The sequence below is a fragment of the Rhizobium sp. PP-CC-3G-465 genome (genome assembly GCF_004343445.1).
GTDB classification, from domain to species: Bacteria; Pseudomonadota; Alphaproteobacteria; order Rhizobiales; family Rhizobiaceae; genus Ferranicluibacter; species Ferranicluibacter rubi.
On record NZ_SLYH01000001.1, the window covers coordinates 1,133,336 to 1,188,798 of the forward strand.

Below are 55,463 nucleotides of genomic sequence, written 5' to 3' on the forward strand. Positions count from 1 at the left end.
GGCAGATCGTCGCGGTCGACCGAGGTGATGACCACGTGCGACAGGCCCATCTGCCGAACAGCCTTGGCGACGTTTTCCGGCTCTGCCATGTCTAGCGCATTCGGCTTGCCTGTCGCGACGTTGCAGAAGGCGCAGGCGCGGGTACAGATCTCGCCCATGATCATGAAGGTCGCGTGCTTTTTTTCCCAGCACTCGCCGATGTTCGGGCAGCCCGCTTCCTCACAGACCGTCACGAGCTTATGCGAGCGCACGAGATCGCGCGTCTCGTGATAGCCCTTGGAGGTCGGGGCTTTCACCCGAATCCATTCCGGCTTGCGCAGCATCTCCGTGTCGGGCTTGTGGGCCTTTTCGGGATGACGCACGCGCGGCGCTTCATTCGCGTTCTGGGTCCTGTCGAGAATGGTGACCATAGGTCCGATCTTTCTTCCCGCTTCCGCCCGTCCGTGGGGCCGGACAAGCCATCAGCTTCTCGTGCTCGTCTTCCCGTCCACAAGCTTTCCGCCTGCCCGCAAAGACGTTCGAGCCGGCGACACCGCCCGCTCCTGCTGTCTGCCGGTCCGCCAAAAGCGGACCGATCCACGCGTCTAACCTCAGATGCGACCGCGCGCATCCGACGTCAAGTCACGATCAGGCGTTGAGGGCCCGACCATAGGCGTCGAGCACGCTTTCCTTCATCGTTTCCGAAATCGTCGGATGCGGGAAGATGGTGTGCATCAGGTCTTCCTCGGTCGTCTCGAGGTTCATGGCGACGACGAAGCCCTGGATGAGCTCCGTCACTTCCGCGCCGACCAAGTGGGCACCGATCAGCTCGCCGGTCTTCTTGTCGAAGATGGTCTTGACCATGCCCTGGTCTTCGCCGAGCGCGATCGCCTTGCCGTTGGCAACGAAGGGGAAGCGGCCGACGCGGATCTCGCGGCCTTCCGCCTTGGCCTTGGCTTCCGTCAAACCGACGGAGGCGACCTGCGGGTTGCAATAGGTGCAGCCGGGGATCTTCAGCTTGTCCATCGGATGGACGTTCGGCAGGCCGGCGATCTTCTCGATGCAGATGACCGCTTCATGCTCGGCCTTATGCGCGAGCATCGGCGGACCGGCAACGTCGCCGATCGCATAGAGGCCGGGTACGTTGGTCTTGCCGTAGCCATCGATGACGATGCAGCCGCGGTCGGTCTTCACGCCCAGCGCTTCGAGGCCGAGGTTCTCGATGTTGCCGACGACGCCGACGGCCGAGATCATGCGGTCGGCCGTGATCTTCTCGATCGTGCCATCCTTTTTCTCGACATGCGCGGTGATGCTGTCGGCGCCCTTCTCGACCTTGGAAACCTTGGCTTCCAGAAGGATCTTCATGCCCTGCTTGTCGAACTGCTTCTTGGCGAAGGCCGAGATCTCGGCATCCTCGACCGGCATGACCTGACCGAGCACTTCGACGACCGTCACATCGACGCCCATCGTGCGGTAGAAGGAGGCGAACTCGATACCGATGGCGCCGGAGCCCATGACCAGCAGCGACTTCGGCATCTGCTCGGGCTTCATCGCCTCGAAATAGGTCCAGATCAACTTGCCGTCCGGCTCGATGCCGGGGAGTGCGCGAGGACGGGCGCCGGTGGCAATGATGATGTGCTTGGCGGTGTAGGTGCCCTCGCCCAGCGTGTTCTTCGGGATCGGGCCCTGCGGCTGAACGATCGGCTTGGTGATCGGGCCGACGACGATCTCGCCGGGCTTCGTCAGCTTTGCCTCACCCCAGATGATATCGACCTTGTTCTTCTTCATCAGGAAGCCGACACCGCCATTCATGCGCTCGGCGATGCCGCGCGAGCGGGCGACGATGGCCTTGAGGTCCGGCGAGATCGTGCCTTCGAGCTTCAAGCCATAATTCTTCGCATGCTGGGCACTGTGGAGCACGTCGGCCGAGCGCAGAAGCGCTTTTGTCGGGATGCAGCCCCAGTTGGAGCAGATGCCGGCCAGATGCTCGCGCTCGACGACGGCCACCTTCATGCCCAGCTGCGCCGCGCGGATCGCCGCGATATAGCCACCCGGGCCGGAGCCGATGATGATGACGTCGTAATTCTGAGCCATGCCTTGCGTTTCCTGTTTTCGCGGCGCGCTTGAGCGCTGCCGTTCTGTATCTTTGTTACGACCGCATTGTCCCGCGGCGAAGCAAAGAGGCTTCGCCTGGACATGCTTTAAAGGCCGAGCATCACACGGACGATCGGCTCGAGGCCGCGTCCGATCGCTCTTGTATTCTCCGCATCGAGATGGATGCCGTCGATGGGTGTGGTCTTCGCCACAGATCCCGCATCGAAAAATCCGCAGCCCGTTTCATCGGCAAGATCCGCATAAAGCGAGGCGAGCATGGCCGATTGCTCGCGCGCACCGGCAAACATCGCCGCGAACGCCGCATTTGCTGTTTCGCAAGCCGCTGGCGGCGCGACGATCAGGATCTCCGGCGCCTCGGCGTCGAACGACCATGCATGGTGCCGGACGAGTTCGATGAGCCGTTCCACGCCCTGTACCGCGCCGAAGGCCGTGCCGTGCACGACGGGCTTCATATCATTGGTGCCGAGCAGGATGATCACGAGATCGATCGGATCATGGCTGTGCAGCACGGTCGGCAGGATGCGCGCGCCATTCCGGTCCGCATCCGCCAGATGATCGTCATAGGCGGTCGTCCGACCATTCAAACCTTCAGCGATGACATGAACGCCCTCGCCCAGCGCATTGCCGAGCACCGTAGGCCAACGATCCTCGAGCGCATGCCGCCCGGGTGCCGCCGCATCGTAACCCCAGGTGAGGCTGTCGCCGTAGCAGAGGACTGTTCTGGTGTTACTCATCGTCCGTCATTCCTGCGCCGCCAGATGGCCTGTCGAGCCTGAGCGGCAGATATGCCCGCCGCGGCTCCCTATTGGCCGTTCGTCAGTTTCTCGACCTTGCGTTCCAGCTCGAAAATCCGTTCCTCGAAATCCCCGGTCACGAATTTCGACATCATCGTATCGGCGGTCAAAGCCTGCCGAATGGTTTTCTGGCCGCTCTCCAGCTTGTCCAGACGCTGCCGCACCTCTAAAAATTCTACCCGCATCTCTGCGAATTGTTTCTGAATTTCACCGCGCATCTCACGCAGCAGAGGTATGATCATGCCTTCCGGTTCATTCGCCATCGACGATCTCCTTCACACCCATCCATTGTACCAGCATGCTCTGATATGGCGAGGCCATAGCCAAATGTCACGGGGATGCACGATGAAACAGGTGAGAAGGTCCTCCCCGTGAAGGGAGGACCAGACGTGTGGGTTACACCAGCATGCCCATCGGGTTCTCGATGTAGCGCTTGAAGGCGCCCAGCAGTTCGGCACCCAGGGCTCCGTCCACCGCGCGGTGGTCGGTGGAGAGGGTGACCGTCATGACGGTGGCGATCTTCATTTCGCCCTTCTTCGCGACAACCCGCTCCTCGCCTGCACCGATCGCAAGGATCGTCGCATGCGGCGGGTTGACGACGGCGGCGAAGTTCTTGACGCCCATCATGCCCATGTTGGAAACGGCTGTGGTGCCGCCCTGATATTCCTCGGGCTTCAACTTGCGGCCCTTGGCGCGGGCACCCAGGTCCTTCATCTCGTTGGAGATGGCCGACAGGCTCTTCAGCTCGGCGGAGCGGACGATGGGGGTGATGAGACCGCCCGGGATCGACACGGCAACGCCGACATCGGCGTGCTTGTGCTTGACCATGTTGGTCTCGGTCCAGGAGACGTTCGCGTCCGGAACATCGCGCAGTGCCAACGCAAGCGCCTTGATGACCATGTCGTTGACCGACAGCTTGTAGGCTGGCTTGCCGTCCTTTTCAGGGGAAGCGGCGTTCAGCTGCGCGCGCAGCGACAGGAGGGCATCCAGCTCGCAATCCACGGAGACGTAGAAGTGCGGGATGGTCTGCTTGGATTCCTGCAGGCGCTTGGCAATCGTCTTGCGCATGCCGTCATGCGGCACGAGGTCGTAGGAACCCTCGGCGAAGTTCTTGAGAACCTGCTCGTCGGATAGGCCCTTCGGTGCCGCGGCCGGAGCAGCCGCCGTTGTCGGAGTTGCGGACGGCGCGGGAGCCGCCTTGCCGGTACCGCCGGCAACAGCCTTTTCGACGTCGCTCTTGATGACGCGGCCTTTCGGACCCGTGCCGGTGACGGCGGAGAGGTCCAAACCGGCTTCCTTGGCAAGGCGACGGGCGAGCGGCGAGGAGAAGACGCGCTTGTCGCCGTCCGTCTTCGCAGCCGCCGGGGCCTGTGCCTGGGGTGCGGATGCCGTCTTCTCTGCAGCAGGCGCTTCCGCCTTTGCCGGCTCGGCATCGGCCTTGGCAGGCTGAGCCTCGGCCTTCGGCGCGGACGCGCCGCTACCCGAAGCAGCAGCGCCGACATCCTCGCCATCGACGGCGAGGATCGCGATCAGGGCATTGACCTTGACGCCTTCGGTGCCAGCGGGAACGACGAGCTTGGCGACGACGCCTTCATCGACGGCCTCGACTTCCATCGTCGCCTTGTCGGTTTCGATCTCGGCAATGACGTCGCCGGACTTGACGGTGTCGCCTTCTTTTACGAGCCATTTGGCAAGGTTGCCTTCCTCCATGGTCGGAGAAAGCGCGGGCATGGTGATGTTGATCGGCATGATCCCGCTTCCCTTACTTGTAGCAGACGGTCTTCACCGCCTCGATGACTTCACCGACATTCGGCAGAGCCAGCTTTTCGAGGTTTGCCGCGTAGGGCATCGGAACGTCCTTGCCGGCAATCGTCAGGATCGGCGCGTCGAGATAATCGAAGGCCTGCTGCATGACGCGGGTGGCAATCTCGGTGCCGACGGAGGACTGCGGATAGCCTTCCTCGACGGTGACGAGACGGCCGGTCTTCTTGACCGATTCGATGATCGTCGGCAGGTCCATCGGGCGGATCGTGCGCAGGTCGATCAGTTCGACGTCGATGCCGTCCTTCTCGAGTTCAGCGATCGCCTTCAGCGAGTAGGTCATGCCGATGCCGAACGACACGATGGTGACGTCCTTGCCGGTCTTGTGAATGCGGGCCTTGCCGATCGGCAGAACGAGATCGTCCATCTTCGGCACGTCGAAGGACTGACCGTAGAGGATTTCGTTTTCGAGGAAGATGATCGGGTTCGGATCGCGGATCGCGGCCTTCAGAAGACCCTTGGCATCGGCAGCGGAGTACGGCGCGATAACCTTGAGGCCCGGGATATGGCTGTACCAGGCTGCGTAATCCTGGCTATGCTGCGCGCCGACGCGGGCTGCCGCACCGTTCGGGCCGCGGAAGACGATCGGAGCGCCCATCTGGCCGCCGGACATGTAGAGCGTCTTTGCAGCCGAGTTGATGATCTGGTCGATCGCCTGCATGGCGAAGTTGAACGTCATGAACTCGACGATCGGCTTCAGGCCGGCCATGGCGGCACCGACGCCGACGCCGGCAAAGCCGTGCTCGGTGATCGGGGTATCGACCACGCGACGCGCGCCGAATTCCTGCAACAACCCTTGCGTGATCTTGTAGGCGCCCTGATATTCGGCAACCTCTTCACCCATTATGAAGACGTCGCCGTCGCGGCGCATTTCCTCGGCCATGGCGTCACGCAGCGCTTCGCGCACCGTCGTGGAGACCATTTCCGTGCCGGCCGGGATGTCCCGATCGGCAGCGACATCGACCTTGGGTGCTGCCGGCACCTTGCTGTCGGCCTTCGACGTCGGCTCGTCGCTCGATTCGCGGGCCTTACCGCCGGCATCGTTCGACGTTGCGGTCGGCGTGTCGGCATCGGCCTTCGGTGCCGCCGGCTTGGCGTCGGCAGCCGAATCGGCGCTTTCGCCTTCCTGCAGCAGGATAGCGATGGCCGTGTTGACCTTGACGTTTTCGGTACCGGCTTCGATCAGAATCTTGCCGATCGTACCTTCATCGACGGCTTCCACTTCCATGGTCGCCTTGTCGGTCTCGATTTCAGCGATCACGTCGCCGGAGGCGACGGTGTCGCCTTCCTTCTTCAACCATTTGGAGAGCGTGCCTTCTTCCATGGTCGGGGAAAGGGCGGGCATCAGAATTTCAATAGGCATGGATCAGTCCCTCGTCCCGGATCACAGAAGAATGTCGGTGTAGAGCTCGGATACATCCGGCTCCGGATCGTTCTGGGCGAAATCGGCGCTGTCGGCGACGATGTCGCGGACGTCCTTGTCGATCGCCTTCAGCTCGTCCTCGGTGGCCCAGCCCTTCTCCAGCAGGCGAACCTTCACCTGCTCGATCGGGTCGTGCTCGGACCGCATCTTCTGAACTTCGTCCTTGGAGCGATACTTCGCCGGGTCGGACATGGAGTGGCCGCGGTAGCGGTAGGTCTGCATTTCCAGGATCACCGGACCCTTGCCCTCGCGGCAATGGGCAACAGCTTCCTCACCGGCCGCCTTGACCGCACGAACGTCCATGCCGTCGACCTGATAGCCGGGGATGCCGATGGCGGCACCGCGCTGGGAGAAATCGACGCCGGCCGAAGCGCGGGCGACGGATGTACCCATGGCGTAGCGGTTGTTCTCGATGATGTAGATGCAGGGCAGCTTCCAGAGGGCCGCCATGTTGAAGCTCTCATAGACCTGGCCCTGGTTGGCCGCGCCGTCGCCAAAATAGGCGAGAGAGACATTGTCGTTGCCGCGATAGCTGTTGGCGAAGGCAAGGCCCGTGCCGAGCGAGACCTGTGCACCGACGATGCCGTGGCCGCCGTAGAAATTCTTCTCCTTGGAGAACATGTGCATGGAGCCGCCCTTGCCCCGGGAGTAGCCGCCCTGGCGCCCCGTGAGCTCGGCCATGACGCCGCGTGCGCTCATGCCCGTTGCGAGCATGTGGCCGTGGTCGCGGTAACCGGTGATGACCTGGTCACCCTGCTTCAGCGCCATCTGCATGCCGACGACGACAGCTTCCTGACCGATGTAGAGATGACAGAAGCCGCCGATAAAGCCCATGCCGTAAAGCTGGCCGGCCTTTTCCTCGAAACGGCGAATGAGGAGCATTTCGCGATAGGCCTTCAGGTCCTGTTCGCGGTCGAATTCTACGATCGTGCCGTTGGCGAAATCCTTGCCTGCAGATTTGCCGGCTGACTTGCCGCGGCTGGATACGGACGCGTTCTGACGCGGAGCCATGCGATCCTCCCTATGGTTTGCGTTTTGCGGCTACCATAGGGAAAGACTGTGACAACAGCAATGCTATATTTGCATGGCTTATATTCGGCACAAGCAACTGAAAAAACTGTATAAATTTTGATTAACGTCTTTTCGGTTAACTGATGGACTCAGTGGAAGATGACGATCTCGTCGGCGCGTGACATATTCAGTCCGAAACGCGCCTTTTCGTCCAGCATATCGCGCTCCATGGAGCCATCGCTGAGCAAAGCGACTTCCTTTTCAAGGATTTGACGCTTCTCTGTCAGCTCTTTCAACGTCGCCTGCCGCTCCACGCGCTGGCGGTCGAAGACCTCCGTTGCCCGCAGGCCGAAGTCACCGTGAATCGAGTGGTAGGAGAAATAGGAAAGGAAAGCGACGGTGATGAGCGGCATGGCAAACCGCCCGAGTTTCCGCTTCCGATGATGCTTGGTCCACATACGCTGACGCCCTGCTACGCTACTGGCCTTCAAGCTAGCAGGCATGTGTTAATCGAGCGTTGACCATAACGAACATTGGAAGGACGCCGCGCGGAAACGAAAAAAGCCCGGGCCTCCTTGCGGAAGCCCGGGCTTTGCGAATAGCCGCGCTTGAAAGATCAGCCGCGCAGGATGGAGCGCCCCATGTACTGCGCCTGGGGGCCGAGCTGCTCTTCAATGCGGATCAGCTGGTTGTACTTAGCGGTCCGGTCGGAGCGAGCCAGCGAGCCGGTCTTGATCTGGCCGCAGTTGGTGGCAACGGCGAGGTCCGAGATCGTGCTGTCTTCCGTCTCGCCCGAGCGGTGCGACATGACGGCGGCGTAGCCGGCCTTATGGGCGGTTTCCACAGCGTCGAGCGTTTCCGACAGCGAGCCGATCTGGTTGACCTTGACGAGGATCGAGTTGGCGACACCCATCTTGATACCGTCGCGCAGGCGCTTGGAGTTGGTGACGAAGAGATCGTCGCCGACGAGCTGGACCTTGGAGCCGATCTTGTCGGTCAGGTACTTCCAGCCGTTCCAGTCGTCTTCGCCCATGCCGTCCTCGATCGAGAAGATCGGGTACTTGGCAGCGAGTTCCGCGAGGTAGTCGGCCATGGCTTCCGGCTCAAGCACGCGGCCTTCGCCTTCGAGGTGGTACTTGCCGTCCTTGAAGAACTCGGTCGAGGCGCAATCGAGCGCGATGAACATGTCTTCGCCGGGCTTGTAGCCGGCCTTTTCGATCGAGCTCATGATGAAGTCGAGCGCTGCCGGGGCCGATGCAAGACCCGGCGCAAAGCCGCCTTCGTCGCCGACATTGGTGTTGTGGCCATCGGCCGACAGCTGCTTCTTCAGCGTGTGGAAGACTTCCGAGCCCATGCGCACGGCATCGCGGATCGAGTCGGCGCCAACGGGAACGATCATGAACTCCTGGAAGTCGATCGGGTTGTCGGCATGCGCGCCGCCGTTGATGATGTTCATCATCGGCACCGGCAGGTAATGGGCGTTCGGGCCGCCGATGTAGCGGTAGAGCGGCAGGCCGGCCGATTCGGCAGCAGCCTTGGCAACGGCGAGCGAGACGCCGAGGATGGCGTTGGCGCCGAGGCGAGACTTGTTCTCGGTGCCGTCGAGTTCGATCATGACCTGGTCGATCTGGATCTGGTTTTCGGCATCGAGACCGCCGATGGCCTCGTAGATTTCGCCGTTGACGAATTCGACGGCGCGCTCGACGCCCTTGCCGAGGTAGCGCGAGCCACCATCGCGCAATTCGACCGCCTCATGCGCACCCGTGGACGCGCCGGAGGGAACGGCCGCACGGCCGAAGCTTCCGTCTTCGAGATGCACGTCGACTTCGACCGTCGGATTGCCTCGGCTGTCCAGAATTTCGCGGCCGATGATGTCGATGATGGTTGTCATGGTCTCTTCCCTGTCCTTGGGTTTTGGGCGGATGGCCTGTCTTAATCGACGGCTATGAAATTACAATGGCAGTGGGCGCCGCCCGTCAGCGCTTCGCGATCGCGTCGAAGGCGAGCAGGGTTTCGAGCAGACGCGGCATGTCGTCGATAGCGACCATGTTCGGACCGTCCGACGGTGCATTGTCGGGATCCTCATGCGTCTCGATGAACACACCAGCGACACCGACCGCAACGGCGGCGCGTGCCAGCGTCTCGACGAATTCGCGCTGGCCGCCGGAAGACGTGCCCTGCCCGCCCGGCTGCTGGACCGAATGCGTCGCATCGAACACCACGGGCGCGCCGAGACCCGCCATGATCGGCAGCGAGCGCATGTCGGAGACCAGCGTGTTGTAGCCGAAGGAGGCACCGCGCTCGCAGAGCAGCACGTTCGGATTGCCACTCTCGGTAAACTTCGACAGCACGTTCTTCATGTCCCAGGGAGCAAGGAACTGGCCCTTCTTCACGTTGATCGTGCGGCCGGTTTTAGCGGCGGCGACGAGCAGGTCCGTCTGGCGGCAGAGAAAGGCCGGGATCTGCAGGATATCGACTGTGGGTGCAACGAGCGCGCAATGCTCTTCGGTATGAATGTCGGTGAGAACGGGAAAGCCGTATTCCGTCTTGAGATCGGCAAAGATCTCCATCGCCTTCTCAAGACCGATGCCGCGCTTACCGGACAGCGATGTGCGGTTGGCCTTGTCAAAGGACGACTTGTAGACGAGGCCGAGGCCGAGCTTGTCGCAGAGTTCCACCATGCGGCCGGCGATCATGAAGGCATGGTCGCGGCTCTCCATCTGGCAGGGACCGGCGATGAGCGACAGCTTGGCACCTTGCGAGAAGGTCACGGCGCGGGCGCCCTCGCCGACGACGACGGAATCATTGGTTTTCATGGTCATTCTCCAAATACGAAGATGGCGCCCTGTCCGGGTGCCGGAGTCACGATCAGGCGGCTGTCCCGTTTGACATGCTCGATGGCGTTGGCGGCCAGCATGGCTTCGGTGGCGGCGATGTCTCCGACCGTGAAGACGATCGCACGCGCCCGGAGGCCGCGCTCTGTCAGCGGCTCGTCGACACCGAGGAAACCCCGCATACCGGCCTCGTTCAGGACGGAGATGTGGGCATTGGCGGCGGGAATGTCCATGCCGAACGAATGCGCCTCCGTTTCACGCTCGTCCACGACCTCCTGAAGGAAATACTGGAAGTCGGTCGGATTGGGCTCGGACAGGATCACCTGCCGGATGCCGGTCACACCGTTTGCGTGTGTTTCGAAAGCGGTGCGGTCGGCGGGGAGCGGCTGCACGCGCTGACAGGTGAAGCAGAGCAGATCCGGCGCGCGCAGGTCGCTGGCGAAGGCCAGTCGGAACTGCCCGATCACTTCCTCTCCATCCGGACGTTTCATCGGCCTTGAAAATTCGAGAATGTCGCCGCCGGACAGGCCATGGTCCTGAAACCGGGCGTGGTCGGCGATGGCGTCGTCCGTGGAAAAGACGAGTGCGGAGAAGCCATCCTGGCCGCGGCGAAAGCGATAGGCGAGGTCTCGCGCAACGAAGGCATTGCCCTGCAAGGCGGCGGCTTCGCAGTCCTCGCGCTGGGCAACGGCGAGCGGTTCCAGATAGGTCTTGTCGGCGAGGAAGACGCAGGCATTCTCTGTGCCAAACGGATGCAGGGCATCGCCGGCGACGGTAAAACCGAGGCGAGACAAGCGCTGGCGTGCCGTGGCAAGCGCCGCGACGGGCAGGACGAGATGATCGAGATGGCGGCGGACATGGCCCGCGATTGCCGGTCGGTCGTCTCTCATCGTCCGCTTCTCCTCGTCACGCCGGCAGGAACCGAGCGTTCACCGGTGCTTGGCATCTTCGGGCCGACAATTCAAGGCTGGAATTGGTGAGGCAAGACTGACCTGATGTTTCCGGCCTAGTCGCAGTTTCGCAACTGGCTGGCATAGGACGACGCGAGGGCGGCCGAACGCCGGGCTGTCGCCTGCAGGCCGGCATTGCCGCGCCAGGAGCCACGCGCATAGCCCGCATCGCCCGAGTAATAGGCGAGATAGAGATTGTAGGCATCGTTGAGGCCGATGCCGTTCTTGCGGTGGTTGCGGGCGTGATACCAGCCGACGAAGTGGATGGCGTCGGAAAAGTTCGACCGCTTGGCCATCCAGCGTCCCGTCGAGGCGCGGTACTCGTCCCACGTGCCGTCGAGCGCCTGGGAATAGCCGTAGGCGCTGGAGACGCGCTTCCACGGGATGAAGCCCAGGAGTTTCGTGCGCGGCGGCTTGGCATGCGGACGAAAATTCGACTCAGTCTGGATCGTCGCCATCAGGATGGGCACGGGCACGCCATACTGCTTCTCGGCGTGCCGTGCGGCACGCTGCCAATTGTTGAACAACCCATCGCGCTGCTCGAAGATCGCGCAGGCATTCCGGGTGTTCTTGGGCGCCGTTGCACAACCGGCAAGCGCCATCAGGGCGACGAAAATCAATACACGCATCGCTCTCGATCCAAGGTTCGAAAGAGATGAATGACAGGTAAATGTTAAAAGAAGGTTTTGATCGATTATCAGCCGGCAACGAGCGGGAACTTGCCCCTTACGAGGCGTTTCATCTCATCATAGGGATGCTCTCGCTACTGGCAGAGATTACGGGGATAAAACATGTCGACATCATCATTGAAGCAGTTTGAACAAGACCTACGCAACGTTATCGGCGGAGCGACAAAAGTGCGCCCTTTTGTCTGTTCCGGCTCTCCCTTCGAAGCATCCATTTTTCTTGTGGGCTACAACCCAGCTACAGAAATGAGCAAGGATTTCTGGTCATTCTGGAGTGAAACACGAGGTTTCGACAAGGAAGCATGGATTGAGGAATACATACGGGAACGTCAGGCAAAACCCCTCAAGCCAGGCAAGTCATTTCGGCCGACAATTTCACCCACTCGCCGAAACATTGAGGGTTTCGTCAAAGCAGCGTTTCCCACCGCTGTTCTAGAGACGAATATATTTGCGGTCGCGTCTGAGACGAAGCCGGAACTGGCACTGACAAATCGCGATACGACACCCTTTCAGTATCTTGTCAGCACTATCCGTCCAAAGGTCATCGTGGCGCATGGGAAAGACGCTTGCGAGGTTGTCTCCCAGTTGGAGACCGGTGCGCAGGTGATCGCGGTCAAGCATTTGTCCCGCGGCTGGTCGAAAGAAGCGATTACCAGACTCGGGATTGAAGCTTCCGCCGCATGGATGGCCTGAGCAATCTTGTCTCAAAGAAAGATCGCCATCCTGTTCAACAGGAGGCGATCTATACATGTGCAAAGCGGTTAAGCCGGATCTGAGACGACCTATGGGTCGCTCTTATACAAGCCGCGTCTGCTCCACCGCAGCTTCGATGAAGCTGGCGAAGAGCGGATGGGGATCGAGCGGGCGGGACTTCAGTTCCGGGTGGTACTGGACGCCGATGAACCAAGGGTGATCCGCATACTCGATCGTTTCAGGCAGAACGCCATCCGGCGACATGCCGGAGAAGACGAGGCCGCAATTCTCAAGCCGGTCCTTGTAGTCGATGTTCACCTCGTAGCGGTGACGATGGCGCTCGGAGATATCGGCGGAGCCGTAGATATCCGCGATCTTCGTACCCTTCTTCAGCGAGGCCTTGTAGGCGCCGAGGCGCATGGTTCCACCGAGGTCGCCGGAGGCCGTCCGCTTCTGAAGCTCATTGCCCTTGATCCACTCGGTCATCAGGCCGACCACGGGTTCGGCCGTTGGGCCGAATTCCGTCGAGGACGCCGCCTCGATGCCGGCGAGGTTGCGCGCCGCTTCGACGACGGCCATCTGCATGCCGAAGCAGATGCCGAAATAGGGCACCTTGCGTTCGCGGGCGAAACGGGCGGCCAGGATCTTGCCTTCCGAACCGCGCTCGCCGAAGCCACCGGGCACGAGAATGCCGTTGACCTTTTCAAGGTAAGGCGCCGGATCTTCCTTTTCGAAGACTTCCGACTCGATCCACTCGAGCTTGACCTTCACCCGGTTGGCAATGCCACCGTGGTAGAGGGCTTCGATCAGCGATTTGTAGGCGTCCTTGAGGCCGGTATATTTGCCGACGATGGCAATCGTGACCTCGCCTTCCGGCGTGCGGATCCGGTCGTAGACGTTTTCCCAGCTGTCGAGGCGCGGCTTCGGCGCGGGCTCGATGCCGAAGGCGGCCAGGACTTCAGAGTCGAGGCCTTCCTTGTGGTAGGCTATCGGCACGTCGTAGATGCTCGCCACGTCCAGCGCCTGGATGACGGCGGACGGACGGACGTTGCAGAACAACGAGAGCTTGCGGCGCTCGGCTTCGGGGATCTCCCGGTCGGCGCGCACGAGCAGAATGTCGGGATGGATGCCGAGCGCCTGCAGTTCCTTGACGGAATGCTGCGTCGGCTTGGTCTTCAGCTCGCCGGCAGCCGAAATATAGGGCATCAGCGTCAAATGGACGTAGATAGCGGCACCGCGCGGCAGATCATTCTTCAGCTGGCGGATCGCTTCCATGAAAGGCATGGCCTCAATGTCGCCTACCGTGCCGCCGATTTCGCATATGACGAAGTCGTATTCCTCGTTGCCCTCGGTGACGAAATTCTTGATCTCGTTCGTCACGTGCGGGATCACCTGCACGGTCGCGCCGAGGTAGTCGCCGCGGCGTTCCTTGTCGATGATGTTCTTGTAGATGCGACCCGTGGTGATGTTGTCGGTCTTGGTGGCCGAGCGGCCGGTGAAGCGCTCGTAATGGCCAAGGTCGAGGTCGGTCTCAGCGCCGTCGTCGGTGACGAACACCTCGCCGTGCTGGGTCGGGCTCATAGTGCCCGGATCGACGTTCAGATAGGGGTCGAGTTTACGAAGCCGCACCCGATAACCACGGGCCTGCAGCAACGCGCCGAGAGCGGCTGCGGCAATCCCTTTTCCAAGGGACGAAACCACGCCGCCGGTGATGAATACATATCGCGCCATGGGCTTGACCGGATACCTTTTCGAGATCGATTCCGCCATCGAAAAATGCCGCACTCCCCAGATTTTGAGGCGCTGACATCGATGACGCACAAAAGAAAACCGGCGGAAAACAGGTTCCGCCGGTCGGATTTGGTTGCGCTCGGCTTACTGAGCGGTGGGTGCGCCCGTGCCAGTCGCTGCAGGCGGCGTGGCCGCAGGGGTTTCCGTCGCGGGTGCCGGTGCGGCAGGCGCCATCGTGTTGGCAGGCGCCATGGTGTTGTTGGCAGGCGCCATCGTGTTCGACGGAGCCGGTGCGGCCGGCGTCGTTGCCGCAGGAGCAGGCGTCGCGGGTGCTGCCGGGGCCGTGCTGGCCGGAGCATCGCCACCGGTGGGAACGCCGTTGCCGGGAGCGGCCGGTGCCGGGGTCGCGGGTGTCGCAGGCGCCGTGGTGGTGCCACCGAGCGAATCGAGGACGCCGTTGCCGTTGTTGGTCGTTCCGGGGATACGGTCGAGGACGTCGGTCGCGTTCGGCTGGTAGCGAGCATAGATGCTCATGGCCAGAGCGAGGACGAAGAAGAGTGTGGCAAGGATCGCCGTCGTACGCGTCAGCGCGTTCGCCGTACCGCGAGCGGACATGAAGCCCGAGCCGCCGCCGACGCCGAGACCGCCGCCTTCCGAGCGCTGGATCAGCACGACGCCAATCAGCGCCAGCACGACCATGAGATAGATGACAAGCAATACTTCCTGCATTTCGTCCAGTCCTGGCTTGAAGCGCGCCGGACCCCGGCCGTGTCGCCGTTCGTCACCCGCACTTGACGTCTCTGTTGCCGCAAATCTTCACGAAAAGCCGGGCACGGCACGGCCGCGTGTTCCCGGCCGCGTCCTCGCAGCGAATTTCGGTTTCGCGGGCTCAATATACCAAGCAGCCCGCTATTCCAAGCCCCGATGATCAGCCGAGCAGTTGCTCGTATGCGCCGTAGATGGCGAGGAAGTCCTGCGCCTTCAAGCTCGCGCCACCGATCAGTGCGCCGTCAACGTTCGCGATACCCATCAGCTCGACGGCATTGCCCGGCTTGACCGAGCCGCCATAGAGGATGCGCATGGCCGCGCCTTCGTCGCCGAACCGCGCCGTCAGTTCCTTGCGCATGAAAGCGTGAGCCTCCTCGATGTCGGTCACGGTCGGTGTCAGCCCTGTGCCGATCGCCCAGACGGGCTCATAAGCGATGACGGTGTTATCAGCCGTGATGCCATCCGGCAGCGAGCCATCGAGCTGGCGCTTGAGAACATCCAGCGTCTGGCCTGCCTTGCGCTCGTCACCGGTTTCGCCGATGCAGACGATGGCGGCGAGATCGGCAGCCAGAACAGCTTCCGTCTTCGCGCGCACGATCGCATCCGTCTCTGCGTGATCGTTGCGGCGCTCGGAATGGCCGACAATGACGTAGGTGCCGAAGCAGTCGGCGATCATTTCGGCGGAAATATCGCCCGTATGCGCACCGGACACGGCGACGTGGCAATCCTGCGCGCCGATGGCGAGCGGGCTGTCGGTACAAAGGGCCGTCGCGACGTAGAGAAGTGTTGCCGGCGGGCAGATGAGCGCCTCGACCTTTTCGGACAGCGGGCCCGTGACCCCCTCGGCCATCGCCTTGATCTGGTCGAGAGAGGCGCGCAGCCCGTTCATCTTCCAGTTCCCCGCAACAAGCGGACGCACATCAGGTGTCATTCGGCTTCTCTCCCGTTTTCCGACGATGGATCGGCCGTAGCAAATCCACCCGGTCGTGGAAAGCGTTGATCACGCGTGGAACATCGGAATCAGAAACGCGGGCCGTTCCCCCGCCCGCGTCCCATGTTCGTCGTCTCGACTCAGCCCATCTGGCTGCCGACGAAATCCTTGACGATCCGAATGATGCCGCGGCCGAGGAGATCGTCGAGCGCATCCACGAACTGATCGACATGGGCGCGTTCGCAAATCAGCGGCGGCTCCAGGCGGATGACGTTGCGGTTGTATTCGGTGAAGGCGACGAGTGTGTCGTAGTCCCGCAGCAGCAGCGCGCCGATGAAGCCGGAGAGCGAGCCCTTGAGCTTGTCGTCGAGCATGCCGATGACCGGGCGCAGCACCAGCGGCATCGTCTGGCTGAAGTCCTGGAACTCGAGCCCCACCATGAGCCCCTGCCCGCGAACCTCCTTGATGATCTTCGGGTACTTCTCTCGCAGCGCATCGAGGCGGGCGAGCAGGTAGGCGCCCTGCTCTGCCGCGTTATCGATCAAGCCGTCGTCATACATGATGTTCAGCGCCTCGATGGCGGTGACGCAGGCCTCGCCCATGCCGCCGAACGTCGCCATCGCGTGGATCATCGCCGTCTTCGGCGTGCCATAAGCCTTCATGTAGATCTCGCGCCGGGCGATCATGGCGCCCACGGCCGCCTTGCCGCCACCGAGCGACTTGGCGAGCGCCGTGATGTCCGGCACCACATTTTCATGCTCGAAGGCGAAGAAGCGGCCCGAGCGGCCGTAACCGCACTGGACCTCGTCCGCGACCCAGACGACGCCGTAGCGGTCGCAGAGGGCGCGGAGCTCCTTCCAGAAACCATCGGGTGCGCGGATGATACCGCCGCCGCCCTGGATGGTTTCCAGAACGATCGCCCCGATCTGCGGATCGGCCCGGAAGGCGTTCTCGATCGCCTGGATGTTGCCGAAGGGCACGCGGACGGTGTTTCCCGAGACCGAAAAATCAGCCCGGTAGAGAGCGCCGTCGGTGATGTTCAGCACGCCCTTCGTCTTGCCGTGGAAAGAATTCTCGGCATAGACGACCTTCGGCCGCTTCGGGCCGGCAGCGCGCTCGGCGAGCTTGACGGCGGCTTCCATGACCTCGGAGCCGGACGAGCCGAGGAACACCATGTCGAGATCGCCGGGCGAAATGGTTGCGAGATTCTTCGCGAAGGCTGCCGCATATTGCGACATGAAGGCGATGGCGATCTCGTGGCGGTTCTCGTCCTGAAAGCGCTTACGGGCTTCCAGCAGACGCGGGTGGTTGTGGCCAAAGGCGAGCGAGCCGAAACCGCCGAAGAAATCGAGGATCTTCCGCCCGTTCTGGTCGGTGTAGTACATCCCCTCGGCGCTCTCGATCTTCACCTTGTGGAAGCCGAGCAGCTTCATGAAGTGGAGCTGGCCGGGATTGACGTGATCCTTGAACAGGGTCGTCATTTCCGGAACGGTCAGCGCCTTGGCGTCCGCGACCGTGAGGAGGTCGGGCTTGGCAACCGCTTTGCGGACGGGCTGCGGGCCTTCGATGGCGGGGGCGTCAACAAGGAAACGGGCGGGCGTATCGAGCATCTTGTCGTTCCCTCTTATTCGGCCGGCAGGGCGGCGGGCGTGCCGACGGTGCCTTTGGATTTCTTCGCGCGATATTCGTCGTAGGCGGCGATCAGCATGGCGCCGTCGTTGAACTGCGCCTTCCAGCCAAGCTCCTGTTTCAGCTTTCCCGTCTCGCGAACGCACATCTCGTCGGCGATCAGGTACTGTTCCGGGTCCATGATCGGCAGGTTGATCGCATCGAAGGCGGCCAGCGTCGCCTTGACGGCAAAGCCCGGCGTGGGGATGAGGATGGATTTGGAACCGGCATGCTTGATCAGGCCGCCCAGAAGCTGGCGCACGGAAGGCGGATTGTCGGAGCCGAGATTGTAAGCCTCGTTCGGCACGCCACTCTTCCAGGCAAGACGCGCGGCTTCGGCGCAATCGAACACGGAGATGAATTGGTAGGGCGCCTTGCCCGAGCCGATCATCGGCACCGGCAGGTTGGCGTCGATCAGCTTGAACAGCTTTTCCAGGATGCCGAGGCGGCCCGGGCCGATGATGAGGCGCGGACGGAAGATCGAGATCCGCATGCCCTTTTCGCGATAGGCATGGCAGAGCTGCTCCGTCGCCCATTTCGACTTGCCGTATTCGCCGAGCGGCTTGACCGGATGATCCTCCGCCTGCGGCGACTGCACCGTGTGGCCGTAGATCATGTCCGTCGTGAACTGCACGAGACGGTTGGCACCCGAAGCCGCCGTCGCCTTCATGATGTTCTCGGCACCGTAATAGTTGACCGGCCAGAAAAATTTCCAGCGTTTGGCGCGCACCTGCAGCGGCGACAGCATCTTGGCGGCCATGTTGTAGACCATGTCCTCGGGGCCGATATCGACCTTCATCACCTGATCGAGATCCGTCACGTCGCAATGCACGAAGCCGACGCGGCCATGGGCGTAATGCGGCAGGTCGGTCTTGACGATATCGGCGATCAGAACCTGTTCGCCTTCGTTGACGAGGCGCTCGGCGAGGTGGCGACCGACGAAGCCGTCGCCTCCGAAAATGACGTGTTTCATGTCGGGCTCCCACTATGGATGGATTTTGCGGCTGAGGGTTCGATCGTCGCGGTTTCCGCGGGCGTCGAGCGGCCGGACTGGGCAATGAGAACGGTTCCCACGCAGATGAAGCCGATGCCGGCGATGCGCCAGGCGTTCAGGTCCTCGCGGAAGATGACGTAGGCGAAGATGGCCACGGCGACGTAGGCGAGGCTGAGGAAGGGATAGGCAAAGGACAGCTCGACCTTCGACAGCACGTAGAGATGCGACACCATCGAAATGGCGAAGGTGGCAAGCCCCGCAAAGACCCAGGGGTTGAACAGGATCTGAAAGAAGCGGGCGATCGCGGTATCGGGCGTGAATGTCAGAGGGCCGAGGCTCAGCATGCCCTGCTTCAGCATCAGCTGTGCCGCCGCATTGGTCAGCACGGTAAACAATATGAAAGCCAAATATTTCATGTCGTATTCCCTTTTCGGGCTCGTTCTCGCTTGGGATCCACCTTACGGAAGAGAGTCCACTATTCGGTGAAACTTGCTGATTTCTTTTATTATAATTGATTCTATCTTGTCGTTCACAGTGCCATGGCGGTTCGCCGCCAGAAGTCCGACATCATTGCGGGATCCCGCATCGCCTCGAGCTTTCGCCATTCCGGGAAGGACGCGTCGAAGGTCTGCGGGCTCATCCGTGCATCCTTGTAGGGATTGACCGCACCGCCAGCCGACACGACGATCCGGTCGAGCCTATTGAGAAGCTTCAACGTGCCCTCGCCCTGGTTGGCGAAATCGAGGGTGAGCGTGAAGCCGGGGCGCGGGAAAGAAAACAGGCCGCGCGAACGGTGTTCGCCAAAGCGTTTCAGAACCGTCAGGAAGGACCCATGTCCGGCGTCTCGGGCCGCTTCCATCAGTCGCGCGGTGACCGCAGGTGCGACATCGGCGGGATAAACGCTCTGGTGCTGGTAGAGGCCCTTGCGCCCGTAGAGGCGGTTCCAGTTCCTGATCGCATCGAGGGGATAGAAATAGCCGAACCACTTCACCGTCTCGACCGTCTCGCCGGCTTTCGCCTTGCGGATATAGGCGGAATTGAAGGCCTTGAGGGTCAGGCGGTTGAGAAGGCTGAAGGGCGGCGTAACCGGGACCGCGAGCATGCGTCCGCGCGGCAGATCGGGGAATTCGCAGGAGGCGTCGGCATGGTCGCCGGCCAGGAGTATGCCCCTACCCGCCTTGCGGCCCGTGGCCAGCTGATCGATCCAGGCGACGGAATATTCATGTTCGGCATCGACGCGGTCGATCATGCCGAAATAGTCGTCGAGGCTGTCGAAGCGGATGGCGTGCTGCTGGATGTGTGCGGAGGGCACCTTCATCATCTGGAGGTCAACATCGAGGATAAGGCCGGTCAGTCCCATGCCCCCGATCGTGGCGTTGAACATCTCCGGTTTCTCGGTCTCCGAGCATGTGAGAGTGCCGCCATCCGACCGCAGCAGCGTCAGCCGCCGGATATGGTTTCCGAAGGTCCCGCGGGCGTGGTGGTTCTTGCCATGCACATCGTTGGCGATCGCGCCGCCGAGCGTGACATGGGCCGTGCCGGGGGTGACCGGCAGGAAGAAGCGATGCGGCACGGCACGCGCGAGAATAGCCGAGAAGGTGACGCCGGCTTCGGCGGAGAGAATGCCGGTGCCGGGGTCGAAGGCGTGAATGCGACCGCGCTTGCGGTTGTCGATCAAGAGGCCCGGATCGTTATGGCAGCTGTCGCCGTAGGAGCGGCCGTTGCCGAAGGGGAGATATCCGCCCGGTGCGGCCGTAACGATGTCATCCTCGAAGGTATCCGGGCTGATGGCATGGCGCGTGCGCGTGTCGAGGCGGCCCCAGCTGTCGAAATTCACGGCCATCGGTGTTTTCGTCGCGCCCGTCATTGGATGCCGACCGCGCCGATCATCACCAGCACGCCGCCTGCGGCCATGGTAGCAATGCTGCGCCAGTCGCGCATGATGAAAACGACCGGATCCTCATGCAGCGCGCCACGTCGGGCGAGCATCCAGATGCGCAGCAGCATGTAGAGGACCATGGGGCAGAGCGGCCAGAGCGCGGCCGGCATGCTGTACATCTGCTGCATCTCGACGCTGTGGATGTAGAGCGCGAGAACGAGCGCGGAGGCGAAAGCCGAGGAGACGCCGGCCTGACCGACCATCTCGAAATCGACCTGCATATAGCCGCGCCCCGGAACCTGCGCACCGGCTTCGCCGCCATGCTCGTCCAGCTCGACATAGCGTTTCACCAGCGCAAGGCTGAGGAAGAAGAAGATCGAGAAGGCGAGAAGCCAGAAGGAAAGCTCCGTTCCGGTTGCCGTCGCGCCTGCGACGATGCGGATCGTATAGAGGCCCGCCAGCGTGAAGACATCGACCAAGAGTTTCCGCTTGAGGAAAAATGTGTAAGCCGTGGTGATCGCGAGGTAAATACCAAGTGTCAGGATGAAATCGCGCGGCATCGTGAGCGTCAGTGCGCCGGACGCGATGAGCAGACTTGCGGCGAGCGCCAGGCCGGTCGGAACGGACATGCGCCCGCTCGCCAGCGGCCGGAACCGCTTCTTCGGATGGCGGCGGTCATTCGTCAGGTCCGAGATGTCGTTGATGACGTAAACGGCAGAGGCGAGGAAGCTGAAGGCGAAGAAGGCGACGATCGTGTTGATCAGCGCCTCCTGCTGGAGGATGTCGTGATCAAGCGCCATCGGCACGGCGATCAGGATGTTCTTCGCCCATTGGTGGACGCGGATGGATTTTAGCGTGTCCTTGATACCGATCGTGCCGGTTTCGAGACGCTCGGCACCATGTCGGCGGCGCCATGTTTCCGCTGCGCGATCCGGTGCGACGACGATGGCCGTGCGGGCGGCATCGAAAACGGCCACGTCATCCCGGCTGTTGCCCATGTAGTCGAACCCGGCCTCGCCATAGCGCGCGATCAGCTCCGCGCGCTTGCGATGGCTCGTGAGGTTGTGGGTGGGCGAGGAATGCAGTACGCCGGTGAAGATGCCGGCATGGGCTGCGACATCCAGCGCCACCCGTTCGGCGGCGCCGGTGACGAGGACGATATCGCGGCCGGTCGCCCGCTCCCGCTGCAGCCGCTCCATGACCTCGGGGCGATAGGGCCAGTCGCCACCCGTGCGTCCGGACCGGGCCGCCACCTCATGCTTCAGATGCGCTTTGCCCCGCAACGCCCAGAGGACGAGCGCGAACAGCATCAGCGGATTGCGGAACAGGACGACGGCGACGCCTTCCCACAGCGTATCGGCTGCGACAAGCGTACCATCCAAATCGACGCAAAGCGGAACAAGCCGTGTGTCGGTTCGCGCATCCATGATTGCACCCCGGTTTTTTCAATTGCAGGGAGACTGTCATGCCGTGCTTTCCGAAAGACAAACATGGCCCGCAAAAGGGTTGGGACTTCAATCGGTGGTTAATGAACGGAAAATCGCTCAGGTTGCATCTAAATTAGCGCGAAAGGATCCAGTTGATGGCATCCCGCCAGTCGGTCATTCTCACCGGCGTTCCATGTGTGCCTGTCTGGAACAGGACGAAACGGGTGGGATAGCCGCCCTTCCTCAGACGCCCGTAAAGTGCAGCCTGATCCTCCGCCTTGTACGTGCCGTCCGCGCTCCCATGGCTGAAGAACATGGGCAACTTGCGAGCGAAGGCCGCGCTCTTGCCGAAGTCCGGATCGGTTGCGCCGCCCATGATCATCATCCCGGAGAGCTGCTTGACTGCCGCAGCATTTCGCGTGACGCCCCAGCAGAGGAAGCTGCCCATCGACGCGCAGGACAGGATGATCGGGCGACCGGGAGAACGGCGCGCCAGCACATCGATCAGGCCTGCAATATCCGCAGCGCCGTCCGTATCGAAGGAGCGGGCACTTGGCGCGTAATAGGCGCCGCCGTTGTCCACGACGAGGTTCTTCAGCCGATTGAAGTTGCCGCCAAAGGAGTAGTCGTTTGCGCCCAGCCGCCGGTCGCCGCCACGACCGTGGATGAAGATCACCGTGAAGGCGGCATTATCCGGTGCGCCCACCCGGAACACATCGAGCCCGCGCCCGCCGATATCGACGGTCTCGTTCGCCTGCGCGCGCTTGATCCCCAGCGAGACATAGGGCCGCTTGACGCGTCGCTCCGGGATCTCGTCCCGGCCGTTTATGTCGCGCATCTCGTCGTAGTCTACCGTCAGCCAAGCACCGTCGTCGCGTGATTCCAGAATGCGGCCATAGCCGAAGAGATCGTCCTTGAACGGCTTCAACGTCGCAGCGCCAGTCTCGGTGAAGCCGATGGCAAGGGCGAAAACGAGGGCAAGAGCGCTCGAAGCGGCGATGCGTCTCAAAGAAAGTGTGGACCGGGCCATGTCTTGTTCCCTTTTTGATCTCTTTGGCACGCTTGGCTCTTTCGCCGGACGGCCGGCCCTTGTATGAAGAGGCGGGCAGACGACGGACAGGCGATGCCCGACCTACAGGATCAGCCGACACATCGAAAGACGTTTGACGCACCAGATGACGGACAGCAACGACCTTTTCGCGACCACACCGCCCGCTCCCCGGAAGCCCTCCGAGCCGAAGACGCTCGCCCCGACGTCGTCTGCCGGCAAGGCAGCGGATGCCAAACCAGGCGCCCCGGCGAAGGCAGAGGAACCGAAAGCGGCCACGCGTGCTCCGGGAACGCCCGCCTCGCAGCTGAAGGCCGACACGGGCGATTACAACGCGTCTGCGATCGAAGTTCTTGAAGGCCTCGAGCCGGTCCGCCGTCGCCCCGGCATGTATATCGGCGGCACGGACGAGAAGGCGCTGCACCATCTGTTTGCCGAAGTCATCGACAACTCGATGGACGAAGCCGTGGCCGGCCACGCCAATTTCATCGACGTCCATCTCGACGCAGAAGGGTGCCTCGCGGTGACCGATAACGGTCGCGGCATCCCGGTCGAGAACCATCCGAAATTTCCGGGCAAGTCGACGCTCGAAGTGATCATGACCGTGCTCCACGCCGGCGGCAAATTCGACAGCAAGGTCTACGAGACGTCTGGTGGTCTCCACGGCGTCGGTGTGTCCGTCGTCAACGCACTGTCCGACGTGCTGGAAGTGGAAGTCGCGCGCAACCGGCGCCTCTATCGCCAGCGTTTTTCCCGCGGCATCCCGCAGGGCGGCCTTGAGGAACTGGGCGATGTGCAGAACCGGCGCGGCACCCGCGTGCGTTTCCATCCGGACCCGGAGATCTTCGGGCCTCACGCCAAGTTCGAGCCGGCACGCCTTTTCCGCATGGCCCGTTCCAAGGCCTATCTCTTCGGTGGCGTCGAAATCCGCTGGTCGTGCGATCCGGTGCTGGTCGAGGGTACGGACACGCCGGACAAGGCCGTGTTCCATTTCCCCGGCGGCTTGAAGGATTACCTCAAGGCGACGATGGGCTCCGAGTTCACGGTGACGCGTGAGATCTTTTCCGGCAAGACCGAGAAGACCGGCGGCCACGGCGCGCTCGAATGGGCCGTCACTTGGTACGGCGGCGATTCGATCGTTCATTCCTATTGCAACACCATTCCGACGCCCGAGGGCGGCACGCATGAAGCGGGCCTGCGCATCGCACTGACCAAGGGCCTAAAGGCCTATGCGGATCTGACGCAGAACAAGCGCGCGGCGATCGTCACCACGGACGACGTGATGATTTCGGCCGCAGGCATGCTGTCCGTGTTCATCCGCGAGCCGGAATTCGTCGGCCAGACCAAGGACAAGCTCGCGACCGTCGAGGCACAGCGTATCGTCGAGAACGCGATCCGCGATCCCTTCGATCATTTCCTCGCCGGCAATCCGCAAGAAGCAGCGAAGCTTCTGGAGTGGGTGATCGAGCGCGCCGACGAGCGCGTCCGCCGCCGCAAGGAGAAGGAAGTCACCCGCAAGAGCGCGGTGCGCAAGCTGCGCCTGCCGGGCAAGCTTGCCGACTGCTCGCAGAACTCGGCGCTGGGTGCCGAACTGTTCATCGTCGAAGGCGATTCGGCCGGTGGCTCGGCCAAGCAGGCGCGCAACCGCTCCAATCAGGCGATCCTGCCGCTGCGGGGCAAAATCCTCAACGTCGCCAGCGCGGGCCGCGAAAAGCTGGGCGCCAATCAGCAGATCTCCGATCTCGTGCAGGCGCTCGGTTGCGGCACGCGGTCGAAATATCGTCAGGAAGACCTGCGCTACGACCGCGTCATCGTCATGACCGATGCCGACGTGGACGGGGCGCATATCGCTTCGCTGCTCATCACCTTCTTCTATCAGGAAATGCCGGAACTGATTCGCGGCGGTCATCTCTATCTCGCTGTGCCCCCGCTCTATCGCATGACGCAGGGGACGAGGACGCTTTATGCGCGTGACGACATCCACCGGGTCGAGCTGATGGAGAAGGAATTCACCGGGCGTGGCAAGGTCGAGATCGGACGCTTCAAGGGCCTTGGCGAGATGATGCCGGCGCAGTTGAAGGAAACGACGATGGATCCGGCAAAGCGCACGCTCCTCAAGGTTTCCATCGATGATGTCGACTTCGAGGGCACACGCGACGCCGTGGACAACCTCATGGGTACCAAGCCGGAAGCGCGTTTCCGCTTCATCCAGGAACGGGCCGTCTTCGCCGAAAACCTCGACATCTGATCGGCGACGCTGCGCCCGTCCTATTAGTCAGGCGATGATCTTCTCCATGAAAAGGCTGAGCGGATCGGGCTTGTAGCTTCCGAACGGCTCGATGTCGCGGTAGCCCGCCTTGCGGTAGAGGCTGATGGCTTCGGGCTGATAGATCCCGGTTTCGAGCCGAACCGTCGTCAGTCCGGTGTCCCGCGCCGTCTGCTCGATGGCGTCGAGAAGAGACCGTCCTGCGCGCATGCCGCGCGCCTTCGGATCGACGAACATCCGCTTGATCTCGCCGCTGCCATCACCAGCCGCCACCAGCGCACAGCAGCCGATAATGGCGCCGTCGTGCCGCGCAACGAAGAACGAGACTTCGGGCTTTTCCAGCGTCTCGAGATCGACCAAATGGTTGCTCTCCGCCGGATAGAGCGACTGGGCATAGATGTCCGACTGGTTGAGGAGATCGATGACGTCGGGTTGGCGAGGGGGTTCTTTTCGAATGTCCAGAGTCACTTGGCTTAGGTTCCTGAGAAAGAGAATCTGCAAGGTGAAGAGCCGCAAAAGCTGCTTTAGCCGGTTCTATACCGATTCTGGCAGTGATCCAGAGTGTGCGGTCACGGCTTGCAATGCTGCGGCGAAACAGAAGTGAAATCGATGACAGCTTGGATGTTCGCGCCATAATTCCGAGCTACGATTTGTTTACCATCGTCTTCGAAACAGGAGACAGGACAGATCATGGTGACTGCAGCGCTCGTCGTAATGACGATTCTCGGATGTGACGACAGCGTCAGCCAGTGCCATTATGTCGATACGGTGAAGGGCTCATGGGAGACGGTGGCGGCCTGCGACGACCAATCCCAGCGAAAGCTCCCCGCCTATTCGAATGCCAGTTATCCCGTGATCGTCGCCATGTGCGAGAAGACGGTGGATGCATCGATCGCAACGGCAGCGGAGAGCAACACCGTCACACCGCCACCGCTCGCCTCCACTCCCTCGCAGGCCTCCCCTGCGACAGCGACGTCTACGAACGCACCACCCGCTCCACATCCGGCCGATGTCGCCTCCGGAGAGCGTCAGCCCCTGCCCCAGCGGGCTTACGCGATGATCCGCGGCGTGTTGCCGGACACGCAGAAGATCCGCCACGCAATATCCGTTCCCGTTCACTATCTGGGTGACGGCTATTCCTGGGTTGCAACGCGAATCGCCCGCTGACGTACGGCGAACGGGCGTCTCAACGTGCCTGCGGTCAGACGATCAAGCCGGCCGCGATCAGGCTCGCGGCGGTTGCCGCGACGGTTTCGCGCTCCGGCCGGGTTGTCCAGTCGAGCAGGCGTCGTGCCTTCTCATTGTTCACGCGGTTGTCGCGTCCAAGCTCTTTCACGATCATGGCAAGGCCGGGGTGCATGGAGGCTGCGGCCTTGGCCGTCCAGTTCGGAACGGTCATGCCGGGCAACTTCCCCGCTCTCTCCGGAACCGCCTCGCGGAGAATGGCGACGATCTCCGCAATGCTCAGCGACTGCCCGGCGATGATGAACCGCTCGCCGATCGCGGCCTCCGTCTGGAGCGCCAAGACATGCGCCGTCGCGACATCTCGGACATCGACGACGGGCACGGAAAACTTGGGCATGGCGGGATAGCGGCCGTTCAGCAGATTGCGCACGATCCCGACCGAGGTCGCAGCAGTCTTTCCGATCATCGGACCGAGAATCATACCCGGGCAGAGCACCGTGAGGTCGAGACCCAGCGCTTCGGCCTCGGCCCAGGCGGCGCGCTCGGCAAGCGTCTTCGACGCGTAGTAGACGGTGGCGAACTTGCCGTCCGCGTCCGTCCAGTTCCCCTCGTCATAGGGGGCCACGCCATCGCCATACATGACGGCGGCAATCGATGAGGTCAGCACGACGCGTCGAATACCGGCGTCGGCCGCTGCCCGTAACACGCGCCGGGTGCCCTCGACAGCCGGCCGAATCACGTCCTGTGGATCGTCCGGCGTCTTTGCCGGAAAGGGCGAGGCCGTGTGGAACAGAGCATCGGCGCCCTTCAGCGCCGCCGACCAACCGTCATCGGATTCCAGATCCGCGAGGGCGATGGTGAGATTGTCGGTGGGCTGCCCGTGCATCTCTTCGAGAGCCATCTTCGCCTGTTTGCCGCGAACGGCCGAGCGGAAGGTTCCGCAAACAGCATAGTTCTGCTGCAGAAGGGACAGCGTCAGATGGCGGCCGAGAAACCCACCCGCACCGGTGACGACGACGCGCCGATTCGTTTCGGACATGAGCTTCTCCTTGGCATGCGATTACCTTCGCCATTTCCGGCGTGCCTCATGCCTTACAGTATCCCGTCAGCAATCGGAATTCTTTGCCGAACAAAAGCCCTTCGGCATGGGCCGCGCTCGAGCCTATAGGATGACGTCCGCCTGTGTCAGGCCGCCTGTCGTGCAGCCAGTTGAGCGTAATCGCGAGCGAAGCGCCGCTGCTCGGCGATGGCGAGCTTTTCCACACATTCCGACAGGCCGGAGCTATCCGGCGTCTGGCGGAGGCGATGGACGAGGACCGCGGCGATGGACGCTGCGGGGAGATGGCTGCCCTGCCGTCGCTCTCTCCGCCAGATCAGGATGGCTTCTGCGAAGAGCGCGCCGATCTCGCGACCGAGACCGCCCGATTCGAACAGAGCCTGAAGCGCTTGCGTGCGCCCGTCGGAGAGAATGGAGCGCACCCGCTTTTCCCCAACATCGGTCAGGTCTACGATGGCGGCGGCGAAGAAGTCGATGCGGCCATGGCAGAGAGCGTTGACAAGCAAGGCGGGCGTCAGGCGTCCGGTAACGCGGAGTTCCGCGATCAGGGCCTTGATATCGACGTCCGCGACCTCGCCTGCCATCTCGATGGCGGCGGTTTCGCAGGCCTGCCGGGCCACGCGTTGCAGGCGTTCGGTGCCGACCACGGCTTGAAGGAAGGCCGTGCCGTTGAGCGCGGCGCCGACATGCTCGACCAGAACCTGCCGCGCATCGGCCGGCAGATCCTCGCGCTCCAGAAGCATGTTGCGCACGGCGCAAACATCTCCATGACGGTCCGCGAGACGCTTCAGGGTTCGACGCGACAGGTCGGCCGAGGGATTTTCGAGGAGGATCACGACCTCCGGTATGCCGCCGATTTCGCCGATGGCAGCCGCCACCGTGCGAGACACCGTTCTGCGGGAGGCGATGAAGGCGCGCAGTTCGGGCGTTCCGCGCGCCGCGAGATCGATCAGGTCGTCATCGGAGAGAACGGGGGAGCGGGTGGCGACAGCAAAGGCGATCTCCGGCTGGTCTTCGGCCAGCGACAGAATGATCGAACGTGGAGCTTCCACCGCCGAAGCCAGCGCTTCGGCAAGGGCCAGACGCACCTTCGGCGAGGGATCGTCCAGAAGAAAGGTCATCGCCATATCGGCGGCATGCCGGTCGATCCGGTCGCCATCCTTCGCACAATAGGCGCGCGCCAGGGCGCTGGCGGCGCGAGCGCGATCCGTTGCCTTGGCGGTTTCGACCCAGCGAAGAAATGCTTGTATGATCACCGACGCCCCACTACGCAAAACGAACAGATGCTGATGTCGTCACGTTAGATGCGAAACGTTTAAGATTGGTTCACCATGTCGATTAACGCCAGCGAAACCGGTCCGATCGTGCGACTGGCCTCGGGCGATACGCCAGCTGACGCAGCCTTCGCCGTGGTAATAGGCTTGCAAGACCCTGTTCCCACACCGCGCCCGAAACGTCTGATGGTTAAGGCCAGCCTCAATGCGCTCGAGCGAGACGATGCCAGAGCCGTTTTCGAAACTCTTCGCCCGGATGGGATCTTGCTGCCAAACTGTCGGGGACGCGCCGATCTGCAGGCGGCAGACGTTGCGCTCGGCGTGATCGAAGCGGAAGCGGGACTTGCGGCCGGCAGTCTCTCGATCGTTGCCGTCTTCGGCACGTCACCGGCGAGTTTCCTCGGTACCGAACGCCTGTCCGGCGCCTCGGCGCGCCTGATCGCGCTGGTGCTGGACGAGGACGCACTTGCCGATGCCCTCGGCCTGCCGGCGAAGGCTGCTCGGTCCACATCCCCGACCGTCATCATGGCGCGTGGCTACCTGATCCTGCAGGCTGCAGACGCAGGCGTACCCTGCTTTTGGTCCCTGCCCTCGAGCGAAACCGATGGGTATGCGCTGGTGCGCCTGCGCGATACCGCGCTGGATCACGGGTTCCGGAACGTGCTCGTGCGGACGGCGGCGCAATGGGTGACGCTGGGGCAAGACAGCCGCCCGGACTGACATTTCTGAGTGGGTGCCCGACTCTACAGGTCAGCGCTTTGGGCGAACCAGTTCGAAGACATCGCCAGCGTCGGCATAATCCATATAACCAAGCCGGCCGACCGGACGCGCCTTCGCCATGTCGAAGCGACCGTCTCGCAGGGCTTCCTCGCGGATGTGGATGCCGACCACCTGCCCGATGACCACATGGTTTTCGGCGGGCTCGCCCGACAAGGTCTTAGGCCGGAACATCTCCGTCATCCGGCATTCGAGCGCGGCATAGGCCTCGCCGACGAACGGTGCCTCAACGAGGTTTCCATCGACCGGCGTCAGACCGGCGGCGGCGAACTCGCTTTCCCCATGCGGCAACGGGGCCGACGAGCGGTTCATCGGGTCGATAAGGTCACGGCTGACGAAGCTGGCGGTGAAGACACCGGTCTCCTCGATGTTGCGGACCGTGTCCTTCCACCCCGAAGACGAGAACATCACCATCTTCGGCATATCGCAGATGGCGTTGAAGAAGGAATAGGGCGCGAGATTGAGGCTGCCGTCCTTTGCCCGCGTGCCGATCCAGCCGATCGGCCGCGGCGAGACGATGGCCTTGAACGGATCGTGCGGCAGGCCGTGGGCGTTGGTGTCGGTCGGATAAAACATCACAGAGCCTTTACGAGTCGCTGCCGACCCAGGTGACGATGTCGGAAAGCGCCGGACGCGGACGCTCCGTCGGCGGCACCTGCGGCGAACCGATATGGATGAAGCCGGCGACCTTCTCATTGTCCCGAATGCCGAGAACCGGAAAGGCGCGCTGATCGAATGCGAACCACTCGCTCAGCCAGTTCGAGCAATAGCCAAGCGCGTTAGCAGCCATCAGCAGGTTGAGGCAGACGGCACCGGCCGACATGATCTGTTCCCACTCCGGCACCTTGGCGTGCGGCGCGGCCGTGCTGACGACGGCGATGACGACCGGCGCGCGGGTCAGCCGCGTGTTTTCGACCTTGATCATCTCCTCGGAGAGATCCGGTTTTGCTTCCAGCGCCAGGCGGGCAAGGTCCGCGCTGATCCGGCCACGCTCTTCGCCGCGATAGACGATGAAGCGCCAGGGCGCGAGCTTGCCGTGATCGGGAACGCGCGAGGCAAGCGTCAGCATCTCCTCGATCTCCGCCTGCCCGGGTCCGGGTTCGCACATCTGGAAGGCGGGGATGGAGCGGCGCGTTGCGAGGTAGTCCTTGAGGCCGGGAGCCGTCGTCATGTCGGTCACTTTCACGGAAGCGGCCCTGCGACGGAGGCCGTCGCATGCCGGAATGTCGTCTGCTGCCGACGTCATCCGCCGGCCGGAATGCCTTGGCACGAAGGCCCGAACGTGGCGCCGCATACCGATATGCACAACGGAGATGCTTTAACCTTGCGCAACCCTGTACCGGTCCTGCACATTATGCAGTAGGTTGCCGCAGGTGAGGTCCATTGCCGGTAGCCACGAATTCGCCATACCGGCGTCTCAAGTGGAGCCACCTCGTCAGGAAGTCAACCGTATCATGCGTTACCCGGCTCTTCTTCGCTGCCTGCCCCCGGCCCCTCGCCCGGGCCTTGCCCTTGCTACCATGATTGCTTTCGGCGCGGCTGGCGGCACGGCTGGCAGCACATGGGCGCAGGACGTTCAGGACGATCCTTTCAAGAGCTTTCCGTCGATCTCCGCACCGACGAAGATGCCCAAGCTGAACAGTTTCAGCCCGGTCATCCCGAGCGAAGCCGCGCACGGACCGACCACCCGCGACGTGCGGCTGGAGGCACTTCTAAAGGACAAGGGCGGTGCCGTGGAGCAGGGCCTGACATGGCGCGTGTTCAGCCCCATTCCCGGCTCCGACGGCAAGCTACCGCTGGTCGCAACGTCGCAGGGCGGTTCGGCCGCGTTTCAGCTGGTGCCGGGCGAATATTTCGTCAACGTGGCCTTCGGGCGTGCCGGCGCCACACGCAAGATCCGCGTTGCGGAAACCGGCAGCTTCGAACGGCAAGTACTGGTGCTCGACGCAGGCGGCGTCACGCTCAACGCCGTCTCGGGCGCGGACGTTCGTATCCCGCAGGGCGAGCTTTCCTTCTCAATCTTCTCTTCCGATGTGAAGGGAGACGGCGAGCGGGCGCTGGTGGTGGCGGATGTGAAGCCCAGCACCGTCGTGCGGCTGAACACCGGCACCTATCACGTCGTCTCGAATTACGGGTCCGTCAATGCCGTCATCCGCGCCGATATCCAGGTGGAAGCGGGTAAGCTGACCGAAGCGACGATTCAGCACCGGGCCGCCAAACTGACCTTGAAACTGGTCGCGGAGCCCGGCGGCGAGGCGATCGCCGATACGGCCTGGTCGATCCTGACCGCATCCGGCGACGTAGTCAGCGAAAGCGTCGGTGCCTTTCCCACGCTCGTACTGGCCGAAGGCGACTATAGCGCCGTCGCCCGCAACAACGAGAAGATCTACCAGCGCGACTTCACCGTGACGGCCGGCGTGAATGCCGATGTCGAGGTGCTGCTGTCGAACACGGCGGCACAACCGGGCGCCCAGTCCGCAGCCGTCGCGCCTGCCAACGCCCAGGATTGAGCTGGCAACACGTACCCTGTGAAATGATAAAAGCCGGACCCTGCGGCCCGGCTTTTGTTCATTGTCCGTTGAGATGATCAGACCGCAGCCGCTGCAGCGCGTGCCTTCTTGGCCTCTGCCTTGCGGCGAAGGTCTGGCGGTGTCGCCTCGTCCACCAGGCTTGCGATAGCGTCATCGAGCGTCATCGGCGTCTGGGCTTGGCTACCCAGACGGCGGATGTTGACGGTACGCTCTTCCGCTTCCCGCTTGCCGCAGACGATGATGACGGGCACCTTGGTGACCGAGTGTTCGCGGACCTTGTAGTTGATCTTCTCGTTGCGGAAGTCGGTCTCGACCGTAAGGCCAGCCTCGCGCAGGAGTTCGGCCACTTCCTCGCCATAGGCATCGGCCTCGGACGTGATGGTGGCGACGACGATCTGCAGCGGCGAGACCCAGAGCGGCATGTGGCCGGCAAAGTTTTCGATGAGAATGCCGAGGAACCGCTCCATCGAGCCACAGATGGCGCGGTGGATCATGACGGGCTTCGTCTTTTCCGAGTTGCTATCGATGTAGAAAGCACCGAAGCGTTCCGGCAGGTTGAAGTCGACCTGCGTCGTGCCGCACTGCCACTCACGGCCGATGGCATCCTTCAGCGTATATTCGAACTTCGGGCCATAGAAAGCGCCCTCGCCCGGCAGAATGCCGGTCTTGATGCGGCCTTCCGACTGTGCCTCGATGGTCTTCAGCACATCCGTCATCACGCTTTCGGCGCGATCCCAGAGTTCGTCGGAACCGACGCGCTTTTCCGGGCGCGTGGAAAGCTTGACCACGACCTCGTCGAAACCGAAATCCTCATAGACCGAGAGGATCAGGTCGTTGATGCGCAGGCATTCGGCCGCCATCTGCTCATCGGTGCAGAAGACATGCGCATCGTCCTGCGTGAAGCCGCGCACACGCATCAGCCCGTGCAGCGCGCCCGAGGGCTCGTAGCGGTGGACGTTGCCGAATTCCGCAAGCCTGATAGGCAGTTCGCGGTAGGACTTCAGGCCATGCTTGAAGATCTGCACGTGGCCCGGGCAGTTCATCGGCTTGAGCGCGAAGACGCGATCGTCATCCGTATCGTCGCCAGCGACCGTCACCTTGAACATGTTGTCGCGGTACCAGCCCCAGTGGCCGGACGTTTCCCACAGCGACTTGTCCAGAACCTGCGGTGCGTTGACCTCTTGATAGGTGCCTGCGAGACGGCGACGCATATAGGCGACGAGGGTCTGGAAGATGCGCCAGCCCTTGCCGTGCCAGAAAACGACGCCCGGGCCCTCTTCCTGGAAATGGAACAGGTCCATTTCGCGGCCGAGCTTGCGGTGGTCGCGCTTCTCGGCTTCGGCGAGAACGTTCAGATAGTGGTCGAGGTCTTCCTGGCTGTGCCAGGCCGTGCCGTAGATGCGGGTCAGCATCGGATTGTTGCTGTCGCCGCGCCAGTAAGCGCCGGCCACCTTCATCAGCTTGAAGGCTGTGCCGATCTGGCCCGTGGATGCCATATGCGGCCCGCGGCAGAGGTCGAACCAGTCGCCCTGGTAGTAGATTTTCAGGTCCTGGCCTTCGGCGATCGCATCGACCAGCTCGACCTTGTAGGCCTCGCCCTTGTCGGCAAACACCTGACGGGCCTTGTCGCGTGGCCAGACTTCCTTGGTGAAAGGCTTGTTGCGCTGGATGATCTCCTTCATCCGCTTTTCGATCTTCGGCAGATCGTCGGGCGTGAAGGGCTCCGCCTTCGCGAAGTCATAATAGAAGCCGTTCTCGATGACCGGTCCGATCGTCACCTGCGTACCGGGCCAGAGCTCCTGCACGGCCTCCGCCATGACGTGGGCGGCATCGTGGCGGATCAGTTCCAGCGCGCGCGGGTCTTCGCGGGTGACGATTTCAAGGCGGCCGTTCTCGACCGGATCGGACAGGTCGCGCAACGTGCCGTCGAGCGCGATGGCGACGGCCTTCTTGGCCAGCGACTTGGAAATCGACTCGGCGACCTCGCGGCCGGTCGTGCCGGGCGCGTATTCGCGAATGGAGCCATCGGGGAATGTGAGGGCGACGGACATGCTGTTTCTCCTATCCAGTCCCGCCAACGAATGCGGGTGGGGAATGCGATGAATGAGACCGGGTGCGGCCGGGGCGCGGGCGCAAACGGTCTTCTGTATGAACGCGCGCGGTATAAAGGCATTTTCGGCACGTGGAAAGAGGTGAGGATCGCGTCCCGACCTCAGGAAGAGCGGCGCCAGGGCGCCAGCCAGCGCAATCTACCACCAAGGTGGGGCGGCACCGGATCGAGCCCACCCTTGCCGCCGGGGCCGCAACGGGCGATCCGGTAGAGCGTCATCCAGCCGCCGGGCCAGAGGCCGTGGCGGGCGATCGCCTCATAGCCATATTCCGAGCATGTCGGGATATGACGGCAGCCATGACCGATGAAGCTCGACAGCGTCAGTTGATAAAGCCGGATCAGCGCCATGCCAGCAAGGCGTCCCGGCGTCCGTGGGAATGGCCCCCGCCAGTTGCGGCCGCGATACGGGCCGGGTTGCCTGGCCTCGTGTCGGCAGTCGGCCTTGCCGTCGCACATGGTCAGACGCTCGCCTTTTGCCGTTCCGACGTTGCCGACCGGGCGGCTTCCACCTGTCCGATCGCATCCACGACCGCATCGAAGGTCAGCATGGTCGAGGCGTGGCGGGCCTTGTAATCCTTGACCGGCCGCAGGATGCGCATGTCGGCGAACCGGCCGTCCGGTCCCTCGCCGTCAGCCTTCAGCATGGCGAGCATCGCCTCGCGTGCGGCCCGCACCTCTTCCACACTCGCGCCGACGATGTTGCGCGCCATGATCGAGGAGGAGGCCTGCCCCAGTGCACAGGCTTTGACGTCATGGGCGAAATCCGTGATATGGCCGTCAGCTAGGCGAATGGTCACCTTGACCTTGGAGCCGCAAAGCTTGGAATGCGCGGAGGCCTCGGCGTCCGCCGGATCGAGACGCCCGCTGCGGGGAATGTTTCCGGCGAATTCGAGAATGCGGCTGTTGTAGATGTCATCCATGATACGGCCATCCCGCTGGCAGGTCCGTCCGCAGGTCGAACGGGCAATCGATATGATTTCGCGTGGATATAAGAAGCAGGCGGAGGATTTTCTCCACCATAGCGGAAAAAAGAACCAGGGCGTCGCGTCGAGCTCTTTTACACACCTTGGCATATATTATATGGTAGCGACGGAAAAGGCGACAGGGCAGAGCCGCTGCTGTCGCCTGTTGTTTGGGGAACCGTGCCGAACGGGAGAGAGCCTTGACCTCTCTTTCCGCAAAGCCCCGGAGCCCGCCAACGGCAGCCGAAGCCTGACGACATGCGCAGGCGACCGGTGAGTGGCGAGTTGTCCGTAAAGATCAACGTCAAGCTACGCGCCACGCAGCAGAGGCCATCATGGATGCCATCGTGAAGAATTTTCCGTCGCAAACGGACGTCGACGGTCGGCCGTCGCAGAAGGAAGCCGAGGATGCCGTTCGTGTTCTCCTGCGTTGGGCCGGCGACGATCCGCAGCGCGAAGGCCTGATCGATACGCCGAAGCGCGTGGTGAAAGCCTATAAGGAACTCTTCTCCGGCTACGATCTCGCTGCAGAGGACGTGCTGGGTCGCACCTTCGAGGAAGTCGCCGGCTTCGACGATATCGTGCTGGTGAAGGACATCCCCTTCCATTCGCATTGCGAGCATCACATGCTGCCGGTCGTCGGCCACGCGCATGTCGCGTATCTGCCGGAAGGCCGCGTTCTCGGTCTCTCCAAGATCGCCCGCGTCGTCGATATCTTCGGTCGCCGGCTGCAGACGCAGGAAACCATGACGGCGCAGATCGCCGGTGCGATCAATGAAACGCTGCGCCCGCGTGGCGTGGCCGTGATGATCGAGGCCGAGCATATGTGCATGGCCATGCGCGGCGTGCTGAAACAGGGTTCGACCACCCTGACCACGACGTTCACCGGGGCGTTCAAGACGGATGCGGCCGAGCAGGCACGCTTCCTGTCGATGGTGCGCGGGTTTCGCTGATCCCTCATTGACGCTGAACGAAGACAGGGCTGGCACGCACTGCGTGCCGGCCCTCTTCATGTTTGGTCGCATCCTTGGAGAGCGCCATTGTCGCGCTCGCTGGCAGGCTGTAAAATCTATGAATGACGCGTATCCACGGAGCGCGCTTATTCGATTCAGCCGGAGTTCCTTTCATGTCTCTCGTTTTTGCCCAGCCATCGCCCGATCATGCCCAGCTCGAAGAAGGGCTCGCTTTCACGCCCCGGTTCGATTCGCATGGGCTGGTGACGGCTGTCGTGACGGATGCGGAAGACGGGATGCTGCTAATGGTGGCGCACATGAACGCAGAGGCGCTGGCGCTCACCGTCGAAACCGGCATTGCGCATTACTATAGTCGTTCCCGCAAGGCGCTCTGGAAGAAGGGCGAAACGTCGGGCAATCTTCAGACGGTGGTTGAACTGCGGACGGACTGCGATCAGGATGCGGTGTGGCTGAGGGTCAAGGTCGCAGGCCACGATGCGACGTGTCACACGGGACGGCGCTCGTGCTTCTACCGCTCCGTGGACATCGCGGATGGTGCGGTGACGCTCACCGTCCGCGACGATATCAGGCACTTCGATCCCGATACGATCTACGACAAGAAATGAGCATCTGCTTTTATTTGAGACAGTTCTTGCGGCGTTAAACGAAGTTTCAACGCAGTTGGCGCTGTAATGAATCAGGATAGGCCAATGTCTTCGGTTAGGCTGGGCCGTTTTGGTGGACAGGTGCCCCATGCTGAACTAGACATTCTCTCGACATGGAACGGATGCGGAAAATCCGGCACCCCATGATGGCATGGGCAGCGCGCCTGCCCGCCACAAGCAGGAAGGAACCGGCCAGACCTTGACCGTCGCTCCGGAAAAAACACGGATCGCGCTTGCGCTGGGCGGCGGCGCTGCCCGTGGATGGGCGCATATCGGCGTGCTGCGGGCGCTAGACGAGGAAGGCATTCCCGTCGGCATGATCGCAGGAACCTCCATCGGCGCCCTCGTCGGCGGCTGCTATCTCGCGGGCAAGCTGGACGAACTGGAGACCTTCGCCCGATCTCTGACGATGCGACGGATTGCCGGACTGCTGGATCTCGCCATCGGCGGCGGCGGGCTATTCGGCGGGCTGCGGCTGACCAAGCGCATGCAGGAACATCTTGACGATGTGCTGATCGAAAATCTCGGCCGCCCCTTCGTCGCCATCGCCACCGACATCAAGTCAGGCCATGAAGTCTGGCTCACCGAAGGGTCGCTGATCACTGCCTTGCGGGCATCCTACGCCCTGCCCGGCATCTTCGAGCCGATCCGCTGCAACGGCCGCATGCTGGTCGATGGCGCACTGGTCAACCCGGTTCCGGTGTCGGTGTGCCGCGCCTACGAGCAGCCGCTCGTGGTGGCCGTCAATCTGCAGTACGATCTCTATGGTCGTTCGGCCGTCATCAAGCTGCGGGCCGGCGATCCCGTCGCCCATCCCGAACCCCAACAGACGGCAACGCCCGTCGCGCGCCTCGGCATGACCAGCGTCATGGTTCAGGCCTTCAACGTCATCCAGGACCGCATCTCGCGCGCAAAGCTCGCCGGCGATCCGCCGGATCTGTCGCTGCATCCAAAGCTCAGTGATATCGGCCTGTCGGAATTCCACCGTGCCGGCGAGGCGATCGATCGCGGCTATGTCGAAACCAAGAACCGCCTGACCGAACTCAAGCGCCTTCAGGAGACCGTGTTGCGCTGATCGCGTGCGACGGCCTCCCGTTCACGGAGTCAGCCGGCAATATAGGCCTTGATCTCGCGGGTCTCATGCTCGATCGCGCGGATATGGCTGCGCACCGCATCGCCGATCGAGACGATGCCGACGAGGCGGCCATTGCGGGCGACAGGCAGGTGACGGGCGCGGCGACTGTTCATGATTTCCATCACAGCCTCGATCTCCATCTCCTCTTCGCAGGTGTGGACATCCCGGCACATGACCTCTGCCACGGTTCGGTCGAGGCATTCGGCGCCATACCGCGCGACGGCGGCGACCACGTCGCGCTCTGCCAGCAGGCCGGTTATCGCTTGCTGCTCATCCAGCACCACGATGGCCCCGATCCGGTTTTCGGCAAGAAGCGCGACGGCTTCCCGCACCGCCATGTCCGGTGCGATGGTCACGACCTTGCGGCCCTTCTCGTCCAGTATCCTCTTCACCGTCATTCGAAACCTCCCGTTTCCGATGCGCCTGAGACAGTTTGACGCAGGCGGAGAATACCCCATCCGTCGCGAAAACGGAAATGCAGGAGACCGAAATTTCAGGTCGGGCCTTCAGTCCTGCTGCACGCGCTCGTCATATCCGGTCGGTGGGTCGATCAGGCCGAAGAACAGGAAGCCGAAGAGGAAGCCACCAATATGCGCTTCCCAGGCGATGCCGGCACCACCATCCAGCGTGAACAGGCCGAGGCCGATGAGAAGGTTCGTGGCAAACCAGACGCCGGCAAAGAAGAGGACCGATCGATTGGACAGAGCCTCCCTTATGCTGAGTCGCGGGTTGCGATGGGCGAACTGGCGGCTGATGCGGCCGCTTGGCGAGAAGACGAACCGCGCGGCCGCCCCCATCAGGCCGGCGACGACGCCGGAAGCACCGATGACAACGGTCATGTCGCCCCAGTGAAGCGCGAGGTGAAACCCGACAGCCGCGATGGCGGAAAGACACCAGAAGACTGCTAGTCTGCCGGCGCCAATCCGGCGAACGACCGGCGCGCCGAAAGCGAGCATCCAGAAGGCATTGAAGATGAGATGTTCCCAGGACCCGTGCAGGAAGGAATAGGTGACCGGCGTCCAGAGCCATGCGAGGCCCTGCTCCGAGAGCGCATGATCGTAGCGGGCGGGCAGGAAGGCGAAATTGAAGATCAGCTCGTCATCGATCTCGACCGAGAGGAGATACATGCGTACGGCATGGATGACGACAAGAACCGTCAGGATCCAGACGAGGCTCGATGGCAGGTTGAAGGCTGGCTCGCGAGCAGCTGGTTCAAGGGCGGGTGGCACCGAATCATATCCGGCTTCGCTCGGACGGTCCGTCGCCTGCCCGTCCGTATCGCTGGCACCTTGCAGGTTCGGCTGCGCCGTATCACCTCCCGCGGTGGCGCGTCCATCACTCGTGTGAACTCCGGAATGTCGCGGCGTGCCGGGCGGTGGCACGTTGTCTTGGTCGGTCATGGCAATATGCTTTCGATCGTCGGATGCGAGCGGCGGTTATCCCCTGCCCGGGTGCAGCTGGCAAGCACCGCTCTCTCGCTTGGACAAGTCCGTAAGGAAGAGGACGTATCGTTCACCGTGGACCCTTCTCTCCGTCCCCCAACCTCCCTGTGATCGAAACGCTTCATTATCCTTAACATCCTCTGTGGCACGGGACTTGCGAGGCTATCCCTGCAAAGCGCCAATACGTCCCCCATCGCTCCGATGCGGGACGGTTGTGCACCAAAGCGGGACGATCCACATGAAGACGCGCACATCCGCCGACATTTTCCGGTACTGGCAGAGCCTTCGCAGCAACGGCCGCATTCCGTGCCGCGATCAGCTGGATCCCGGCGCGATCCGCCATGCCCTGCCGGATGTCTTCATTCTCGAGGAGGCCGAGGCAACGCATGGCCGCGTGGATTCCCCCCGATTTCGTTTGGCAGGTACGCGCCTCTGCTCCCTGTTCGTGCGCGAACTGCGCGGCGCCCGGCTCGACAGTCTCTGGTCTGCCTCCGACATGGAAGAGCTGTCCGCCGTCACGCGCCGGGTCATGCTCGCAGGTGAACCCGCGGTGATCACCGCATCCGGCATGACGACGCAGGGCGAGCAACTGGATACGGAACTCGTCCTTCTGCCGCTCCGGTCACGCGATGGCCAGACCGACCGGATCTTCGGCTCGCTGACACCCCTCTCGCGACCAGTCTGGATCGGCGCTCGCCCTTTGCCCTTTCTCTCGCTCGATCACATCAACTATCCGGATCGGAACGCGCCCATGGCCGAGGTCGCGGCGCGTGCAACGGTCGCGCGCAGCTTCGCGTCACAGACGCGCGATTCGGCGCTTCGGCAGGTGATCGCCCGGGTCATGCACCTCTCGGTCATGGACGGCGGCAAGGGTCGATAAGGTTGCATTCGAAGACTCTATTAACCCGTGTCTAGTATTCGTGATGACGCAAGGTCCATGGGCGCGTCGCAATGTTCAATTTCAATCAATCTCAAGCCGCGACGTCGAAGCCGCATGATGAAGGCGCGTTTCAGCGCGTCACCGTGAACCTCAGTGGCCGCCTGATGCTGGCCAGTCATGACGAATATGATTGTGTTGCGACGGAAATGTCGCCCGGCGACGTTTTCCTCGCAACGACCGCGCGTCCGCGGATCGGCGAACGTGTGATTGCCTATGTCGATCACGTCGGCCGCATCGAAGGCCTGGTATCGCGGCTGGCCGACGGCTCCTTCACGGTCCGCATCAACGCAACCGAGCGCAAGCGCGACAAGCTTGCGGCCCAGCTGACCTGGATTGCCAACAAGCACGAACTCGGCCTACCGGAAGACCGACGCCACGACCGACTGGCGCCGCGCAAGACCCATACGGATATCACGCTGGAAGACGGTACGCGTTACGCTTGCCGCATCATCGACCTCTCGCTCTCCGGCGCTGCCGTCGATACGGAATTCCGTTTCGAACTCGGCACGCCCATGCTGCTCGGCAACATGCGCGGACGCATCGTGCGTCACTTCCAGGAAGGCGTCGCCATCGAGTTCCTGGGCGTCCAGTCCCGCGATACGCTGCGCGAATTTCTCTAGAACTCTCTCTCATCGACACCCGACGGATGTAGTCCGTCTTCGTATCGCGCGCGTCCGAACCACGCGCTGTGCGATCGTGCGCCGCCTGTCTACCGATAGGGATTCGACGCGCCGTTGCGGGTATCTTTCATCGGTGCGGATGATGTGCCCGTGAAAAGACGGAAAATGGTCTTTCCAGATTATCCTAACCAGATCATGAACAAAAACACGGCCTGTTTCTCGTTACTGGACGTGAGCTTTCTTTAGAAAGCACGCGCTTCCGCAGCATGACCTCGAACGGCCGGCAAACATAGGCCTATCAGCATTTACAATTTTTCCTTATCAAATCAGTGGCTTACTTAAATTCTACGGGCCTCCACTTACCTAGATGGCTCAAATTTTCAACAAAATCTCCTCAAACACTATTTAAATACAAATCTAATTTTCTGCGTCTTTTATATTCAGTTGATCCGTATTTGTACTTTGTTTTACTTCGCATTTTTGGCTGAGGTCAAAAGATCCGTGTCATTCTGTGCCTGTAACGGGGACACGGACAATGACAAAAACAAAAAGCTTCAAGGCAGGCATCTTCGGCGCACTCGGCTTTCTCGCCCTGGCGACCTCCGCATTCGCATTCCCAGCCAACATGGAGACCGAGGGCCCGACCAACCCGCCTGTCGGCCATTATGAATTCTGCCGCACGGCACCGGACGAATGCCGCGCCAACCCGACCAAGGCCGCACCGCTGACGCTGACGCGCGAGACCTGGAAGACCATTCTCGAGGTCAATTACGACGTGAACGAACAGATCACGCCGATGACGGACAAGGAAATCTACGGTGTCGAAGAGCACTGGGCCTACCCGGATACCGTCGGCGACTGCGAGGATTACGTTCTCCTGAAGCGTCGCGAACTGATGCAGGCCGGCATCGCGCCGGGCAACCTCCTGATCACCGTCGTGCTCCAGCCGAATGGCGATGGCCATGCCGTGCTGACCGTGCGCACGGACCGTGGCGACTTCATTCTCGACAACATGCGCAGCAAGGTGCTGATCTGGTCGGATACCGAATACACCTACCTGAAGCGCCAGGCGGTGGACAATGCCGGCCGGTGGGTCAAGCTTCAGGACGGCCGCGCTGTGGCAGTCGGTAGCGTTCGGACCCAGTAGGACCGCGACAACGCTTACTCTCTACGACCCTGAGTTTGGGTCTGCATGGTGATCCCCGTCACCGGCGGCCCTCTCGGCCGGCTCCGCTGTCCCCGGAGCCGGCCTTTTTCATGCCCGGTCTGCGGTACATCGGATTTACGTAAAATTAACCTTCTTGCCCCAGCCTGATCCCGTATCGATTTGCGGTTCGTTCATCCGTGCCCATCGATCCTGTGTCGACACGACACAGGCGCGCGCCGCGCCGGGAGGGATGCTGGGACGATCGGATGACCACTTCATCAGAGCTCGCTGCACCATCCGGAGCATCCGGCCCAGCCATCGGGCATCCGGGCTCTCGCCTTCTCCTGCGCGCCGGCCTGATGCTCGGACTGCTCGCCGGCCTGACGGTCGCGATCTGCATCGGTGGTGAGCGCATCGGCACAACGCTCGCCCTTGGCGGCAACACCACCAGCACGGACGACAACAATATCGTGATCGGCACGGATCACCTGCGCCTGACTTCCAATCACATCCGCTTTGCCGAGCAACGCCAGACGGGCGCTGCCGAGCGTGTCGACATCTATGCGACATGGCCGGAGATGCAGGGCTATAGCGACGAGACGCGGAACCGTTTCAACGATGTCACACGCACGGACGGCCTGATCTTCCTGCAGATCTCTCAGAGCACCATGTCACGGGATATGTCGGGCCGGATCGGCCCGATCTACAGGCATCTGTTCGAGGGAAATCCGTCTGTAGGGCCTGCGGGGCTGACGGCGCACCGCATGAAGGCCGGATCCGGCTACGGCGCGGAAATCTTCTTTACCGGACCTTCCGGCACCGCAGGGACCGCTGGAGATTACGGCGTTCGCTGCATCCTGCCGGAACGTGCGGAGCTTGCGACCAGTGCGGACTGCCAGCGCGATGTTCACGCGGGCCAGGACCTTGTCGTGCTTTACCGGTTCTCCAGCCAATTGCTGCCACAATGGCGCGCCATCGACGAGGCTGTTCTCCGTTTCGTCGAGGCGAAGCTGGTTCGCTGACGATGATCAGCGCGGCATCTGTGCCGATTTCGAAACCAATCCTTCATCATAAACCGATTGGTAACGCTGTGAGGATAAAGTCTAGAGAACGGTCGTCCGTAGGGGGGCGATGCCCGGACGACAATTTTTGATCTGAGAATGAAGAGAAGCGTAGTGTCCATGCCAACATTGAACGGTTCCACCGAGCGTCAGCCGACCCCATTCTTCAAAGCGGCTTCACGTATGATCGTTGCCTCCGTCGTGGCGGTCTGTGTTTTCGCAGCACCTGCCCTGGCAGCCAATTACGCCGGCATCGTCGTCGATGCGAAGACGGGCAAGGTGCTCTACAGCGAAGATGCCGATAGCCTGCGCTATCCCGCGTCGCTGACGAAGATGATGACCCTCTACCTCACCTTCGAAGCGCTGGAAGCCGGCAAGGTCCGCAAGGATACGCCCGTTCCCTTCTCCAAGAAGGCCTCTGCCGAACCACCATCCAAGCTCGGCGTGCGCGCCGGCCAGACGATCACCGTCGAGCAGGCCATCCAGGCGCTCGTCACGCGCTCCGCCAACGACGCTGCGACGGCACTGGGCGAGCTTCTCGGCGGCTCGGAAGACCGCTTCGCCCGGATCATGACCAGCAAGGCCCGTGCACTCGGCATGACGCGCACCACCTATGGCAATGCCAACGGCCTGCCCAACGACCGGCAGATGACGACGGCCCGCGATCAGGCACGCCTCGGCATGGCACTCCGCCAGCATTTTCCGCAGTATTACAGCTATTTCTCGACCCGCAGCTTCCGCTTCGGCAAGCAGGTCATCGGCAACCACAACCGGCTTCTCGGCAATGTCCGCGGTGTCGACGGCATCAAGACGGGCTACACCCGTGCGGCCGGCTTCAATCTCGTGACCTCGGCCCAGGCCGATGGCCGCAGCATCGTCGGCGTCGTGCTCGGCGGCAAGTCGGGCGGCGCCCGCGACGCCCAGATGCGGGCTCTCGTTGCCAAGTACATGCCGGCAGCCTCGCGCAGCGGCAGCGGCAATCTCGTTGCGGAAACGCAGGATGCGCCGACCCTTTCGGAAACCGAACAGCGCCCCGTCTCGACCGCAGCCGTCACCGGCGGCAGCTTCAACCTGCCCAATAGCGGTCCTCTGCCTGGCGCACGCTATAGCGAAGAAACGACCCGCAGCGTCGAAGTCGCCTACGCCGCCGAACCCAAGGTCAGCGCCAATCCGGTTCTCGCGGCCAAGCCGAACACGCTGGAAGCCCAGAGCCAGAAGTTGGCCTCCCTCGGCACCAACGCCACGATCGACCGTCAGGTCACCAATTCCGTCGCCAAGAAGGTCTCCGAACCTGTTACCGAAGATGAGGTCGTTGCACCGTCTTCCGGCTGGATCATCCAGATCGGCGCAACGCCGGACAAGGGCCAGGCCATGACCCTTCTCGGCAATGCCAAGGAAAAGGGCGGCAAGGCACTGTCTGCCGCAAAGCCCTTCACCGTCGCCGTCTCCAGCGGCAGCAGCCAGCTGTACCGCGCTCGCTTCGGCGGCTTCTCCAGCCAGGACAAGGCCATCAATGCCTGCTCCGCCCTGAAGAAGAAGGGCTTCGCCTGCTGGGCTGCCGCTCAGTAAACGATCGCTTAAGGGCAGGCCGGTGACGATGCCGACCTTCCCCGTCTTTCGAGCACCGGCACGTCCCAGTTTTGCCGGTCTCCTCCTCGGATTTGTTTTGCGTAAACGGGGTCAGTCATGTCGATGAATGAGAATGGCTCGGGAGCACCTCTGGCTCCTGACAACAAGGTCCGCCGCGCCCCGCGCCGGGGACTTCATCCGCTCCACGAGGCGGCGATGCGGATTGCAGAACTCAGGGCCAAGCCCCGATCGAAAACCAAGGATCTGGTGGGAATGCTTCTCACCCATGGCGCCCGGGCCTGGCGCTCGACGCAGCCGGATGTTTCGATCCACCTCCACGTCACGGCGCCCTCCTCGCGCCGCCCGGTACGACTTCGGATCAAGTAGCATCCGGCTCAGAAGCCAACAAGAAACGCCCGCCGCGTGGTTCCCACCGGCGGGCTTTCTCGTTCAGGCGGTTTCGTTCAGAGAAGGCCGAGTTCGGTCAGTTCGCGGCGCAGCTCGCTCGGCATGTCGGCTGTCTCGGAGGCGAGGTCGCGCGGCGCATCGGCTTCCGTCAGGTAGCGCCAGCCCTGGAACGGGCGCCTTGGCTGGAAATCCGTATCGATGACCTCGGGCCCGAGGATGAGATTGCAGCGCCCGATGCCTTCGCCGTCCGTGAAGGTGGTGATGTCGAGCAGGCGCTGGCGGGCCTGCACCTGCCCCTTGATGACCCAGTAGAGGGAGCCGCCGTCCAGCAGTTCCTCCATCCGCTTCGGCACCATGCGGGTGGTGTGGAAGGAGTGGGGCGCGTGGCCGGCGGACATCGCGTTCAGCGCCCGTTGGGCGACCCAATCGCGCAGATCGTCGATCGAAGTTGCGCCGACGCAAAGCTTGAGAAGATGCAAGGCCATGATGGCGCGTTCAACACCGTTGCTGCAGCGCCGTCAAGAGGCGTGCTCCCTCAACACTCGACGACGTTGACCGCGAGACCGCCAGTCGAGGTCTCCTTGTACTTATCGTGCATATCGAAACCGGTCTGGCGCATGGTTTCGATGCAGGCATCCAGCGGCACGAAATGGCTGCCGTCACCCTTCAGGGCCAGCGACGCCGCCGTCACCGCCTTGACGGCACCGAGCGCGTTGCGCTCGATGCAGGGCACCTGCACCAGCCCTCCGACCGGATCGCAGGTCATTCCCAGATGATGCTCCAGCGCAATCTCCGCCGCGTTCTCGATCTGCTCCGGCGTCGCCCCCATGACGGCGGCGAGGCCGGCGGCAGCCATGGCCGAGGCCGAGCCTACCTCCCCCTGACAGCCGACTTCGGCACCGGAGATCGAGGCGTTGAACTTGATGATGCCACCGATCGCGGCGGCCGTCAGGAGATAGTCGCGAATGCCGTTATCATCCGCATCCTCGTGAAAATGCAGGTAGTAGCGAATGGTCGCCGGCACGACGCCGGCCGCGCCGTTGGTGGGCGAGGTCACGACCCGGCCGCCGGCCGCATTCTCCTCATTGACGGCCATGGCGTAGACGCTCAGCCAATCGTTCGCCAGCAGCGGATTGACCTTGTTGGAACGCCACTCCTGCTCCAGCTTGTCATGGATCATCCCGGCGCGACGGCGAACCTTCAGCCCACCCGGCAGAATGCCTTCCTGCGCCAGACCACGGTCGATGCAGCTTCTCATCGCGGCCCAGATCCGGTCGAGGCCATCATCCAGCTCCTCGCGCGACATGGAACATTCTTCGTTCGCGCGCTTCATCTGGGCGATCGAGAGACCCGACCGCGCCGCCATCTCCAGCATCTGCTTCGCATTGGCGAAGGGATAGGGCACCTTGACGCCGCCCGGCTTGGTCTTGGAGGCGCGCATGGCTTCGAGTTCCGTGTCCGTCACGACGAAGCCGCCGCCGATGGAATAGTATATCCGTTTCAGGAGCAGGCGACCGTCCTTGTCGAAGGCCGAAAAGGACATGCCGTTGGCATGGCCGGGCAGCGGCACCTTCTTGTCGAAGACCAGATCGATCTTCGGCTGGAACCGGTATGTCGGATGACCCGGCGGCGTGATCTCTCCGGTCCGCTCGACGGCCTCGATGATCCCGTCCATGCGGTCGGGATCCACCCTGTCGGGGCGCTCGCCCATCAAACCCAGGACGACCGCCCTGCCCGAGCCGTGGCCGATACCGGTATAGGCGAGCGAGCCGTGAAGGCTTGCGGTGATGGAGGTCACAGCTGCACCAGCCGGACGTGGCCAATCCGGGGACAGGATCAGCTCGAGAAAGCGGTTGGCCGCCGACATCGGCCCCATGGTGTGGGAGCTCGACGGGCCGATGCCGATCTTGAAGACGTCGAAAACCGAAAGAAACATCGAAACCCCGATCTGCGCCGGATCTGCGCATTCCTCATGGCCGACCATAGGCCATTGCCGGCCTCGTCGGGCGGTGACCGACCGACATCCGGTGGGGTGCGCGCGACATGCAGATCCGCCCTGCTTTGCAGCATATTGCTTTTTCGGGCGAGCATGCCACAAGAGCCGCATGGTTCTGGTCGATTATATCGCACTTCTCGTGTTCGCGGCTCTATGGGGCGGCTATGTCTGGGTGACGGACCGACGCACCGTCTTCGGCCGGACGAGCCTGTCACGCCTGATGATCGAGCGCCGGCGCCGCTGGATCCTCAATTCGCTCAATCGCGACCTGAAAATGATCGACACCCAGATCATCGCCGGCCTGCAGGCCGGCACCGCCTTCTTCGCATCCACCTGCATCTTCGCGCTCGGCGGCTGCTTTGCCCTGCTCGGCCGTGCGATGGAGGCGCAGGCGATCTTCAACGACCTTCCCTATGTCTTCCAGGGTGGCCGCACGGCCTTCGAGCTCAAGGTCGGCGGGCTGACCTGCATCTTCGGCTATGCCTTCTTCAAGTTCGGATGGTCCTACCGTCTGTTCAACTATTGCTCGATCCTGATCGGCGGCATTCCCATGCTGTCGGAAACAAGGGTGGACCGGGCCTCAGCGGAACGGGCAGCCGAGCGGGCGATCCGGATGAATGTCGTTGCCGCCAAGCACTTCAATGCGGGCCTGCGCAGCATCTTCCTGTCGATCGGTTATCTCGGCTGGTTCGTCAGCCCCTATATCCTGATGGGCGCCACCTGCGTCGTCATCGTCGTCCTCTTCCGCCGCCAGTTCTTCTCCGAAGCGCGGGATGCGCTGCTGGAGCCATGATTTCAGAGGCTGAAATCCATAAATCTTTCATCCTGCCGATCCTGCATGCTCCGGTTCGCTACCGGCTCCACCGTCCGCCGAGCATGTTTTAGGGGAATTTCCCATGTCGCGTACCGAACTGATGTCACAATCATCTCCCGAATCCTCTTCGTTGCCACCGACGGAGACGCGTCCCGCGCGCCGCCGCCTCGGCTGGCTGGACGTCGTTCGCGGAATCGCCATCCTCGCCATGGCGAGCTATCATTTCTCCTGGGATCTGGAATATTTCGGCTATCTCGCGCCGGGAACCGTCGGCACCGGGCTGTTCAAGTATTATGCGCGGGGTATCGCCAGCAGCTTCCTGCTGCTCGCCGGCTTCAGCCTCGTGCTCGGCCACTTCCCCCGCTTTCGGGGTGGCCCGTTCCTGATCCGCTTCGGAAAGATCGCCGCTGCCGCTGCCGTGATCAGCATCGCCACATGGTTCGCCTTTCCCTCGGGCTTCATCTTCTTCGGCATTCTCCATTCGATCGCGGCGGCAAGCCTGATCGGCCTTGTGTTTCTCCGCCTGCCGGTGGCCGTGGCGCTTTTGACGGCTGCAGCCGCCTTCGTCGCGCCGCTCTACCTGCGGTCGGCTTTCTTCGATACGCCGGCGCTCTGGTGGGTCGGGCTGTCGGAAACGCTGCCACGGTCGAACGATTACGTCCCGCTCCTGCCGTGGCTTGCCCCGTTCCTGACCGGCATCGCACTCGGTCGCATCGCGCTCGCTTCGACATGGCTCGACAGGGCAGGACCGTCAGAGCGTCAGCCCAACCGACTCGCGCGCGGCCTTGCCTTCGCCGGCCGGCACAGCCTGCCGATCTACCTCATCCATCAGCCGTTGCTGTTCTCGCTGGTCGCCCTCTTCGCCATGGTCTATCCGGCACCCCGGCCCGATCCGCGACCAGCCTTCCAGTCCAGCTGCATGGCGACCTGCACCGGCGACCAGACGCAGGCCTTCTGCACGCGCTTCTGCGGCTGCACGCTCGACAGGCTGGTGGAGCAGAACCTGCTCGACCCACTGGACCGGGGTCTGATCGATGGGCGCACGGATGCGCGGGTCGCCGACATTGCGGCGCAATGCACGATGAAGGCGCAGGAGTAACACCGCAAAAGAAAACGCCGCGACAGACGTCTGTCGCGGCGAAAATCATGTAACGATATTGGGCGGGATCAGGTGCCGACGCCAATTTCTGCCAGCCGTGTCAGGCAGGCTTCCTCGACATTGCTCATTTCCTCGAGCGTTTCCTCGATGTCGCGGCGCTTCTGTATGAGTTCCGTGCGCTTGTCCTCGAGCCGCTTCATCATCAGGCGGAGTTGCCCGGCCTCGCCCGGCGGCTCCTTGTAGATCTGTATGATTTCCCGGATCTCCGCAATGCTGAAGCCGATCCGCCGTCCGCGCAGGATCTCCTTGATCAGATGCCTGTCCGTCGAGCGGAAGAAGCGCGTGCGACCGCGCCGCTCGGGATGGATCAGCCCTTCGTCCTCATAAAAACGAAGCGTGCGCGTCGAGACACCGAATTCCCGTGTCAGTTCTGTGATGGTATAATACTTGTCCAAACCATGCCTCATCTGCCAGACGGAAATCCTGAGCGACATTTACGTAAAAGTCAATGCGCACGAACAGATCGACGTGTATCTGCGATGACGGCGCCAGATCGGTTCGGGAAGAGCCGGCGCGCGTTCCTTCAGTGAATGCCGAACCACCATGAGGCGAGACCAAGGAACGCGAAGAAGCCGGTGACGTCCGTCACGGTCGTCACGAAGACGGCCGAGGACACGGCAGGGTCCGCGCCGAACTTGTCGAGCAGCAGGGGAATGAAGATCCCGGCCAGCGCCGCGGCGATCATGTTGATCAGCATGGCGGTCGCGATGATACCGCCGATATCTGCACTCTGGAACCACGTGCCGGCAGCAAGACCGATGAGCAGGCCGAACAGAGCGCCGTTGATGAGGCCGACGCCTGCCTCGCGCCGGATGACGCGGAAGGCGTTGTGGATGTCGAGATCGCGTGTCGCAAGCGCGCGCACCGTCACCGTCATCGTCTGCGAACCCGCATTGCCACCCATGCCGGCGACGATGGGCATGAGAACGGCGAGCGCGACGATGTGCTCGATCGCCTTGTCGAAGAGACCGATGACGGAGGCGGCCAGCATGGCCGTGAACAGGTTGACCATCAGCCAGACGACGCGGGAGCGCGACGTATCCAGGACCGTGTCGGACAGTTCTTCGTCGCCGACGCCGCCGAGGCGCATGATGTCCTCCTCGGCCTCCTCCTGGATGACGTCGACGACGTCGTCGATGGTCAGCACGCCGACGAGGCGCTGATTCTCGTCCACGACGGCGGCCGAAAGCAGGTTGTATTGCTCGAAAACCTGCGCCGCCTCTTCCTGGTCCATTTCGGCCGGCACCGGATGGTTGGTTTCGCGCATAATCGATTCGATCTTCACCGAGCGCTTGGTGCGCAGGATGCGGTCGAGGTCGATGGTGCCGAGCAGGCGGAAAGTCGGGTCGATCACGAAGATCTGGGTGAAGCTTTCGGGAAGCTCCGTGTCCTCGCGCATGTAGTCGATCGTCTGCCCGACCGTCCAGAACGGCGGCACCGCGACGAACTCCGTCTGCATGCGCCGACCGGCGGTCGATTCGGGATAATCGAGCGAGCGGCGCAGGCGCACGCGTTCCGTAAAGGGCAGCTTCGCGAGGATCGCTTCCTGATCCTCCTGGTCCATATCCTCGAGAATGTAGACGGCATCGTCCGAATCCATCTCGCCGAGCGCCGCAGCGATCTGTTCGTTCGGCAGGTGCTCGACGATATCCATACGGATCGCCTCGTCCACCTCCGTCAGGGCCGAGAGATCGAAATCGTCGCCCAACAGCGAGACCATCGCGCGGCGCTGCTCGGGATTGATGGCTTCGAGAAGGTCGCCCATTTCGGACGCGTGCAGACGCGCCACGTGCTGGCGAAGATACAGCACATCGCGGTCGGCGATCGCGGCGCCGACATGCATCAGGTAATCGGAGCGAACCGATCCATCCTCGGCATAGATGTCAGCCCCATCATAGGCATCGTCCGCATCGAGAACGCGCGTATCCATATCGTCGCCGGTGTTGCTCATCTGCCCGCCTCGCGATCGTTCAGCCGTTCCGGGCGCCGGAGCGATGCCCGGGGCTTGAGGGAAGGCTCTGCCAGTGTGTCGATGGTTACAGACCGGAAACCAGGGCCGGCCGCACTCCCTGCTAGACCATGGAAAGGCGTGGGTCTACCGAAGATGACGCGCATGCGCGCCATATCGGGCAGATTTGTTCAACCTGTTGCAAGACCTCACAAATCACCTCCGAATTCGCCTTCGCGTCGTCACAGGGCGAGGATACCGATACGCACCGGGTACCCCGGTGATATAGGGGCGAGAGGAAGCCGGCACACGTGCCCTATCCTCACGACTCCGGAGCCTTCGCATGACAATCAGACCGATCATCCCCTACCCCGACACCCGACTGAAGACGCCGGCAGAGCCTGTCACCACATTCGACAGTGACCTCGCCGCGCTCGCCGCCGATCTGCTCGACACCATGCGCGCGGCGCCTGGTATCGGCATCACCGGCCCGCATATCGGCCTCCTCAAGGCGGTCACGGTCATCGAGACAGACGAGAAGACGGGTCCACGGATCTTCATCAATCCGGAGATCGCCAGCGCCTCCACGGAAACGACGCGCCACATGGAAGGCAGCGTCTCCATGCCGGGCTTCACCGATGAGGTGGAGCGGCCCGCAACCGTGACCGTCCGATACCAGATGCTCGACGGCATCTGGCGCGAGGAGGAAGCGCAAGGCCTGCTCTCCGTCTGCCTGCAGCACGAAATCGACCAGATCAACGGCATCTTCTGGCTGCAGCGCCTGTCGCGGCTGAAGCGGGAGCGGCTGGTGAAGCGCTATGAGAAGGCGCTGAAGACCGGATGATGAAGGTGCCAGCCAATGGCATCATTGGGTCTAACCCAATGGACAAGGCACAAAAAAACCGGCGTAAGCCGGTTTCTTTTGGTGCGCTCGAGAAGATCCTTGGATCGAATTTACAGCAATTAAAGCACATACTTATAGTCCCGCTGGGGATCAGATGTAGTGCATTTTGTCTCGCAAACACAGGCAGCTCTACAGAACTTCCTGATTCTAGAATAAAACGTTTGGTAGTTAATAGGCTACGCTTGGTTGAATCCAGCGAAGAGGCTATCAGTTAGTCTATCGGCGATCCGCATTCTCAGTTTCGCTAATGAACTCGGGATGGAACTGATGGCTAACGCTACACACATGAGGTGGGTGAAACAGGGGAGCGAAGCATGGAATGCTCGGCGGGAGGAACGGTACTTTGTGCCGAGCCTCAAGAACGCGGATCTTCGCGGTCTTGATTTAGCGTACATGAACCTTCGGGGAGCGCTTCTAACCGGCGCCAATCTCGAAGGAGCGGATTTAACACACTCAATCCTCATGGGCGCTCAAATGGTTGGTACCAAGCTTACTGACGCTGATATGAGTTTTGCAAAAGCTTCGACCGCAACCATGGCAAACTCAGATATGAAGGGAACAAATCTACACCACGCATCGCTTGACCAGTGCGACCTAAGAAAGTCTGACCTTCGAGGCGTAGATCTATCGAATGTATACTTAGTTGGTGCGAATTTATCAAAAGCACGATTAGCTGGTGCAAAGATCTCTTCCGAAAGGTACCATGACGTTACTGCTTTTGCTGACGGTCTGAATCAACGACAAATTAACGAGATGATTGGAGACACCGGGATTGTTTTACCAAACGGCCTTGAGTATCCGAGCCACTGGGCAATCGTAAAGGAACCATCCGAGAGCTTTGCAGAAGATGAGAAAAACCCTGCTATGGAGCAGGCTGCACCAAATATGCAGCATAGTGTCTTTATTTCTTACGCCCACCAAGATCTAGAAACTGCAAAACTCATTAAAGCAATTTTGCTGGATGAGGGCATTTCGGCGTGGTGGGATCAGGACATTGCGATTGGAGACAACTGGCGGGAGGCAATTGACAACAAAATCACTGAGACTAAAGTTGTTTTAACATTATGGACAGTTTTCAGTGTACAATCGGCTGCAGTCACTGAAGAAGCCTCTCGTGCGCAAGCAGAGAAAAAACTAATCCACGTTCGTCTAGACAATTCCAAGCTGCCTTATGGATTCATGGAGACTCAATACGCTGACTTGCGTAAATGGAACGGGCTTCGCAGCGACCCTGAACTTATAAAACTCCTTCAATCATTAAAAGACAAACTCTCTCCTCCCGATAATGACGAAGTTAAACGCCGCATCATTGCAGCCACTCCGATGGCTGCAGTTGTTGAAGACGGCATGATCACTGCGAAAGACAGCCCTCCTAGCGCGTCACCACCATTCCCTGATGAATTTGACTTGAATAGACGACTTGAAGCACAAGAGACACTCGCGAAGAAGTTGTTGGATGCTTTTCATTCGCTTCCGAACAACCTAGGTGCCGCGATCAGATTTGATCTATCACATTTCATCGACCAGGTTTCTGCAAGACCTGCTTCTTGGTATATCTTGTCAGATAGCATAGATGACATTCGCTCATACCTCGATATGGATGAAGACGTAAGCTGGCCTGGCAGTACCCATAACGGATTGCACAAGCTGTGCACAAACCATGAGGCACTCAGGCCTCGACTTCAGCCGGCCCAACCAGCGCCTCTCGACGCACAAGCTCCCCTACCGGCACCGCTGCCTGACCCTGACAAGATGTCCGAAGCGGCAATTCAAGAAATTGCGGATGTAGCATCGAAAGCCTTTAGAAGTAGTGACGCCGAGAACGTGTTAACAGAACCTGCTGTCAGAACAGGCGAATACTTGGCAGTTGAACTAAACGAGGCGAGAGCAATCCAAGTCGTCTCAGCCAAATCAGGCGAGGTGAAGCGAAAGAAAACGACGAAAGGTCTCCTAGCATTGGCAGGCTTCGTCGGCAGCGCGATCACGTCAATAGGCTATGGCGTCAGCACTAATATTCTGACTTCTCCGGAGGCAGCCAGCCGTTTACGCCAGATACTTGAGAAACTATTTAACTTGATGTCTGAACTATTCTAGAAGGAGCATTGACTATTGTTTTTCTATATCCCGGTGATCGCCGAATCGATGTCGCACGCATTGCCGGGCGTGCTGCGTGTTCCTTGGAGTGATCTCCCCCTTGACTCCTCCGCCCAATGAGAACATTTGCAGAACGAAAGCGCCCATCAACGCTTCCGGACACACAAACATCGGATCTCATTCGTCATGCTCCAGCACCCGACGCTGTCGCCGATTGCGCTCGATTACGTGCGCTCTGTCGTCAAGGTTTCCAGCCTCAGGGTGCCGGCCGGCTTTCCCTCGCCGCCCGCCGATGATCTGGAGGACGTGGTCGATCCGATTGCGTGGATCGTGCGGCACGAGCCCTCCACCTTCTGGTGGCGCGTCTCCGGCCACAGCCTCACGCGTGAGGGGATCTGCGACGGGGACATGATCGCGGTGGATCGCGCCGGCAAGATGCGGTTCGGCCGCGCATCACTACATAGTATTTAACGCAATATTACCGCCACTTTTAGTAAGTCCGAACGATTTCCATACCTGCGAAGGGAGCGATGAATGCTGGCTCTCAATGCAGCGAATCTAAAGAGAGAGTTTGTGTCGCCGTACAGGGTCTGGAAATCGGACTCCCAGCGACCGGCCGAATGACAAGGCACAAAAAAACCGGCATAAGCCGGTTTCTTTTGGTGCGGTCGAGAAGACTCGAACTTCCACGGGTTGCCCCACAGCGACCTCAACGCTGCGCGTCTACCAATTCCGCCACGACCGCATCGTGGTAGAGCCGAATTGCTCCGGCAGGGGTGCGTTTAGCAAAAGGATTTGGGGGGCACAAGGGCGTAATGCGGAAAAGTTGGCGGTGGTGAAAACTATTTCCGAGGTCTGTGGACAGAGCCCGGAAATCCGCCTTTAACCCTTGGTGAACACGCCCCATCTACAGGGCTGATCGGTTAGCCGGATCGCTTTTCGCAAGAGCCGTCGCTGATTTTTACTCCAATGAGCCTGCACGGCATGAGATCGCTTCGCGCCGACCGCAGCATATTCAGGACAGACCATGCAGCGCGACGCTCTCGACAGTCGTTTTTTTGCCGGGGACGACTGTCCTCCGGTTCGGTGGCGGATCGCGGAGGGCCTTGTGCCCTATGAGGCCGCCGTGGAGACCATGGAGCGCGAGGTGGCGGCCATTGCCGCCGGTGAAGCCGACGAACTCGTCTGGCTGGTCGAGCATCCGCCGCTCTATACCGCCGGCACGAGTGCCGATGCGGTCGATCTCGTGATGCCCGACCGCTTCCCCGTTTATGCGACAGGGCGCGGCGGCGAATATACCTATCATGGGCCGGGGCAGCGCGTGGTCTATGTCATGCTCGACCTCAAGCGCCGGCGGCAGGACGTTCGTGCCTTCGTGGCGGCGCTCGAGGATCTCGTCATCCGCACGCTCTCCAGCATGAACGTCACCGGCGAGCGGCGCGAGGATCGCGTCGGCGTCTGGGTGCGCCGGCCGGAAAAGGCGCCTCTGCCCGATGGCACGCCGGCGGAAGACAAGATCGCCGCGATCGGCATCCGGCTGCGCCGCTGGGTGAGCTTTCACGGGCTGTCGCTGAATGTGGATCCCGACCTCGACCATTTCGGCGGCATCGTGCCTTGCGGCATTCGCGGGCATGGCGTCACCAGCCTTGTCGATCTTGGCCTGCCGGTGATGATGGAGGATGCCGATATGCGGC

Annotated in this window: 56 protein-coding genes and 1 tRNA gene (2 of these 57 running past the window's edge); 21 read left to right on the forward strand and 36 right to left on the reverse strand. The window is 61.9% G+C overall.

Annotation, left to right across the window (positions count from 1 at the left end):
* The 12 genes from lipA to C8J33_RS05295 form a co-directional block, all read right to left on the reverse strand.
* On the reverse strand, positions 1–410 hold the 5' portion of the coding sequence (gene lipA / locus C8J33_RS05240; protein WP_110798805.1) for a lipoyl synthase. Its footprint begins 568 nt before the window's first position; 410 of the gene's 978 nt are visible here — the first part of the coding sequence; the start codon lies at positions 408–410; its stop codon lies beyond the left edge, outside the window.
* A gap of 217 nt (positions 411–627) precedes the next feature.
* Complete coding sequence (gene lpdA / locus C8J33_RS05245) at positions 628–2,073, reverse strand: dihydrolipoyl dehydrogenase (RefSeq protein WP_132663371.1); 1,446 nt, start codon at positions 2,071–2,073, stop codon at positions 628–630.
* Positions 2,074–2,180: 107 nt separating this feature from the next.
* Entirely contained in the window at positions 2,181–2,828 is a 648-nt protein-coding gene (locus C8J33_RS05250) for an SGNH/GDSL hydrolase family protein (protein WP_132663372.1), read from the reverse strand.
* A 68-nt stretch (positions 2,829–2,896) separates the two neighbouring features.
* Positions 2,897–3,151 carry a hypothetical protein gene (locus C8J33_RS05255; RefSeq protein ID WP_110798802.1) on the reverse strand — a complete coding sequence of 85 codons (255 nt, stop codon included), beginning with the start codon at positions 3,149–3,151 and terminating at the stop codon, positions 2,897–2,899.
* A 133-nt stretch (positions 3,152–3,284) separates the two neighbouring features.
* Positions 3,285–4,637: a pyruvate dehydrogenase complex dihydrolipoamide acetyltransferase gene (locus C8J33_RS05260; RefSeq protein ID WP_132663373.1), complete on the reverse strand. Its 1,353-nt coding sequence runs from the start codon at positions 4,635–4,637 to the stop codon at positions 3,285–3,287.
* A 13-nt stretch (positions 4,638–4,650) separates the two neighbouring features.
* Complete coding sequence (locus tag C8J33_RS05265) at positions 4,651–6,072, reverse strand: pyruvate dehydrogenase complex E1 component subunit beta (RefSeq protein ID WP_132663374.1); 1,422 nt, start codon at positions 6,070–6,072, stop codon at positions 4,651–4,653.
* A gap of 21 nt (positions 6,073–6,093) precedes the next feature.
* The gene (pdhA, locus tag C8J33_RS05270) at positions 6,094–7,143 is read right to left on the reverse strand and encodes a pyruvate dehydrogenase (acetyl-transferring) E1 component subunit alpha (RefSeq protein WP_110798799.1); all 1,050 of its coding nucleotides are present in this window, start codon (positions 7,141–7,143) and stop codon (positions 6,094–6,096) included.
* A gap of 149 nt (positions 7,144–7,292) precedes the next feature.
* On the reverse strand, positions 7,293–7,601 hold the full coding sequence (locus C8J33_RS05275; RefSeq protein ID WP_092933518.1) for an FtsB family cell division protein: 309 nt from the start codon (positions 7,599–7,601) through the stop codon (positions 7,293–7,295).
* A 158-nt stretch (positions 7,602–7,759) separates the two neighbouring features.
* Positions 7,760–9,034 (reverse strand): phosphopyruvate hydratase, encoded by a 1,275-nt coding sequence (eno, locus tag C8J33_RS05280; RefSeq protein WP_110798798.1) that lies wholly within the window; start codon positions 9,032–9,034, stop codon positions 7,760–7,762.
* 85 nt (positions 9,035–9,119) lie between these two features.
* Positions 9,120–9,959, reverse strand: coding sequence for a 3-deoxy-8-phosphooctulonate synthase (kdsA, locus tag C8J33_RS05285; protein ID WP_110729665.1), 840 nt, complete (start codon positions 9,957–9,959; stop codon positions 9,120–9,122).
* 2 nt (positions 9,960–9,961) lie between these two features.
* Complete coding sequence (locus tag C8J33_RS05290) at positions 9,962–10,867, reverse strand: VOC family protein (protein WP_132663375.1); 906 nt, start codon at positions 10,865–10,867, stop codon at positions 9,962–9,964.
* A 116-nt stretch (positions 10,868–10,983) separates the two neighbouring features.
* A complete protein-coding gene (locus C8J33_RS05295) occupies positions 10,984–11,556 on the reverse strand; it encodes a transglycosylase SLT domain-containing protein (RefSeq protein WP_110732461.1) in 573 nt (190 codons plus the stop codon).
* 41 nt (positions 11,557–11,597) lie between these two features.
* On the opposite strand from C8J33_RS05295, the gene C8J33_RS26950 reads away from it, so the two are divergent.
* The gene (locus C8J33_RS26950; protein ID WP_165929734.1) at positions 11,598–11,747 is read left to right on the forward strand and encodes a hypothetical protein; all 150 of its coding nucleotides are present in this window, start codon (positions 11,598–11,600) and stop codon (positions 11,745–11,747) included.
* Entirely contained in the window at positions 11,719–12,306 is a 588-nt protein-coding gene (locus C8J33_RS05300; protein ID WP_132663376.1) for a hypothetical protein, read from the forward strand. The genes C8J33_RS26950 and C8J33_RS05300 overlap by 29 nt, the downstream gene beginning before the upstream one ends.
* 102 nt (positions 12,307–12,408) lie before the next feature.
* Here C8J33_RS05300 and C8J33_RS05305 read toward each other — a convergent pair whose 3' ends face one another.
* The 9 genes from C8J33_RS05305 to C8J33_RS05345 all read right to left on the reverse strand — a co-directional run bounded on the left by C8J33_RS05305 (position 12,409) and on the right by C8J33_RS05345 (position 22,734).
* Positions 12,409–14,037, reverse strand: a complete 1,629-nt coding sequence (locus C8J33_RS05305; protein ID WP_165929735.1) for a CTP synthase — start codon at positions 14,035–14,037, stop codon at positions 12,409–12,411.
* 144 nt (positions 14,038–14,181) lie between these two features.
* Positions 14,182–14,766, reverse strand: a complete 585-nt coding sequence (secG, locus tag C8J33_RS05310; RefSeq protein WP_132663378.1) for a preprotein translocase subunit SecG — start codon at positions 14,764–14,766, stop codon at positions 14,182–14,184.
* 199 nt (positions 14,767–14,965) lie between these two features.
* On the reverse strand, positions 14,966–15,736 hold the full coding sequence (gene tpiA, locus C8J33_RS05315) for a triose-phosphate isomerase (protein ID WP_132663379.1): 771 nt from the start codon (positions 15,734–15,736) through the stop codon (positions 14,966–14,968).
* A gap of 140 nt (positions 15,737–15,876) precedes the next feature.
* Entirely contained in the window at positions 15,877–17,346 is a 1,470-nt protein-coding gene (locus tag C8J33_RS05320; protein WP_132663380.1) for an aspartate aminotransferase family protein, read from the reverse strand.
* Positions 17,347–17,360: 14 nt separating this feature from the next.
* Positions 17,361–18,377 carry an NAD-dependent epimerase/dehydratase family protein gene (locus tag C8J33_RS05325; RefSeq protein WP_132663381.1) on the reverse strand — a complete coding sequence of 339 codons (1,017 nt, stop codon included), beginning with the start codon at positions 18,375–18,377 and terminating at the stop codon, positions 17,361–17,363.
* Entirely contained in the window at positions 18,374–18,814 is a 441-nt protein-coding gene (locus tag C8J33_RS05330; protein ID WP_132663382.1) for an EamA family transporter, read from the reverse strand. The genes C8J33_RS05325 and C8J33_RS05330 overlap by 4 nt, the downstream gene beginning before the upstream one ends.
* A gap of 113 nt (positions 18,815–18,927) precedes the next feature.
* Complete coding sequence (locus C8J33_RS05335) at positions 18,928–20,241, reverse strand: FAD-binding oxidoreductase (protein WP_132663383.1); 1,314 nt, start codon at positions 20,239–20,241, stop codon at positions 18,928–18,930.
* Between the two features lie 20 nt (positions 20,242–20,261).
* Entirely contained in the window at positions 20,262–21,704 is a 1,443-nt protein-coding gene (locus C8J33_RS05340; protein ID WP_132663384.1) for a UbiA family prenyltransferase, read from the reverse strand.
* A gap of 133 nt (positions 21,705–21,837) precedes the next feature.
* Positions 21,838–22,734, reverse strand: coding sequence for an alpha/beta hydrolase (locus C8J33_RS05345; RefSeq protein WP_132663385.1), 897 nt, complete (start codon positions 22,732–22,734; stop codon positions 21,838–21,840).
* Between the two features lie 145 nt (positions 22,735–22,879).
* On the opposite strand from C8J33_RS05345, the gene parE reads away from it, so the two are divergent.
* Positions 22,880–25,000 (forward strand): DNA topoisomerase IV subunit B, encoded by a 2,121-nt coding sequence (gene parE / locus C8J33_RS05350; RefSeq protein WP_132663386.1) that lies wholly within the window; start codon positions 22,880–22,882, stop codon positions 24,998–25,000.
* A gap of 27 nt (positions 25,001–25,027) precedes the next feature.
* On the opposite strand, the gene C8J33_RS05355 is transcribed toward parE, so the two are convergent.
* The gene (locus tag C8J33_RS05355) at positions 25,028–25,486 is read right to left on the reverse strand and encodes a GNAT family N-acetyltransferase (RefSeq protein ID WP_132663387.1); all 459 of its coding nucleotides are present in this window, start codon (positions 25,484–25,486) and stop codon (positions 25,028–25,030) included.
* Positions 25,487–25,708: 222 nt separating this feature from the next.
* Here C8J33_RS05355 and C8J33_RS05360 point away from each other — a divergent pair, with 222 nt between their 5' ends.
* Entirely contained in the window at positions 25,709–26,185 is a 477-nt protein-coding gene (locus C8J33_RS05360) for a hypothetical protein (RefSeq protein WP_422037538.1), read from the forward strand.
* A 34-nt stretch (positions 26,186–26,219) separates the two neighbouring features.
* Here C8J33_RS05360 and C8J33_RS05365 read toward each other — a convergent pair whose 3' ends face one another.
* Positions 26,220–27,242, reverse strand: a complete 1,023-nt coding sequence (locus tag C8J33_RS05365; protein ID WP_132663388.1) for an NAD-dependent epimerase/dehydratase family protein — start codon at positions 27,240–27,242, stop codon at positions 26,220–26,222.
* A gap of 146 nt (positions 27,243–27,388) precedes the next feature.
* On the reverse strand, positions 27,389–28,516 hold the full coding sequence (locus C8J33_RS05370; RefSeq protein ID WP_132663389.1) for a DUF2336 domain-containing protein: 1,128 nt from the start codon (positions 28,514–28,516) through the stop codon (positions 27,389–27,391).
* A gap of 282 nt (positions 28,517–28,798) precedes the next feature.
* Here C8J33_RS05370 and C8J33_RS05375 point away from each other — a divergent pair, with 282 nt between their 5' ends.
* Positions 28,799–29,254, forward strand: a complete 456-nt coding sequence (locus C8J33_RS05375) for a hypothetical protein (protein ID WP_132663390.1) — start codon at positions 28,799–28,801, stop codon at positions 29,252–29,254.
* Between the two features lie 30 nt (positions 29,255–29,284).
* Here the strand turns inward: C8J33_RS05375 and C8J33_RS05380 are convergent, their stop codons facing one another.
* Positions 29,285–29,887 (reverse strand): flavin reductase family protein, encoded by a 603-nt coding sequence (locus tag C8J33_RS05380; RefSeq protein WP_132663391.1) that lies wholly within the window; start codon positions 29,885–29,887, stop codon positions 29,285–29,287.
* Between the two features lie 10 nt (positions 29,888–29,897).
* Positions 29,898–30,482: a nitroreductase family protein gene (locus tag C8J33_RS05385; protein WP_132663392.1), complete on the reverse strand. Its 585-nt coding sequence runs from the start codon at positions 30,480–30,482 to the stop codon at positions 29,898–29,900.
* 283 nt (positions 30,483–30,765) lie between these two features.
* Here C8J33_RS05385 and C8J33_RS05390 point away from each other — a divergent pair, with 283 nt between their 5' ends.
* Positions 30,766–31,821, forward strand: coding sequence for a hypothetical protein (locus tag C8J33_RS05390; protein WP_132663393.1), 1,056 nt, complete (start codon positions 30,766–30,768; stop codon positions 31,819–31,821).
* 77 nt (positions 31,822–31,898) lie between these two features.
* Here the strand turns inward: C8J33_RS05390 and thrS are convergent, their stop codons facing one another.
* The 3 genes from thrS to C8J33_RS05405 form a co-directional block, all read right to left on the reverse strand.
* Positions 31,899–33,893 (reverse strand): threonine--tRNA ligase, encoded by a 1,995-nt coding sequence (gene thrS / locus C8J33_RS05395; RefSeq protein ID WP_132663394.1) that lies wholly within the window; start codon positions 33,891–33,893, stop codon positions 31,899–31,901.
* A gap of 161 nt (positions 33,894–34,054) precedes the next feature.
* Positions 34,055–34,408, reverse strand: a complete 354-nt coding sequence (gene yidD, locus C8J33_RS05400) for a membrane protein insertion efficiency factor YidD (RefSeq protein WP_132663395.1) — start codon at positions 34,406–34,408, stop codon at positions 34,055–34,057.
* A gap of 2 nt (positions 34,409–34,410) precedes the next feature.
* On the reverse strand, positions 34,411–34,875 hold the full coding sequence (locus tag C8J33_RS05405) for an iron-sulfur cluster assembly scaffold protein (protein WP_132449321.1): 465 nt from the start codon (positions 34,873–34,875) through the stop codon (positions 34,411–34,413).
* A gap of 374 nt (positions 34,876–35,249) precedes the next feature.
* Here C8J33_RS05405 and folE point away from each other — a divergent pair, with 374 nt between their 5' ends.
* The 3 genes from folE to C8J33_RS05420 all read left to right on the forward strand — a co-directional run bounded on the left by folE (position 35,250) and on the right by C8J33_RS05420 (position 37,607).
* Positions 35,250–35,867, forward strand: coding sequence for a GTP cyclohydrolase I FolE (gene folE / locus C8J33_RS05410; RefSeq protein ID WP_132449287.1), 618 nt, complete (start codon positions 35,250–35,252; stop codon positions 35,865–35,867).
* Positions 35,868–36,040: 173 nt separating this feature from the next.
* Entirely contained in the window at positions 36,041–36,493 is a 453-nt protein-coding gene (gene hisI / locus C8J33_RS05415; protein ID WP_132663396.1) for a phosphoribosyl-AMP cyclohydrolase, read from the forward strand.
* Positions 36,494–36,683: 190 nt separating this feature from the next.
* Positions 36,684–37,607, forward strand: coding sequence for a patatin-like phospholipase family protein (locus C8J33_RS05420; protein ID WP_132663397.1), 924 nt, complete (start codon positions 36,684–36,686; stop codon positions 37,605–37,607).
* A 29-nt stretch (positions 37,608–37,636) separates the two neighbouring features.
* Here C8J33_RS05420 and C8J33_RS05425 read toward each other — a convergent pair whose 3' ends face one another.
* Both C8J33_RS05425 and C8J33_RS05430 read right to left on the reverse strand, forming a co-directional pair.
* Positions 37,637–38,065 (reverse strand): CBS domain-containing protein, encoded by a 429-nt coding sequence (locus C8J33_RS05425; RefSeq protein WP_132449289.1) that lies wholly within the window; start codon positions 38,063–38,065, stop codon positions 37,637–37,639.
* Between the two features lie 108 nt (positions 38,066–38,173).
* Positions 38,174–39,067: a rhomboid family intramembrane serine protease gene (locus C8J33_RS05430; protein ID WP_132663398.1), complete on the reverse strand. Its 894-nt coding sequence runs from the start codon at positions 39,065–39,067 to the stop codon at positions 38,174–38,176.
* A gap of 280 nt (positions 39,068–39,347) precedes the next feature.
* Here C8J33_RS05430 and C8J33_RS05435 point away from each other — a divergent pair, with 280 nt between their 5' ends.
* The 6 genes from C8J33_RS05435 to C8J33_RS05460 all read left to right on the forward strand — a co-directional run bounded on the left by C8J33_RS05435 (position 39,348) and on the right by C8J33_RS05460 (position 44,833).
* Positions 39,348–39,989, forward strand: coding sequence for a PAS domain-containing protein (locus tag C8J33_RS05435; protein ID WP_165929736.1), 642 nt, complete (start codon positions 39,348–39,350; stop codon positions 39,987–39,989).
* 71 nt (positions 39,990–40,060) lie between these two features.
* Positions 40,061–40,669 carry a PilZ domain-containing protein gene (locus tag C8J33_RS05440; RefSeq protein WP_110798771.1) on the forward strand — a complete coding sequence of 203 codons (609 nt, stop codon included), beginning with the start codon at positions 40,061–40,063 and terminating at the stop codon, positions 40,667–40,669.
* 535 nt (positions 40,670–41,204) lie between these two features.
* Positions 41,205–41,816 (forward strand): transglutaminase-like cysteine peptidase, encoded by a 612-nt coding sequence (locus C8J33_RS05445; RefSeq protein WP_110798770.1) that lies wholly within the window; start codon positions 41,205–41,207, stop codon positions 41,814–41,816.
* Between the two features lie 266 nt (positions 41,817–42,082).
* Positions 42,083–42,838: a hypothetical protein gene (locus tag C8J33_RS05450; RefSeq protein ID WP_110798769.1), complete on the forward strand. Its 756-nt coding sequence runs from the start codon at positions 42,083–42,085 to the stop codon at positions 42,836–42,838.
* 132 nt (positions 42,839–42,970) lie between these two features.
* Entirely contained in the window at positions 42,971–44,446 is a 1,476-nt protein-coding gene (locus C8J33_RS05455; RefSeq protein ID WP_422038058.1) for a D-alanyl-D-alanine carboxypeptidase, read from the forward strand.
* Positions 44,447–44,563: 117 nt separating this feature from the next.
* Positions 44,564–44,833 carry a hypothetical protein gene (locus C8J33_RS05460; protein ID WP_132663400.1) on the forward strand — a complete coding sequence of 90 codons (270 nt, stop codon included), beginning with the start codon at positions 44,564–44,566 and terminating at the stop codon, positions 44,831–44,833.
* A 77-nt stretch (positions 44,834–44,910) separates the two neighbouring features.
* On the opposite strand, the gene C8J33_RS05465 is transcribed toward C8J33_RS05460, so the two are convergent.
* The gene (locus C8J33_RS05465; RefSeq protein ID WP_110729634.1) at positions 44,911–45,339 is read right to left on the reverse strand and encodes a DUF1489 family protein; all 429 of its coding nucleotides are present in this window, start codon (positions 45,337–45,339) and stop codon (positions 44,911–44,913) included.
* Between the two features lie 50 nt (positions 45,340–45,389).
* Positions 45,390–46,790 (reverse strand): L-serine ammonia-lyase, encoded by a 1,401-nt coding sequence (locus C8J33_RS05470; RefSeq protein WP_132663401.1) that lies wholly within the window; start codon positions 46,788–46,790, stop codon positions 45,390–45,392.
* 169 nt (positions 46,791–46,959) lie between these two features.
* Between C8J33_RS05470 and C8J33_RS05475 the strand changes: the two genes are divergently transcribed.
* Together C8J33_RS05475 and C8J33_RS05480 are read left to right on the forward strand one after the other, a co-directional pair.
* Positions 46,960–47,643, forward strand: coding sequence for a DUF599 domain-containing protein (locus C8J33_RS05475; RefSeq protein ID WP_110798767.1), 684 nt, complete (start codon positions 46,960–46,962; stop codon positions 47,641–47,643).
* 121 nt (positions 47,644–47,764) lie between these two features.
* Positions 47,765–48,763, forward strand: a complete 999-nt coding sequence (locus C8J33_RS05480; RefSeq protein WP_132664464.1) for a DUF1624 domain-containing protein — start codon at positions 47,765–47,767, stop codon at positions 48,761–48,763.
* Between the two features lie 68 nt (positions 48,764–48,831).
* Here the strand turns inward: C8J33_RS05480 and C8J33_RS05485 are convergent, their stop codons facing one another.
* Entirely contained in the window at positions 48,832–49,218 is a 387-nt protein-coding gene (locus C8J33_RS05485) for a MerR family transcriptional regulator (RefSeq protein WP_092936147.1), read from the reverse strand.
* Positions 49,219–49,346: 128 nt separating this feature from the next.
* Positions 49,347–50,774: a magnesium transporter gene (gene mgtE, locus C8J33_RS05490; RefSeq protein WP_132663402.1), complete on the reverse strand. Its 1,428-nt coding sequence runs from the start codon at positions 50,772–50,774 to the stop codon at positions 49,347–49,349.
* Between the two features lie 340 nt (positions 50,775–51,114).
* On the opposite strand from mgtE, the gene C8J33_RS05495 reads away from it, so the two are divergent.
* From C8J33_RS05495 to C8J33_RS27310, 3 genes are all read left to right on the forward strand, one after another.
* Positions 51,115–51,615, forward strand: a complete 501-nt coding sequence (locus tag C8J33_RS05495; RefSeq protein WP_132663403.1) for a peptide deformylase — start codon at positions 51,115–51,117, stop codon at positions 51,613–51,615.
* Between the two features lie 327 nt (positions 51,616–51,942).
* Positions 51,943–53,769 (forward strand): toll/interleukin-1 receptor domain-containing protein, encoded by a 1,827-nt coding sequence (locus tag C8J33_RS05500; RefSeq protein ID WP_207904008.1) that lies wholly within the window; start codon positions 51,943–51,945, stop codon positions 53,767–53,769.
* A gap of 186 nt (positions 53,770–53,955) precedes the next feature.
* Positions 53,956–54,240, forward strand: a complete 285-nt coding sequence (locus C8J33_RS27310; RefSeq protein WP_207904009.1) for a LexA family protein — start codon at positions 53,956–53,958, stop codon at positions 54,238–54,240.
* A 189-nt stretch (positions 54,241–54,429) separates the two neighbouring features.
* On the opposite strand, the gene C8J33_RS05510 is transcribed toward C8J33_RS27310, so the two are convergent.
* Positions 54,430–54,514, reverse strand: a tRNA-Leu gene (locus tag C8J33_RS05510).
* Between the two features lie 282 nt (positions 54,515–54,796).
* On the opposite strand from C8J33_RS05510, the gene lipB reads away from it, so the two are divergent.
* Positions 54,797–55,463, forward strand: the 5' portion of a protein-coding gene (lipB, locus tag C8J33_RS05515) for a lipoyl(octanoyl) transferase LipB (RefSeq protein WP_132663405.1). 89 nt of this gene lie beyond the right edge of the window; only the first 667 of its 756 coding nucleotides appear in the window; its start codon is at positions 54,797–54,799; the stop codon falls past the right edge of the window.

Bases quoted from the DNA above. Each gene is read 5' to 3' on its own strand.
- lpdA (WP_132663371.1), bottom strand. From the start codon at position 2,073: ATGGCTCAGAATTACGACGTCATCATCATCGGCTCCGGCCCGGGTGGC.
- C8J33_RS05250 (WP_132663372.1), bottom strand. From the start codon at position 2,828: ATGAGTAACACCAGAACAGTCCTCTGCTACGGCGACAGCCTCACCTGG.
- C8J33_RS05255 (WP_110798802.1), bottom strand. From the start codon at position 3,151: ATGGCGAATGAACCGGAAGGCATGATCATACCTCTGCTGCGTGAGATG.
- C8J33_RS05260 (WP_132663373.1), bottom strand. From the start codon at position 4,637: ATGCCGATCAACATCACCATGCCCGCGCTTTCTCCGACCATGGAGGAA.
- C8J33_RS05265 (WP_132663374.1), bottom strand. From the start codon at position 6,072: ATGCCTATTGAAATTCTGATGCCCGCCCTTTCCCCGACCATGGAAGAA.
- pdhA (WP_110798799.1), bottom strand. From the start codon at position 7,143: ATGGCTCCGCGTCAGAACGCGTCCGTATCCAGCCGCGGCAAGTCAGCC.
- C8J33_RS05275 (WP_092933518.1), bottom strand. From the start codon at position 7,601: ATGTGGACCAAGCATCATCGGAAGCGGAAACTCGGGCGGTTTGCCATG.
- eno (WP_110798798.1), bottom strand. From the start codon at position 9,034: ATGACAACCATCATCGACATCATCGGCCGCGAAATTCTGGACAGCCGA.
- kdsA (WP_110729665.1), bottom strand. From the start codon at position 9,959: ATGAAAACCAATGATTCCGTCGTCGTCGGCGAGGGCGCCCGCGCCGTG.
- C8J33_RS05290 (WP_132663375.1), bottom strand. From the start codon at position 10,867: ATGAGAGACGACCGACCGGCAATCGCGGGCCATGTCCGCCGCCATCTC.
- C8J33_RS05295 (WP_110732461.1), bottom strand. From the start codon at position 11,556: ATGCGTGTATTGATTTTCGTCGCCCTGATGGCGCTTGCCGGTTGTGCA.
- C8J33_RS26950 (WP_165929734.1), top strand. From the start codon at position 11,598: ATGTTAAAAGAAGGTTTTGATCGATTATCAGCCGGCAACGAGCGGGAA.
- C8J33_RS05300 (WP_132663376.1), top strand. From the start codon at position 11,719: ATGTCGACATCATCATTGAAGCAGTTTGAACAAGACCTACGCAACGTT.
- C8J33_RS05305 (WP_165929735.1), bottom strand. From the start codon at position 14,037: ATGGCGCGATATGTATTCATCACCGGCGGCGTGGTTTCGTCCCTTGGA.
- secG (WP_132663378.1), bottom strand. From the start codon at position 14,766: ATGCAGGAAGTATTGCTTGTCATCTATCTCATGGTCGTGCTGGCGCTG.
- tpiA (WP_132663379.1), bottom strand. From the start codon at position 15,736: ATGACACCTGATGTGCGTCCGCTTGTTGCGGGGAACTGGAAGATGAAC.
- C8J33_RS05320 (WP_132663380.1), bottom strand. From the start codon at position 17,346: ATGCTCGATACGCCCGCCCGTTTCCTTGTTGACGCCCCCGCCATCGAA.
- C8J33_RS05325 (WP_132663381.1), bottom strand. From the start codon at position 18,377: ATGAAACACGTCATTTTCGGAGGCGACGGCTTCGTCGGTCGCCACCTC.
- C8J33_RS05330 (WP_132663382.1), bottom strand. From the start codon at position 18,814: ATGAAATATTTGGCTTTCATATTGTTTACCGTGCTGACCAATGCGGCG.
- C8J33_RS05335 (WP_132663383.1), bottom strand. From the start codon at position 20,241: ATGGCCGTGAATTTCGACAGCTGGGGCCGCCTCGACACGCGCACGCGC.
- C8J33_RS05340 (WP_132663384.1), bottom strand. From the start codon at position 21,704: ATGGATGCGCGAACCGACACACGGCTTGTTCCGCTTTGCGTCGATTTG.
- C8J33_RS05345 (WP_132663385.1), bottom strand. From the start codon at position 22,734: ATGGCCCGGTCCACACTTTCTTTGAGACGCATCGCCGCTTCGAGCGCT.
- parE (WP_132663386.1), top strand. From the start codon at position 22,880: ATGACGGACAGCAACGACCTTTTCGCGACCACACCGCCCGCTCCCCGG.
- C8J33_RS05360 (WP_422037538.1), top strand. From the start codon at position 25,709: ATGGTGACTGCAGCGCTCGTCGTAATGACGATTCTCGGATGTGACGAC.
- C8J33_RS05365 (WP_132663388.1), bottom strand. From the start codon at position 27,242: ATGTCCGAAACGAATCGGCGCGTCGTCGTCACCGGTGCGGGTGGGTTT.
- C8J33_RS05380 (WP_132663391.1), bottom strand. From the start codon at position 29,887: ATGTTTTATCCGACCGACACCAACGCCCACGGCCTGCCGCACGATCCG.
- C8J33_RS05385 (WP_132663392.1), bottom strand. From the start codon at position 30,482: ATGACGACGGCTCCCGGCCTCAAGGACTACCTCGCAACGCGCCGCTCC.
- C8J33_RS05390 (WP_132663393.1), top strand. From the start codon at position 30,766: ATGCGTTACCCGGCTCTTCTTCGCTGCCTGCCCCCGGCCCCTCGCCCG.
- thrS (WP_132663394.1), bottom strand. From the start codon at position 33,893: ATGTCCGTCGCCCTCACATTCCCCGATGGCTCCATTCGCGAATACGCG.
- yidD (WP_132663395.1), bottom strand. From the start codon at position 34,408: ATGTGCGACGGCAAGGCCGACTGCCGACACGAGGCCAGGCAACCCGGC.
- folE (WP_132449287.1), top strand. From the start codon at position 35,250: ATGGATGCCATCGTGAAGAATTTTCCGTCGCAAACGGACGTCGACGGT.
- hisI (WP_132663396.1), top strand. From the start codon at position 36,041: ATGTCTCTCGTTTTTGCCCAGCCATCGCCCGATCATGCCCAGCTCGAA.
- C8J33_RS05420 (WP_132663397.1), top strand. From the start codon at position 36,684: ATGGGCAGCGCGCCTGCCCGCCACAAGCAGGAAGGAACCGGCCAGACC.
- C8J33_RS05425 (WP_132449289.1), bottom strand. From the start codon at position 38,065: ATGACGGTGAAGAGGATACTGGACGAGAAGGGCCGCAAGGTCGTGACC.
- C8J33_RS05430 (WP_132663398.1), bottom strand. From the start codon at position 39,067: ATGACCGACCAAGACAACGTGCCACCGCCCGGCACGCCGCGACATTCC.
- C8J33_RS05435 (WP_165929736.1), top strand. From the start codon at position 39,348: ATGAAGACGCGCACATCCGCCGACATTTTCCGGTACTGGCAGAGCCTT.
- C8J33_RS05440 (WP_110798771.1), top strand. From the start codon at position 40,061: ATGTTCAATTTCAATCAATCTCAAGCCGCGACGTCGAAGCCGCATGAT.
- C8J33_RS05445 (WP_110798770.1), top strand. From the start codon at position 41,205: ATGACAAAAACAAAAAGCTTCAAGGCAGGCATCTTCGGCGCACTCGGC.
- C8J33_RS05450 (WP_110798769.1), top strand. From the start codon at position 42,083: ATGACCACTTCATCAGAGCTCGCTGCACCATCCGGAGCATCCGGCCCA.
- C8J33_RS05460 (WP_132663400.1), top strand. From the start codon at position 44,564: ATGTCGATGAATGAGAATGGCTCGGGAGCACCTCTGGCTCCTGACAAC.
- C8J33_RS05465 (WP_110729634.1), bottom strand. From the start codon at position 45,339: ATGGCCTTGCATCTTCTCAAGCTTTGCGTCGGCGCAACTTCGATCGAC.
- C8J33_RS05470 (WP_132663401.1), bottom strand. From the start codon at position 46,790: ATGTTTCTTTCGGTTTTCGACGTCTTCAAGATCGGCATCGGCCCGTCG.
- C8J33_RS05475 (WP_110798767.1), top strand. From the start codon at position 46,960: ATGGTTCTGGTCGATTATATCGCACTTCTCGTGTTCGCGGCTCTATGG.
- C8J33_RS05480 (WP_132664464.1), top strand. From the start codon at position 47,765: ATGTCACAATCATCTCCCGAATCCTCTTCGTTGCCACCGACGGAGACG.
- mgtE (WP_132663402.1), bottom strand. From the start codon at position 50,774: ATGAGCAACACCGGCGACGATATGGATACGCGCGTTCTCGATGCGGAC.
- C8J33_RS05495 (WP_132663403.1), top strand. From the start codon at position 51,115: ATGACAATCAGACCGATCATCCCCTACCCCGACACCCGACTGAAGACG.
- C8J33_RS05500 (WP_207904008.1), top strand. From the start codon at position 51,943: ATGGCTAACGCTACACACATGAGGTGGGTGAAACAGGGGAGCGAAGCA.
- C8J33_RS27310 (WP_207904009.1), top strand. From the start codon at position 53,956: ATGCTCCAGCACCCGACGCTGTCGCCGATTGCGCTCGATTACGTGCGC.